This window comes from Pseudomonas sp. MF6755 (assembly GCF_016405635.1).
GTDB classification, from domain to species: Bacteria; Pseudomonadota; Gammaproteobacteria; order Pseudomonadales; family Pseudomonadaceae; genus Aquipseudomonas; species Aquipseudomonas haemolytica.
In genome coordinates this window covers 1-57,671 of the sequence record NZ_JAEKDA010000018.1, presented here as the reverse complement: position 1 = coordinate 57,671, position 57,671 = coordinate 1, and the positions used below count along the sequence as shown (strand labels likewise).

The following is a 57,671-nucleotide window of genomic DNA, read 5'->3' as shown; positions in this document are numbered from 1 at the left end:
GACGCTGGTGATCGAACGGCAACTCCAGCACCGGTTGCTCACCGCCGAGCAGGTCGCGCCAGTAATCGAGTTGACGGGCCTGCTCCCCCGCCTCCATCCAGTTGCGTTGCCATACGGCATAGTCGGCATACTGGATGGGCAGCGCCGGTAAGCGCAGGTCCTGGCCCTGGCTGTAGGCGGCGTAGAGTTGCACCAGTTCGTCGACCATGACTTGCATCGACCAACCGTCAGAGATGATGTGGTGCTGCACCAGCACCAGCACATGTTCGTCTTCAGCCAGCCGTAACAGGCTGACGCGCATCAATGGGCCCTGGCGCAGGTCGAATGGCTGGGTGATCAGCGCTTCGACCATCGCCTTCAACCCTGCCTGGTCGGCGTCCATCGAAGCTAACTGAACGCGTGCCTGCGGGTTGATGACTTGTACGGTGCGTGCGGTTTCCTGGTGCAGATGAGTGCGCAGGCTTTCATGGCGCGCCACCAGCGTGTCGAAAGCGCGCTGCAAGGCGACCTTGTCCAGCTGACCTGTGAGGCGCAGGGTGCTGGGTACGTGATAGGCCGCGCTGGTGGGGTCCAGTTGCCAGAGGAACCATTGGCGTTCCTGGGCATAGGACAACAGCAACGGTTGGTCACGCGCTACCGCCGTCATCTGGGGTGTTGAGTCGTTCACGCGGCCCAGGGCCGCCACGAATTCCCTCAACACTGGCTGTTCGAACAACGTCTTGAGCGCCACCTCGATACCCAGGCCATGGCGCACGCGGGACACAACCTGCGTCGCCAGCAACGAATGCCCACCCATCTCGAAGAAGTGATCACTTAGCCCAACCCGCTCGGCACCCAGCACTTGCGCCCAGATAGCCGCGACTTGTTGTTCCACGGCGCTCACCGGCGCAATCCAATTGGCCAGGGACTGGCTGGCATCGGGCTTGGGCAGTGCGGCGCGGTCCAGCTTGCCGTTGGGGCTCAACGGTAGCCGGTCAAGTAATACCAGGTGCGCGGGCACCATGTAGTCCGGCAGTTCCTCGCGCAGGGTGGCCTTGAGCTGTTCACACAGGGCGCCCTGGGCTGATTCGGACAGCGCCTGGCTGGCCACCACATAGCCCACCAATTGGTTATCCGCGGCGATCACCAAGGCTTCGCGCACACTGGCCTGGGCCAGCAGCCGCGCTTCGATTTCGCCCAATTCAATCCGGAAACCACGCACTTTCACCTGGTGGTCGATACGCCCCACGTACTCGATCATGCCGTCGGCGCGGTAGCGTGCCAGGTCGCCGGTGCGGTACAGGCGGCCCGCCCCACCGGCGCAGAATGGGTCGGGAATAAAACGATCCGCCGTCAGATCAGGGCGGTTGAAGTAGCCTCGTGCCAGCAGCGGCCCCCCGATCACCAGCTCGCCTGCGACACCTACCGGCACCGGGTTGAGGTTGGCATCCAGCAGATAGATGGCGCGCCCATCCAGCACGCGCCCGATAGGCATCATTGACGGCAAGGCTTCGCGACCGTCCACGTAGGCTGCGCAATCCAGCGCGGTGGCGGTCACAGTCGCCTCGGTCGGGCCATAGGTGTTGAGCAGGCGCACATGCTGCAAACCCGCCTCACGCCACGCGTTCAGCCCTTCCGGCGGCATGGCTTCGCCACCGATGTGCAGTTGGCGAAGGCGTCCGTAATCGCGTGGCCCCCGCTCGGCAAAATCGCGCACCAGTTGCAGCCAGTAGGCGGTGGTCAGGTCGACCACGGAAATGTCGTGGTCGAGCAGTTGCTGGTAGAAGGTGTCGCTGTCCCACAGGTCGCCGCCGCGCACCACTACGGCTGCGCCGCTGCACAAGGCCGGGTACAGCTGCTCGACGAAACCGTCGAAATTGAAGGTGCCAAATTGCAGCACGCGGTCATGGAATTGCAACGCAAACAACTCACAGAACACTTCCACATGCCGTGCCAGTGAAGCCTGGTCGATGCCCACACCTTTGGGTCGGCCGGTGGAACCGGAGGTGAACATCACGTAGGCCAGGTGGGTGGGCTGAGCCCGTGGCAATGGGTTTTGCGCGCTGTAGTCGGCGAGCCAGCCGGACGCCTGCTCCAGGCACACCAGGGTCAGGTTGTCAGTGATCGGTAACCGTTCAAGCAGCGGCTGCTGGGTCAGCAGCAGTTGCAAGCCGCTGTCTTCGATCATGCACTGCAGGCGCTCGGCCGGATATTTGGGATCCAGCGGCACATAGGCGCCGCCGGCCTTGAGCACTGCCAGCAGGCCGACAATCATCTCCAGGGAGCGGTCCACCGCCACACCCACCAGGCTATCGGCGGCGACGCCCAGCTCGATCAGACGATGGGCCAAACGGTTGCTGCGCACGTTGAGTTCGGCATAGCTCATGCGCTGTTGATCGAGGATCAGCGCGATGTTATTCGGGTGCAGCGCTGCCTGTTGCTCGAAGCGCTGCAGCACGCTGGCCTGGGCCGGTTGAGCAGCGTGAGGCGGGTTCCAGTCGTGGAGCACGCGCAGGTGTTCATGGGCAAGCAGCAACGGGATCGCGCCGAGAGCTTGCTGCGGGGCGGCAACATACTGCTGCAACAGACCTTGCAGGTACGCCGCGATGTGTTGCACGGCGTCAGTGGCAAACTCCGCGCACAGGTATTCCAGGTGCAGGCTCAGGCGCTGGCCGCCATGTGCGGTAAGGGTCAGCGGGTAGTTGGTACGCTCCTGATGACTGACGTTACTGAAGCGTAGGCCGATGTCGTCCGACTGTTCCAGGCTCTTGGCCACCGGGAAATTTTCGAACACCACCAGGGTATCGAACAGCGCCTCACCGGCCGAGCCGGCCCAGCGCTGGATATCAAACAGCGGCGTGTGCTCATGCTCGCGCATTTCCAGGTTGAGCGCCTGTACCGTGCGCACCCAGTCGCTGACGCTCTGCGCCGGATTGGCCGCGGCAATCAGGGGCAAGGTATTGATAAACAGACCGACTTGCTGCTCGACACTCGCCAACTGCGCCGGCCGCCCCGACACCGTCACCCCACAGGTCACGCTGGCCTGGCCGGTATAGCGCTGCAGCAACAATAGCCACGCCGATTGCACCAGCGTGTTGAGGGTCACCTGATGAGTACGGGCGAAGGCGACCAGGCGCCGAGTCTGGTCCTCGTCCAGCTCGCAGCGAACTTCACCGTATGCACCGGCATTCAGCTCTGCGGTCTTGGCCACGCTGTGCGCAAGGTGCGTCGGCTCGTCCAACTGCGCCAGGCGTTGGCGCCAGAACGCCTCGCCCAGCGCCGGATCCTGTTGCTGCAGCCAGGCAATGTGTTGGGAAAACGCCGCGCCAGTTGGCGGCAGGGCCTGCCCCTTGCAGACTTGCAGCACTTCGTTGAGGACCAGCGCGTTACTCCAGCCGTCCATCAAGATGTGATGGCTGGTGTAGATCAGGTGCCAGCGATCTTCGGCGCTGCGTACCAGCGCCACCCGCAGCAACGGCGGGCGGGCCAGCTCGAAGCCTTGGCGATGGTGCTCGGCCGCCAGGCTATCCAACGCAGCACTGAGGTCTTCACGCCCGCGCCAGTCGTATTCGGTAAACGGCAGACTGACCTGGCGATATACCACTTGCAGGGCCTGGCCCTGCTCGTCCTGCCAGACAAATGCGGTGCGCAACATGTCGTGCCGCGCCAGCACCTGCGCCCAGGCGTCCTGGAAGCGCGCCACATCCACACCCTGAACATCGGCGCGCAACTGGCTGACGTAGACGTCGTCCTCGCCCTGCCGATACAGGCTGTGGAACAGCATGCCCTGCTGCATCGGCGACAGCGGGTACAGGTCTTGCACCTCGCGCGACGGCAGCGCCAGGTCGTCCAATTGCTGCTGGGTCAGTCGAGCCAGGGCGACATCGGCCGGAGTGAAAGCACCTTGCTGCGGATCGATGCAATGCGCAATCAGCGCCAGCAGCTCTTGCCGATAATCGTCCGCCAGACGCTGGACAGTCGACGCCTCGAACATCTCACGACTGAACCCCCATTGCAGCGCCAGCTCGCCGCCATACACCTGCCCTTCCACCGTCAGCCAGTTGGCCAGCGGTGCCTCGGGGTCCTGGGCCTGGCCGCTGCTTGCGCTGGCCGGCACAAACAACGCCGACTCATTGAACTGGCGATCAAACTGGCCCAGGTAGTTGAAGGTGATGCGTGGCGCAGCCAGGTTCGACAGGCTTTCGCGGGCCTGCGACGTGCCCAGGTAACGCAGCAGGCCGTAGCCCAGGCCCTTGTCGGGCACCGCGCGCAGTTGCTCCTTGACCGACTTGATCGCATCGGGCAGCTCGCCTTCGGCGTGCAGACGCACCGGGAACAGGCTGGTGAACCAGCCGACGGTGCGGCTCAGGTCGATGTCGTCGAACAGGTCTTCACGGCCGTGGCCTTCCAGCTGGATCAACGCGGCGGGCTGCGCGCTCCAGCGGCTGATCACCCGCGCCAGGGCGGTCAGCAGCAGGTCATTGACCTGGGTGCGATAGGCCGCTGGTGCGTCTTGCAAGAGGCGACGGGTTTGCTCGGCGTCCAGGCGCGTTTCCAGCTTGGCACCCAGACGGTTTTGCAGGCCGCCCTCGGGATGATCGCAGGGCAATTCGGCGTCGATGGATTGCGCTTGCCAGTACGGCAGTTGCGCATCGAGAGTTTGCGCGTGGTTGTGCAGCTGTTGCGCCCAATGCTGGAAGGCACTGGTTTTCGCTGGCAGCGCCTGGTCGCGGTAAGCCTGTTGCAGGTCTTCAAGCAGGATGCGCCAGGACACGCCATCGACGACCAAGTGGTGGATTACCAGCAGCAAACGTTGGCTGCCATCGGCCATGTTTACCAACGCAGCACGTAGCAGCGGGCCTTGCTCCAGGTCGAGGCTGCGCTGGGCTTCATCACACAGCGCCGCCAAGTCGGCGTCGGTGCTGGCGTGGGACTGCCACAACAGCGGTTCGCTGAGCGGTGCAGCATGGCTCTGCTGCCAGCCATCGGCCTGCTGCACAAAACGCAGGCGCAAGGCGTCGTGGTGGTGGATCAGTTGCGTCAAGGCCGCGTCAAGCCGTACAGGCTCCAACGCTTCACGCGGGGTCAGCAGCAAGGACTGGTTCCAGTGATGACGCGCCGGGATCGCCTCGGCGAAAAAGCTCTGCTGTATGGGCGTCAGGATCACCTCGCCGCTGACCGGGCCTTGGTCGATCACGCTGACCTGGTCGAAGCTGGCCACGAGCGCCAGGCTGCGGACGCTCTGGTACTGGAACAGGTCGCGTGGGCTCAGGCGAATACCGGCCTGGCGGGCGCGGCTGACCACCTGGATGGAGATGATCGAGTCGCCGCCCAGTTCGAAGAAGTTGTCATCCTGGCCGACTTGCTCAACGCCGAGTACATCACTCCAGATCGCTGCCAAGGCTTTTTGCAAGGCGTTTTGTGGCGCGACAAATGCCTGTTGCAGCGCCGCGTCCGGTACTGGCAATGCCTTGCGGTCGAGCTTGCCGTTGGCGGTCACCGGCAATTTGGCCAGCATAATGAAGTGGGTTGGCACCATGTATTCCGGCAAGCTTCTGAGCAGCCAGGCCTTGAGGTCGGTCGGCTCCTCGCCTTCGAGCACCAGATACGCGACCAACTGCTTACCGCCGTGCACCAGCACTACCGCTTCGCGCACTTGCGCGTGCTGCATCAGGCGCGTTTCGATTTCGCCCAGCTCGATACGCAAGCCGCGCAGCTTGACCTGATGATCGAGGCGGCCAAGGTATTCGATCACCCCATCGGCACGTTGGCGCACGCGGTCACCGGTACGATACAGGCGCTCGCCGGTCACGAACGGGCTGGGTACAAAGCGCTCGGCGGTCAACGCCGGGCGCCGGTGGTAACTGCGCGCCAGGCCGATGCCGCCCAGGTACAGCTCGCCGCAAACGCCGGCCGGCACCGGATTGAGTTGCGCGTCCAGCACATAGGTGCCGAGGTTGGCGATCGGGCGGCCAATGGGCACGCTGTCGGCGCCTTCGTCGACGCAGGTCCAGTGGGTGACGTCGATGGCCGCTTCGGTCGGGCCATAGAGGTTGTACAGCGCCGTATGCGGCAACTTGGCGAACACGTGCAGTTGCGCATCCAGGGGCAAGGCTTCGCCGCTGCACACGATACGCTTGAGGCTCGTGCACGCCTGCACGCCCGGCTCGTGGATGAACGCCTGCAGCATCGACGGCACGAAGTGCAAGGTGGTGATAGCGTGCTGGCCGACGGTTTCGATCAGGCGCGCCGGTTCACGGTGTTCGCCAGGCGCGGCAACCACCAGGCGCGCGCCGGTCATCAGCGGCCAGAAGAACTCCCACACTGACACGTCGAAGCTGAACGGGGTTTTCTGCAACACCGCATCACTGGTATCCAAGCCATAGGCCTGCTGCATCCAGCTCAAGCGGTTGACCAGCGCGCGATGGCTGTTGCCGGCGCCCTTGGGCTTGCCGGTGGAACCAGAGGTGTAGATCACATAGGCCAGGTTCAGGCCATGGACAGCCACAGCGGGCGCTTCGCTGCTGTAACCGTCAAGCCACAGCGCGGGCTGGTCCAGGGCAATCACCTGGATACCGGCGGCGGGCAGCGAGGCCAGCAGGCTCTGCTGGCTGAGCAGCAGTTGAACGCCGCTGTCTTCGATCATGTAGGCCAGGCGTTCCTGGGGGTACTCAGGGTCGAGGGGCACATAGGCGCCACCGGCCTTGAGAATCGCCAGCAGGCCGATGACCATCTCGATGGAGCGCTCGACACAGATCCCCACCAGCACGTCGGGGCCTACACCCTGCTCGCCCAAGGCATGGGCCAGTTGGTTGGCACGCGCATCGAGCTGGGCGTAGGTCAAGGTGCTCGTACCGAACACCAGTGCCGGTGCATTCGGGGTGCGCTGTGCCTGGTCTTCGATCAGGTGATGAATGGCGCGTTCGGTCGGGTACGACTCGGCGGTCTGGTTCCACGTGTGAACCAGCCGTTGCTGCTCGCTGGCATCCAGCATCGGCAGCTCGCCGATACGCTGTTCGCCATCCACCACCATTGCCTGCAACAGGCTGATCCAGTGTTGGGCCATGCGCGCAATGGTGGGCGCGTCGAACAGGTCATTGGCGTAGGTCAACGCGGCATGCAGGGTGCCGGATTTTTCATAGGTATCCAGGGTCAGGTCGAACTGGGTGGTGCGGCCTTGCCATTCCACCAGAGCCAATTCCAGGCCGGATGCAGTGCTCACCGACGCGATGTCGGCGACCACCGGCTGGTGGTTGTACATCACTTGGAACAGCGGCGTGTGGCTCAGGCTGCGCTCGATTTTCAACGCTTCCACCAGGCGCTCGAAGGGCAACTCCTGGTGAGCCTGGGCGCCCAGGGCGTGCTCCTTGATGCCTTGCAGCAACTCGGCAATGCGGGTTTGCCCGCTCAGTTCGGTGCGCAGTACCTGGGTGTTGACGAAAAAACCGATCAGCCCTTCGACTTCGGTACGGTTGCGATTGGCAATTGGCACCCCGACGCGGATATCGCCCTGCCCGCTGTAGCGGTGCAGCAGCACATTGAAGGCGCCGAGCAGCAGCATGAACAGGGTGACGTTGTGTTTTTGCGCGCAACTGCGCAGTTGCGCAGCCAGCGCCGGATCAATCGCGAAGTTATGCCGCGTGCCCTGGTAGCTGGGCATCGCCGGGCGCGGGTGGTCGGTTGGCAGTTCCAGAACCGGATGCTCGTCGCCCAGGCGGGCCTGCCAGTATTCCAATTGGCGCGCCTGCTCGCCTGCTTCCAGCCAGCGCCGCTGCCACAGGGCGTAGTCGCTGTACTGGATCGGCAGCGCCGGCAGCTGCGGCGCTTCGTTGCGTTCATGGGCGTCGTAGCAACGGATGAACTCGTCGATCAGCACGTTCATCGACCAACCGTCGGAGACGATGTGGTGCAGGGTCAGCAGCAACACGTGCTCCTGATCGGCGAGCTTGAGCAGTTGCACACGCAGCAGCGGGCCGTGCTCCAGGTCGAAGGGCAACAGGGATTGGCGGGTGGCGGCGTCGTTGACAGCCTGTTCGCGCTCGGCGGCGGGCAAGGCACTGAAGTCCAGGTGCTCGACCGTCAGCGACGGCTCTATCGGCACCTGCGCCAGACGTTCATCGGCCTGTCGCTGGAACACGGTGCGCAGGGTTTCGTGACGCGCCACCAGGCTGGCAAACGCTTGCTGCATCGCTGGCAGGCTCAGCACGCCGGTCAAGCGCACCGCACCGGGCAAATTGTAGGCGCCGCTGGCCGGGTCCAGTTGCCAGAGAAACCACATGCGCTGCTGTGCATAGGACAGCGCTTGGCGATCCTCCGCCTCCACCCCTGCCGGAATCGGAAACCGGGAAAAATCCACGCCTTCTTTCTGCAACGCTTGCAGGAACAGTTGGCGTTTTTCCAGGGGCAGCCCGATAAACCGGCGAGCAAGTTTCAAGGAGTCTTCAGCGTTCATTTCTTCGAATCCGGGGCAATAGGCGGGAAGCACAAAGGCACGTCGTCCCTATAAAACGAACCGGAAGAGGAAAAATTAGCGGGGATGGGGGGCTGTTGTCCGCGAGAAATGCGGGCTGCCGGGAAGCGTCCTACGAAAAACCAGTACGCTGCCGATATTTTCAGCGATGCGTGCGATCTAGGCTGCCGACGTCAGATTACCCAGCCGGTGACGTGAGGAAAATCCGAGAGTGAATCGCCAACTGCAATACCAAGGCTATACCGGCTCAATTGAATACAGCGCTGAGGACAATTGCCTGTTTGGCAGGCTTTTGTACATCAGCGCACTGGTGAGTTATGAAGGGCAAACCGAACAAGCGTTGGAGGCGGCCTTTCGAGAAGCCGTGAATGACTTTTTTAACCGGGAACGCAACGAAGCCCGTCAGCCCAACCGCCGGTAACCCAACACCGCCGAGCCCAACACCACCGCCCCCGCCGCCAACGCCACCCAGAACCCGCTGGCGGCGCCGAAGTGGTCGATCATCCAACCGGAGCTGGCGGCACCCATGGCCACGCCGATGCTCAGGCCGGTGATCAGCCAGGTCATGCCTTCGGTTAAGCGGCTGGGTGGGACGATCTGCTCGACCATGGCCATGGACACGATCAACGTGGGCGCGAAAAACAGGCCGGAGATGAAAATCGCAGCGGCCAGGCCCGGAATATTGCTCACCAGCAGCAACGGCAAGGTGGTCAACGCCGTGGCTACGCCGCAGCACAGGAACTGGCGCGGCAACGGCGCCTTCAGCTTGAGGGCACCGAAGGCCAACCCGGCCAGGCACGAACCGATGGCATACACCGACAGCACGATACTCGCGGCCGCTGGCTGGCCCTGCTGCTGGGCGAACGCCACACTGACCACATCCACCACGCCGACGATCACACCCATGGCCAGCAGCAGGATCATCAGGATCAGTACCGACGGTGAAGCGATCAGCCAACGGCCATGGGCGCCTTGGTGGGCGTGAACGGGTGGCTCGGTTTGCCGTTGCATTACAAAGGTGGTGACACCCACGGCCAACAACACTGCCGCGACCAGGGGCCCGGCCTCAGGAAACAGCACCACGCTCAAGCCCACGGAAATCGGCGGGCCGACGATGAAGCACACCTCATCCAGCACCGACTCCAGGGCAAACGCGGTTTGCAGCTTGGGCTGGCCGCGATACAGCTCGGTCCAGCGCGCCCGCACCATGGCCGACATATTGGGCATGCAACCGGCCAGCGCGGCGAACAGGAACAGCGTCCAGTTCGGGGCCTGCAAGCGCGTGCACAGCAGCAACATCAAGAGCGCCCCGCCGCCGATCAGCGCGGCAATCGGCAATACCTTGCCCTGGCTATATCGGTCTACCCAACGCGACACCTGCGGCGCACAGAATGCCGTGGCCAAGGCAAACACCGCCGCCACCGAGCCGGCCAGCCCATAGCCACCATGGACCTGGGAGAGCATGGTGATCAAACCGATGCCGGTCATCGATATCGGCATGCGCGCCAGCATGCCGGCCAGTACAAAAGCCCGAGCGCCAGGAACCTGGAACAACTCGGCGTAGGGGTTTGCCATGACTTGAACGCCTTCTGGTCCTTAAATTGCGCAATCTTTTATCACACCAACCGCTTGATCTGCTTATGCCGCCACACCAATCGGTAATAAGCGGTCTGCAACACCAGCATCGCCAGGTACGTCACCGGGAACGCCATCCACACCCCTTCCAACCCGAAGTGGGCGTTGAACAGATACGCCATCGGCAGCTCCACGCAGAGCACGCAGAAGATCGAGATCGCCACTGGCATCAACACCACGCCACTGGCGCGCATGATGCCGCCGATCACCGCCTGGAACCCGAACACCAGGATGCTCCAGAGCATGATGTGCAACAGGTGTCCGGCCCTGACCCGTGCGCCGTCGTCGGTGATGAACAGGCCCAGCAGCCAGTGCGACAGCCCATAACCGAGCACGATCAGGCCACCGGTCAGGCACAGGTTGATCACCAAACCGGTACGCAAGATCGGTCCGATGCGCTCCAGGCGCCCGGCGCCAATCGCCTGGGCACCGAGAATCGACGCGGTGATGGCAATCGACAGCGCCGGAAACTGCACATAGTTGACGATCTGCGTCACCGCGCCATAGGCCGCCGTGGCTTGGGAGCCATGGCCGTTGACCAGCGCCAGGATGACCAATTCCGACAGCGACAACACCACCATCTGCAAACCTGTCGGCAAGCCGATGCGCAGGACTTTGCCGAGGATGACGCGATCCAGGCGCAAGGCCGCGAGCAGCTCGCGGTCCGGCGCCATCACATGGTTTTTATGCCGCAGGCGCAAGATCAGGAACAGCATCGCCAAGGCGTTACCCACTAACCCCGCGTACACCGCACTCTGGATGCCCATATGCGGCAGGCCGATCCAGCCGCGAATCAGCGCCGGGGTCAGCAACAAGCCCACCAGGGTCGAGACCATCAACGCCAACAACGGCGAAATCGTGTCGCTGACCCCGCGCAGCAGTTGGGTATAGAGGATGAACACCAGCAACAGCGGCATGATCAACATCATCATCTGCGCGTAACCCACCGCATCGTCGAGCACATCCACCGGCGTGCCCAGTGCCTGCAACGCCGGGCGTGCGAACAGGCTGCCGAGCACGGCGGCAATCAGGCCCACCAGCGCTCCCAGGGTCAGAGTGGCACCGGTGATCACCTTGACCAATCCAGTCTCCTGGGCGCCCCACGCCTGACCGATCAACACCGAGGCGCCCGCCCCCAGGCCGATCACCAGGGCGATAAAGAAAAACACGATGGGGAACATCCCCGACACCGCCGCCAGCGCCTGGGTGCCGAGCATTTGCCCGACATAGATGCCGTTGAGGGTGCCGGAAAAGCTTTGCAGAAAATTGGACAGCACCATGGGTGCCAGAAAGATCAGGTAGATCTGCCAAAGCGGCCGTTGCTGGGTAACTTCCATGAAGGTGCGGGTCCCTGGGTTATTGAGCTGGGAAGGCATTGCGCGACAACCAGGCCAGGTACGCCTGCAGGTCCGGCGGCCAGTGCGCGATTTTGTTGGAAAAGTCGGCCCGATCCTGGGCAAACAGCGCGCGCGAAGCGTCTTCGAACCCCGGCAGGTCGCCGCCGATGGCGCTCATGAAACGATAGCTGGCTTCCTTGGCCTGGCGCACTTGATCAGCGCTGGCGTGGGCTGTGCGCGCCTCATCCACCAGGCGACGCAAAGCAGCCGAAGCACCGCCGCGCTGCTGGGCGAGCCATTCCCAATGGCGCGGCAACAAGGTGACTTCACGGGCGACCACGCCCAACTTCGGGCGACCCACCGAGGGCGTAGCGGGCGGCTCGTCGTCGATGTCGGCCTGGGCGGGTGACTGCGGCGAATAGCCCGCCGGCCAAGGGTAGTCGACCTGCATGCCGGTGGCATCATCGAAAACCAGCAAGCTACCGGCGGGCAACGCTTGATCGGCAAGGGCCGTGGCGACTTCGGGATAAGTACCGGCAGCAATGCGCTGATGACCTGCGAAAGCGCTGCACAAGGGAAGATTTTGCGTAGGCATGATTTATTACCCGGGTTTTATTTGTTTTACCCGGGTTATATTAGTCAGTATTTTGCGGATTGCAAGGCCCTGGATTAACGTGCGACCAACACGGCCAGTTCTTCACGAGTGCTGCTGATGACAGCACCCGCCTTGAGCAACTCATTCACCGCCTGTACACCGCCCTCCTCGCTGATGCTGCGGCACGCCGGCAGATGCAGGACCACTTGCAGGCCGGCCTTGAGCAGTTGCAGTGCGGTGGTCTTGACGCAGTAATCCAGGGCCAGCCCACCGACGATCACGCGGGCCACGCCCTGGGCCTTGAGGTACTCGATGACGCCGGTGGACAGTTTGTCGTGCAGGTCGTGGTAGCAGGCGCCGTAGGGGTGCAGGTCGGGCTCGACGCCTTTCCAGATGAAGTAGTCGTAGTCATAGGGCGTGGGCAAGTCGTCGAGCAAGGTGAAACCCTCGGTACCCGGCACGCAGTGGCTGACCCACGTCACATCAGCGTGGGCCAGGCCAGTGGGTTGCAGCATCTCGCTGTGCTGCGCGACCACCCAGGGTGCATGCGGGGTGTGGGCGTCCTTGCTGCCGATGCGATGGCCGGCAAGGCTGGCCATGAAGTTGAGCTCGGCGCCAATACGGTCGCCACCGGCCACCGGCAACTCGTTGGGGCATAGCGGTGTGAAGCTCTTCTGGGCGTCGACATCGAATGAAGCGATGGCGGTTTTCTCAAGGGTCATGATGACTCTCCGGTGGCCTGGGGCGGTCTACTTTTTTAATCGAAGCTTTGCTGATCAGCCACGAAGTCATGAACAATAAAGATCAAATGTGGGAGGGGGCTTGCTCCCGATAGCGGTGTTTCAGCCACATATTCAGTGACTGACACTCCGCTATCGGGAGCAAGCCCCCTCCCACATTTTTGAACGGCAGATGACTTTAGTTCATCCAGTTGCCGCCATCCACGTTATAAGTCTGGGCGACTACGTAATCGGCTTCCTTCGACGCCAGGAAGATCGCCATGCCGGTCAGGTCTTCAGCAGTCCCCATCCGCCCGAACGGCACCTCATCCCCTACCCGCTTTTTCTTCTCCCCAGGCGCCAAACCTTCATGCTTGGCAAACAGCGCGTCCACCCCATCCCAGTGCTCGCCGTCCACCACCCCCGGGGCGATTGCGTTGACGTTGATGCCCTGCTTGATCAGGTTCAGCCCCGCGGATTGCGTCAGGCTGATCACCGCCGCCTTGGTCGCGCAGTAGACCGCCACCAACGGCTCGCCCCGCCGTCCGGCCTGGCTGGCCATATTGATGATCTTGCCGCCATGGCCCTGGCTGATCATCTGCCGGGCTGCGGCCTGGAGAGTGAACAGAGTGCCGGCGACGTTGATCGAGAACAGCCGCTCAAAGCTGTCGCGGGTGATGTCGACGATGGGCGCCAGGTCAAACAGCGCGGCGTTGTTGATCAGGATATCCAGCTTGCCTGCATGGGCCACCACTGCGGCGATTGCGGCGTCGATGGAGGCTTGGTCGGTGACGTCCATCGCCACGGCGTAGGCCTGGGGCCCCAGGTCGGTGGCGGTGGCCTGTGCCCGTTGCAGGTTGATGTCGGCAATGGCAACGGTGGCTCCTTCAGCGATGTAGGCCTGGGCAAACGCACGGCCAATACCCCGCGCCGATCCAGTGATCAGCGCGCTTTTACCTTCGAGTCGTTTCATGTGGGCGTCCTGTAAACGTTATTTCGGGTAGCCGGCGCGCTTCATCTCGCGCTCGGTGCTGGACTGCGCCTGCTGCAATGCCTGGTCAACCGACATACCGCCGGTGAGCGCCGCTGAGAACAGCTTGCCGACAGAGGTGCCGATGGCCTGGAACTCGGGGATGGTCACGTACTGGATACCCACGTACGGCACCGGTTTGGCCGAAGGGTGCGCGGGGTCGGCGTGTTTCATCATCTCCAGAGTCACCTGGGCAAACGGCGCGGCCTGCAAGTACGCCGCGTTATAGGTGGACTGGCGCGTGCCCGGCGGTACGTTGGTGACGCCTTCTTTCTCGGCGACCAGTTTGATGTAGTCCTTGGACGTCGCCCAACTGATGAAAGCCTTGGCGGCATCCTTGTGCCTGGAGGTGGCCGGGATCGCCAGGGACCAGGCGTAGAGCCAGGAAGAACCCTTGTCGGTGACTTCGGTGGGCGCTGCGGCGAAACCTACGCTGTCGGCGACTTTGCTCTGGCTTTTATCGGTGGTGAAGGAGCCGGCAACACTGGCATCCACCCAGATCGCACACTTGCCGCTGTTGAACAGCGCCAGGGTCTCGTTGAAGCCATTGCTGGAAGCGCCCGGCGGGCCATATTGCTTGAGGGTGTTGACGTAGAAATTGGCGGCCGAGGTCCATTCGGGGCTGGTCAGTTCGGGCTGCCATTGCTCGTCGAACCAGCGGGCGCCGAACGCGTTGGCCATGGTGCTCAGCAGGGCGATGTTCTCGCCCCAACCGGCCTTGCCACGCAGGCACAGACCGTACTGGTCTTTGTCCTTGGCGGTAAGCTTGGCAGCGAACTCACCCAGTTCAGTCCAGGTGGGGTGTGACGGCATGCTCAGGCCGGCTTGCTTGAACAGGTCGGTGCGGTAGTAGGTGACGGTACTTTCGCCGTAGAACGGCAAGGCATACAACGTGTTGTTGACCGACAGGCCCTGGCGCACCGAGGGGAAGATGTCCTCGATGTCGTAGTCGACCGGCAGTTGGGTCAATGGTTCCAGCCAGTGCTTGGCACCCCACAACGGAGTTTCGTAGGTGCCGATGGTGAGCACGTCGAACTGCCCGCCCTGGGTGGCGATGTCAGTAGTAAGGCGCTGGCGCAACACGTTTTCTTCCAGTACGACCCATTTGAGCTTGATATCCGGATGCTGCGCTTCGAACACCTTGGACAGGCGTTGCATGCGGATCATGTCACTGTTGTTGACCGTGGCGATGGTGACAGTGTCAGCGGCGTAGCTGGGTATGGCCAGGGCCAGGCCGGTCAGCAGGAACAGTGCTTGCGGGAGCTTGAACATGGCGGTTTCCACCTGTTGTTTTTGTTGTTGAGCAGCGATTACAGCAGCTTGGCCAGGCCCTCACAAACGCCTGGCGAATGCGCGGCTGATACTTTTTTAACCTCACGCCCAGGATCAAAAAAGTACCAGTGCCAGGTGAAACCGGGAGTAGCGCACTGATTGCCAGTGCGCGTATTTTGAGGCCATCGCACACCTACAAGAGGCAGCACCATGCCCGTCAGCCGCGCTACCCTGTTCGAGCACCGCCCTGCGGAACTTGAAGTGATCCTGCCCGAACCGGACCACTGCTTCCGATGGTTTGAACATGACTACCCCTATGAACTGGCGCGCTGGAACCATCACCCCGAATTCGAAATCCACCTGATCCGCCAAGGCAGCGGCAAGCTGGTGGCAGGCGACTATATCGGTGCCTTCAGCGCCGGCCATGTCGCCCTGATCGGACCTGACCTGCCCCACGACTGGATCGGCGACCTGGCGCCCGGCGAATACCTGAGTGGCCGCGATGTGGTACTGCAATTCGACGGCGCCGCCCTCCTCGCCCTGCGCAACACCCTGCCGGAACTCGGCGATTTACAGCCGCTGTTTGAACAGGCGCGACGTGGCGTTGAATTTACCGGGCAGACCGCTGCAAACGCAGCAAGGCTGATGGAAGCCATCGGCAGCGCCCATGGCCTGCAACGCCTGATCCTGTTCCTGCAATTGCTCGATACCCTGAAGAACGCCGCGCCGCCACAGGCCAAGGCCCTGGCCAGCCCGTGCTACGCACCGACCCTGGACGCGCGCAGTGCCGAACGCATCAACAGGGCTTTCGATTACCTGATGCGGGAGCTGACCGGCGATGTGCGCCTGTCGGAGATTGCCCGGCAATTGGAGATGAGCGAACCGGGCTTCTCGCGTTTCTTCAAGCGCAACACCGGCCACGGTTTTATCGACCTGATGCGCAAGTTCCGCGTGCAACGTGCCTGCCGGTTGTTGCTGCAAAGTGAGATGTCAGTGGCGGATATCTGCTTTGAGGTGGGCTACGCCAACCTGTCCAATTTCAACCGCCACTTTCGCATCGAAATGCACCAGACGCCGAGCGAATACCGGCGGCAGACCGCGATGCATTTATTCAGCCCCATCGCCAAGCTCGCCTAATGAGCCAGTGCCTGTTGCGCAAGGCGCGCAACCCGCAACTCAATCTCGGCGCGCTCGCGCTCCTGGTCTTCCAGAAACCAGGCTGCGGACAACCCGGCGTGGGCCACCACCCATTGCAGCACGCGCGTGCGCGACAGGCCCGCCGCCTGGGTGATGACCTCGACCTGGCGGCTGAAACGCTGCGGGTTGCTACAGGTGGGTAAATCCGGATTGCAGATCAGGTTGACGTAGTCGTAGCCGCGCTCACCCATCACCCGCTTTGGATCAATCGCCAGCCAGCCTCGGGGGCCAAAGTCGAGGATATTGTCGTGATGGACATCACCGTGCAGCACCACCACATCCTGCGGTGCCGCCAACAATGTGCGGGCCACTGTCGCGCAGTCGCGTAGCACCTCACCCTCGCGCTCGGCGGCGCGCCACAAGGACTTGAACCATTCGTCCAGCCCAAGCAAGCCCTCGGGCGGTGACGCACGGGGCGCATGCAGCCGGGCCACGGTGGCGCAGGCGATCCGGCTGGCTTCGTCGTCCTGGCCATTGAGGGCCATATGCATCAACGAGCCCTGGCCGGTGGCCCGCTCCATCAATACGGCGGTGTGGTCATGGGCAAACACCTGCGCCGCGCCGTCACCTGCCCACCAGCTCAGCAGGCGGCCGCCGAGCTTTTCTTCAGGGGTATGAGCAATTTTCAACATCGCCGGCACGCCTTGCCAGCGCACCGGCAGGAGGTGACTGCCAGGCGTGACGATGGGCTCGCCATCGGCACTCAGTTTCCAGGCGTGCAGGTAGTGATCGAACATAGAGGTCCTCCAATCGGTGGTGCAGAAGGATGACAGGTAACACGCTGGTTTTCTGACCAAAACGTCGACTAATCCGCCTTTTTTCTAAACAGTTCAAGCCATTGACACAAGTTGGTACAACCTGTGCAAACGTTTGCGGAACGAACTTGACCACCAAGTTCACCTCTACCCGTTAAAACGGGCTTCAACCGCGTACGAATAAGGATTTTCAATGCACCCTACCTCAAGGCCCCGCGCTTGCTTTGGTGTTTCCTTGCTACTGGCCGCCGTTACGGGAGTACTCAGTGCACCCATTTTGGCGCAGGAAAAGCCCGTGGATGACTCAGCACAGGGCGAAACCCTCAGCCCTGAGGCCAATCCCCCGGCGAAAAAAGGCGTCTATCTGTCGGAATGGTTCAATCAGGACCTGACGCTGATCGGCAGCAAAGACATCAGCTTCGGCCCCAAGCCCCAGGATGACGTCTACCTGGAGTACGAGTACTTCGGGCGCAAAGGGCCCTTTGAGTTGTACGGCTATATCGACGTACCGAAGATCCTCACCATCGGTAACAGCAATGACAAGGGCGTGTGGGACCATGGCTCGCCGGTGTTCATGGAGCATGAACCGCGGATCTCCATCGACTACCTGGCAGGCCGCAGCCTGGCGATTGGCCCATTCAAGGAATGGTATGTGGCCTTTGACTGGATCTACGACCACGGCAGCCGCAAGGAAAACCGCGCCAACACTCTGTACAGCGGCCTGGGCACCGATATCGATACCCACTCGCGGATCAACCTGTCGGCCAACTTCTACGGGCGCTACCAGTGGGAAAACTACGGCGCCAGCAATGAATATTCCTGGGATGGCTACCGTGCGCAGATGAAGTACATCGTACCCATCGGCAAGTTCGACAACGGTGCCTCGCTGACCTACATCGGTTTCACCAACTACGATTTCGGTTCAGACCTGCACAAGGACAACCCGGCGCGCACCGCCAATTCCCTGGTGGCCACCAATGTGTTGCTGTACTCGTTCACCCACCTGCGCTTTACCCTGGTCGGTCGTTATTTTCATAACGGCGGCAACTGGGAGGACGGCAGCGAGTTGAATTTCGGCGAAGGCAACTTCCGCGCCCGCTCCGACGGCTGGGGCTACTACGCCGGCGTGGGCTACCAATTCTGATCAAGGAGCTGTAGATGAAAGCACTGACCCGTATGTCGCTGGCCGTCGGCCTGGCCCTGCTGCCCCATTTGGTGCTGGCGGATAACCCGGCGCCGATCAAACCCAAGGTGATGCTGATCACCATGTTCGCCCCCGAGGCGCAAACCTGGATCGACCGCCTGGAGCTCAAGCAAGAAGTGCGTGTGCCAGGCTTGTCTGCCGAGTACCCGGTGATTCGCTGCAACACCCAGGACGTGTGCCTGCTGGTGACCGGCATGGGCCAGACCAACGCTGCCGCGTCAACACTGGCGTTAGCCCTGTCACCCAAGTTCGACCTGCGCCAGAGCTACTTCCTGATCGCCGGGATTGCGGGCATCAGCCCCAAGCACGGCACCATCGGTACCGCGGCCTGGGCCCATTACCTGGTGGAGTTCGGCACCCAGTGGGAGCTGGATTCACGGGATGCACCCAAGGATTGGCCGACCGGCTATACCGGTATCAACACCAAGGGCCCCAACGAAAAACCACCGCTGGACTACAAGACCGAAGTGTTTGAGCTCAACCCCAAGCTGCAAGCCAAGGCATTTGCCTTGTCGCACACGGTGGAGCTGACGGAAAGCAAGGAGTCTACCGCCTGGCGCAAACACTACCCCGCCGCCCCGGCCAATCAGCCGCCGCAAGTCACGCGTTGCGATACCCTGGCGGGCAACACCTGGTTTTCCGGCACTCGCCTGAGCGAACGCGCCGAAGTCTGGACCAAATTGCTCACCGACAATAAAGGCGAATACTGCACCACTCAGCAAGAAGACAATTCCACCTATGAGGCGCTGCTGCGTGCCAGCCGCGAAGGCTTGGTGGATATCCAGCGCCTGGCCGTGGTGCGCGCGGGGTCAGACTTTGACCGGCCTTATCCTGGCTACAGTGAAGTAGACAATCTGCTCAAGTATGCGGACCAGGGCGGGTTCGTGCCGGCGTTGGAAAACCTGTATCGCACGGGCAATCCGTTGGTCCAGGCGATTGTGAAGAACTGGTCGGCGTGGGAAAAAGGCGTACCCGAGGTCGAGTGAAGGCTGGCCGCCGCCAAGCGAACTGTTTTTACTTATCCTGCAGGCACCGGATTACCCGGGCCTGCAGGTCGATCATGTCAACCGTGAGCGGACTTGGTGCATTCACAGCCCGTCGCCGAAGCGCAAGGTTCACCGTGGGCGTGGTGCTCGGCACAGCCCTGACAGCAATAACCTTTACCGTCCTTCATTATCGCGTCGGTGCCCAGTACACATTTGCAGTGTGGGCAAGCACAGGTTTTATCTGGCATGGTCAGACTCCTTTTTCATGGTCGTCCCGGTGCGGCGAACGCCACACCTTAAGCAGTGACTCCGTGCACGACACCAAGGTTCAGCGCCATCAGTCGGCCGCGCGTGTATTGCTGCGATACATGAACACCAGCGCCAAGGCCAGGCAGAGCATTGCCACGATGCGGCTACCTGACAATTCGATCGCCGGATTGCCCAGCCAGCCGAAGTTGTCGATCAGCATACCCATGCCCAACTGCCCGACAATCACTGCCACCGTGGCGACTGCCGTGCCAACCACAGGCACCGCGCCGACCATCACCAGCATGTACACCACGCCGAACAGGGCACCGGTCAGTTGCCACTTCGGCACATCCAGCAGGCTGACGGCCTGGGCCGGTTCGAAGAAAAATATCAGCAGCGCGGTGGTGAGCGCGCCGACCGCAAAGGTCAGCAGACTGCTACGCAACACGCCTACTGTCTGGCCCAGACGCCCGTTGATCGCGGCCTGCACACTCAACACCGCGCCTGCTGCAATCACCACCACCAATAACATAATCAGATTCATCGCCTTACCCTCGTGCAATCAGAACCAGTGCCGCCACAATCAACGCCAGCGCAATCCAGCGCTCGCCATTGACGCGCTTGCGCGCCGTGCCGAACCAGCCGAAATGGTCGATCAACACGCTCTTGCCCACTTGGCCCGACAGGATCGCGATCATGGTCATGGCAATGCCGATGTGCGGTGTGGCCAGGGTCAGCACCACCACGTACATCGGCCCCAGGAACCCGCCGATCAACTGCCAGCGCGGCAGTTGAGTGAATGCCGGGCCCTTCTGCGGGCCGCTGAACAACAGCAGCAAAAGCAGGATTGCCGTGCCGACGCCGAAGATGCTCAAGGTCGCCCACAAATGCCCGACCTGCACACCCAATGGCCCGAGCAGGCCGGCCTCCACCGACAGGCCCATGCCCGCCAGGATCACCAACGGCAACAACAGCAGCCGCAGAAGGTTTTTGTTCGGCCTGGCCTGTGCCACACCCTCGATAGTCCGTGCCTGCATACATCACCTGCGCATCAAGAAAGGAAACATGGCGCGCATTATCCGGTGGCCGTTCTATGCGATAAATGGGAGTATGCAGACAACACCTTTGCGCAATACGCACAGCCTGGAGACAAGATGCAGGGCTTGAATGAATTGAGTTTCAAAGCGCTGCGCCTGTTTGTGGCAGTGCTAGACCATGGCAGCTTCTCCGAGGTGGCCCGCCGCGAAAGCCTGGCGCCCTCCTCCATTTCGCGGCAGATCCAACTGATGGAACAGGCCCTCGGCCAGCAATTGCTGTACCGCCATACCCGCGCCGTGAGCCCCACCGAAGCCGGGCGCCTGCTAGGGCATCACGCGCGCCTGGTACTGGAGCAGTTGGAAACGGCGAACCAGGCCCTTCAGGAACAGGACAGCGAGCCCAGCGGGCTGGTGCGCATCAACGCGCCGATGGTATTCGGCCAGCGCCACCTTTCACCGTGTCTGGGGGAGTTGTGCCGGCGCTACCCGAAGTTGCAACTGGATATCCAGCAGACCGACACCTTCGTCGACCCGCTGCAAGATGGCACCGACCTGCTGTTCCGCATCGGCGTGCTCAATGATTCCGGCATGCAGGCACGCATCTTCGCGCCCCAGCGTTTTCGCATCGCCGCCAGCCCCGCCTACCTGGCGCACCATGGCACACCACGCCACCCTGACGAACTGGCCAACCACCAATGCCTGGCCTACAAAGGCATCACCGGCCAGCAGCGCTGGTTCTTCAGGCACGGCCAGGGCGACTGGACACCCTACAGCGTCAAGGGCCCGATTACCGGCAACCACGCCGATACCCTGACCCACGCCGCCGAACAGGGCCTGGGGTTGGTGGTGTTTCCTTCCTGGTTGATTGGCGAAAGCTTGCGCGCCGGCACCTTGCAGGCTGTGCTGACTGAATACGAAGTCGCCACCACCCTGGAGCCCCAGCAGATTGCGGCGTTATGGCCCGGCAGCCGGAGGCTGTCGCTGAAGGTGCGCACGGTGATCGATTATTTCGTCGAGTGTTTTGGGGCGGTGCCGTATTGGGATCGATGAGCCCTATCGCCGCTTCTGAACGAAACCGGCAGGGAAATTTCCTCGTAGGAAAAGTAGGCCCGTTCTGATTTTACGGGCCAGTATTTCTGGGCACGATGTGTTGGGGCAGACTTTGGCGAATTCTTTTTTTGGAGAGATGCCATGGATGTCGTGTATTACAAACCATCACGCGCCGAACGAGCGGCCTTGACCAGTGGTCGAGCCGTCTTTGATAGCGTTCGTAGTTTTGGCTATATTTGGCCAAAATACGGGGAAGACCACATGATTACCGTCGCGCTGGGTGAAGCAAAAAACAACCTGTCCAAACTGGTCGATGAAGCCGCCGCCGGCAAAGTCATCACCATTGCCAAACATGGCCGTGCTATGGCACAGCTTGTCCCCATCGGTAAATCCAAGGGCCGGCGAATTGGCGCAATGAAGGGCAAGCTGGTCATCCCCGAAGACTTCGACGCACCGCTACCCAGCGATATGTTGGATGCGTTTGAGGGCAGTCCTTCATGAGACTGCTGCTGGATACCCATATCCTGCTGTGGGCACTCAACGATGACCCCAAGCTGTCCGGCAAAGCCCGCAAACTGATTGAAAACGCCGCAGAAGTCTACGTCAGCGCGGCAACATTCTGGGAAATGGCAATCAAGGTTGGCGTGGGAAAGCTCGCCGTAGACCTGGACGAAATCCGCGAGTATTGCCTGGAAAGCGGTTTCGTCGAACTCCCCATCACCTTGGAGCACGCCATTGCAGTCAAGGATCTCGAGCATCATCACAAGGACCCTTTCGATCGGCTGATTATTGCAACCGCGCTGAGTGAACCAATGAAGCTATTAACAGCCGATCCGCAGGTTGCCCAATACACATCCCTGGCGATGTTAGTTTAGGTGATGCGCCAGTAGCGCGATGTCCAATCAAAACAACCACTGCCCAATCAACCACGCATTCGCCCCACTGATCACCGCAAACAGAAACCATGCCAACAGCCGCGTGGGCAGTCGGTTAACGAACGGCCCCATCAACTGCTTGTCGCCGGTCATGCGGATCAGCGGATACAGCGCAAAGGGCAACTGCAGGCTCAGTACCACCTGGCTGAGAATCAGCAGCTTGCCGATGGCATCGTCGCCCATCAGCCATACGCCGAGGAACGCCGGAATCAACGCCAGCCCACGGGTGATCAGCCGTCGTTGCCAGCAAGGTATGCGCAGGTTCAGGTAGCCCTCCATGATCACTTGCCCGGCAATGGTGCCGGTAAAGGTCGAACTCTGCCCGGACGCCAACAAGGCGATACCGAACAGGATGCTGGCGAAGGCGCCGCCCACGAGCGGGTCGAGCAGATGGTAGGCGTCCTGGATTTCCACCACATCGGTATGGCCAGTCTTGTAGAACGCCGCCGCAGCCAGCACCAGGATCGCCGCGTTGACCAGCAGGGCCAGGGCCAGGGAGCCGATGGTGTCGATACGCGCCAACTTGACCGCATCCTGCTTGCTCGCCAGGTCCTTGCCGAACAGGCGCGTCTGCACGATGGAGGTGTGCAGGTAGAGGTTATGGGGCATGACCGTGGCGCCAAGGATACCGATGGCCAGGTACAACGGCGCAGCATCGCTGATGGCCGACAATGACGGGGTGAAACCGCTGAGCACGTCAGGCCAGTAGGGTTTGATCAGCACCAGTTCGATAAAAAAACACACGCCGATGGTCGCCACCAGCGCCAGCATGATCGCTTCCAGGCGGCGAAAGCCGCGGTTTTGCAGGGCCAGGATCAATAGCGTATCGAACGCGGTAATGACAATACCGGTGGTCAGCGACACGCCAAGCAGCAGGTGAAACGCCAGGGCGCAGCCGAGCACTTCGGCAAGGTCGGTGGCGATGATGGAGATTTCCGCCAATACCCACTGGGTACGTGAGGAGCGCTTGCTGTAACGCTCGCGGCACAGTTGCGCCAGGTCTTTACCGGTGGCGATGCCCAGCCGCGAGCACAGGCATTGCACCGCCATCCCCGCCAGGCTGGCGAGCAGCACCACAAACAACAGGCTATAGCCGTAGCGTGACCCGGCTTCGATGGCGGTTGCCCAGTTGCCAGGGTCCATGTAGCCGATGGAGATCAGCAGGCCAGGCCCGGCAAACATCAGCATTCGTTTGAAAAACGATGCCTTGGGGTCAACGGCGACAGAGCCGGCCACTTCCGGTGGGCAGAACGGGGCGGTAGCGATTTTCGGCAGGCTGAATTTCACGCAGTATTCCAGGCAAATACACAAGACTTGGGCAGCAGCTTATCAGTCAGACGCGACCGTGCGCATCACCGTGTCCCGCGGCAGGTCAAACGCTTCCACCACTTGCACCACCAGGTCCAGCTCCTGGTTCAGCGCCTCGCGTTCCATGCGCTGGCGAATCACGCCGATCACCAAGACCGCCAGGGTGGTGATCGAATACGCCGGGCCGGAAAACGCCCGTACACCGCTGACCAGCAACATCGCCGCGGCCAGCGCCTGGCCCACCAGCGGAATCGCCGTGGCCGCACCGCGCCGCAGGATAAACCCGGTCAGCCCGGCCAGCGCGGTACCGCTCAAGGCTGTCGTGGCCGACCGGCCCACATCGAAGCGGGTGAACAAGCCCTGCTCTTTTTGCGCAGCGGCCTTGAGCTCGGCATCGAACGCCTGGCGGTCGGCGCGGCTGAGCTTGTCCTTGTACTGCTCGATCAGTTTTTCTGCGACCTGGCCTTCGATATCCGCCAGCACCACGTTTCCAAGCGGTTCGTCGAACGTGATGCCCAAACGCTGCGCCACATCCTCGGCAATCTGGCGATAGCCCACGCCGTGACCACGAGCCAGGTTCATAAAGCTGTCACCGCCCATTCGCTGCAACTCGATGGCCAGCTTCAACGGTTCGCGCACACTGGCATCAATCGAGGCACTGCGCTTTTGCGCCATCAGCTCGGCGAGGAACTTCAACTCATCCGGTCGCGCCTGCACCAGTGCCGGGAACAAATCTCCATCCTCCTCGGCAAAGCGCACTTCACTGCTGCGCTGGTCCGCACGGATCATGCCGCGCCGCTCCTGCAGCAAGTCGGTGTACTGCACCACGGTCTTCAACTGCGGCCAGTAGGCGGCATGATCGAAGCTGGCCAAGTGCACATTGGTGACCTTGGTCTTGAGCGCGGGCGTCACGTCAATCGCATAACGGCCGATGCACCGCTCGGTATCCGGTTTCATGGCCAGCGCCCAGTCCTTGCTCGAATGACAGTTGATCAGCCGCCCCTTGAGCGGCGCCGACACGTCATCCCAGGGGCTCGATGTACAGATCGCCCCGCCCATCAGCAACAGGTTATTCAACGGCAGTTCGCGGGCGACCTCGGGGCTGGCCAGCAGGCTCTTGACCAGGATTCTTGCGCCCAGGGAGTGGCCGATCAGGTTGATGCGCCGCACCGGCAGTGACTCGGCGTGCAGGTAGCCGGCCAGCTCGGGCAGCAAGGTCTTGGCCACTTCATCGACCCGCGCCTCGACACTCTTGTAATGGTCAAGAAAATAGCCAATCGCCTTGCCCACGCCCACCGTCGCGGCGCCCAGGCCGCCGCCGCCGAGCATCGAAGTGATCACATCCTTGAACGGCGCAAACAGGTTTTCCAGAAAGTGCCCCGCCGGCCAGAACAGCATCAGGTTGGTCGAGCCTTCGATACCCGCCAGCTGTTCCTTGAAACTGCCCAGTTGCTGACGGTTGAAGAAAGCCGAGTAGCCGTGAACATAGAGATTGAGCACATCCCCCTGTGGCTCGCCACACAGGACGAACGTGGGCTTGCGGGTGCGGTGCATTTCATCCCACTGGTGTTGCATGGGCCGGTGACTCCTGGTGGCAAGGGACGGCGATAGTAACAAACAGAGCCGATAGGAAAGGTGAATCCTGACCGACGTGTGCCCGGCTCAGAACAAGGGTGTCGCCTTGGACCTGCCCAGGTAGCGCGTTGGGGAATCCCCCAGATTGCGGCGGAACACCGAGGTGAATGCACTGGAACTGCTGAAACCCAACGCCAGCGCTACCTCGGTAATAGACGCACCCTGACCGAGCTGCGCCGTGGCCTCCAACAGGCAAACCTGCTGGCGCCAGGCCACAAACGTCATGCCAGTGCTGTCATGGAAATGTCGGGTGAAGGTGCGCCGGCTCATGCTCGCCCACGCGGCCATCTCGTCGAGGGAAACAGCCTGCGTCGGCGCCTCCAGAAAGCGTTGGCACGCCCGCGCCAAGCGCGGCTCAGCGGGTAGCGGCGCGCTGAGGGGCAACTCGGCCATCGCGCCGATTTCATCCACCAACAGCGCCAGCACACTGAGCTGGCGGACACCGCCCACCGCCGAAGGCCCGATCGCCAGCGCCGCTTGCAGCAAATGCCTGAGCAGCGGCGACACCTCAAACACCTGGCAATGCGCCTGCAAGCCGGCACGGCGGGCAGCTTCGTCATCCAGGTAAGTGTTCAACATGACCACCTCACCGCGCATGTGCATGGCATGGGGCACACCCGCTGGCACCCAGATAGCCCGCTGCGGCGGCACTACCCAATTGCCGAGGTCGGTGAACATTCTCATCGCGCCGGTGGAAGCGTAGGCAAACTGACCCCGCACGTGGGTATGCCGCTCGAACACGCTGCCACAGGGATACTGGCGCAGGGTGACCACCGCGTCGGGGTCGTTGGGATCAAAGGTCGGGATCATGGCCCGATATTGTCAAACTATGACCTGGCATAGCAAGCGGGCCACAGCGTCGCCCCCTAACATTCTCACCTTTGATGCCCCTGCCCGCGCCCAAGGAACCACCATGCACAAGAAACACCTGGCCCTCGCCCTCCTGGTCACCCTGGTCTGGGGCCTGAACTTTCCCATCACCAAACTGGGCCTGCACTCAATCGATCCGTTTGTGCTGACCGGCATTCGCTTTGCGCTTGCCGCCTTGCCACTGGTGTTCATCATCCGCCGCCCGACGGTCAAGTTCGGCTATGTGGCGGCCTATGGCGTTATCTTCGGCCTGGGCATGTGGGGCGTAATCAACTATGGCATCCAACGGGGTGTTAGCCCGGGCATTGCCTCGTTGCTCATCCAGCTCAGCGTATTTTTCAGCCTGGGTTGGGGTTGTGTGCTGTTCAAGGAAAAAATCCGTGGTGCGCAGTGGCTCGGCGCTTTTCTCGCCTTGATCGGCCTGACGGGGATCATCGCTACCCAGCACGGTGACCACGCCGTGCAGGGAGTATTGTTGATCGTGCTCAGTGCGTTGGCCTGGAGCATCGGCAATGTGATCATCAAGATCTCGGGGGTGAAGGAAATTTTCTCGTTCATGGTATGGGCCAGCCTGTTCCCGCCGATTCCGCTGTTCCTCATGGCCTGGTGGCTGCACGGCAGCGCCGCGTTCGACAGCGTACCGGCGGCGCTCGACTTGACCGCCATGGCATCGATCCTGTTCCAGGTCTACCTGGCCACGCATTTTGCCTATTGGGGCTGGAATACCCTGCTCAAGGCATACCCGGTGTCCACCGTGGCGCCGCTGTCGCTGTTGATTCCAGTGTTCGGCATTGCCAGCTCGATGCTGATCCTGGGCGAACGCATTAGCACGCTCCATTTACTTTTCATCGCCGTGATCATTATCGGGCTGGCAGTTGGGCTTTATCGCAAAAGCGCTCGTGCCTAGCGATAGATAACCCTGTCAGAAATCGGGGACTTTGATCGTCCCACTACAACTCAGATAGCCAAAAGCCCGGCTTTGACCGGGCTTACGGGTGGTTCATCAGTGTCAGCAAGCGAAGTTGTCAATCTTGACCTGGCCATCTGGGAAGGTAGCGATGATTTCCAACTCGCCGCCCATCGCACGGATGTAGTCACGCAATGTACTGATGTACATATCAGTACGACGCTCCATCTTCGAAACCGCCGCCTGATTGATGTTCAATGCCTTCGCCAGGCTTGCCTGGCTCAATTGCTGGGCCTTGCGCAGCTCATGCAGCGGCATTTCTTTCAAATGTTGCTGAAGTATCTGCTCAGCATCGGCGCGCGACTCGGGCGTCATGCGAGCTTTCAGTTCCGCGAATTTCTTAGCCATGGTCACGGCCCTCTTAACGCAATGTTTCTAAATGTACGTCGTATAGCTTCTCTGCCAAGGGTACGTACTCGTGGTACCAGCGGTGCTGTGCGGTTTTATCGCCACCTATCAGCAGCACTGCACAGCGCCGAAAATCGAAGGCATATAACACTCTATAAGGTCGCCCTGCATGCTGTACCCGCAGCTCTCGCAGGTTGCCGTGTCGAGCGCCCTTGATATCGCTGCTATGAGGAAAGCGCAGTCCCGGCCCGAACAGCTCCAGTAAATCAACACTGGCCGCCACCGAAGATTGCGCCTTCGCATCCAAGCCACCCCACCACTCTCCGAATTCATCCGTGTATTCAATGTCCCAGACCATGCAAATATGCCACCCAAGGAATATAAACTCAAGGGCATAACTTTAGGCCGACGCTGGTTGTCCAGCCAATCGCGCTCCAGAGGAAATTGTGTGTACATTCTTCAGCCAGGCGGGTGAGCAATAAACCCCATGCATTTATGCGCCAGCGTATTACTTCAAGAATTTTTTCCAAAAAAAACCGCCCTCACGGGCGGTTCAAAAAACTCGGCCTTGATCAAAAACCGAGGGAGAAACTGACCGTCACTGCATGGTCCTTGTCGTTGCGCGAAAGTTGACCCGAGTAGCCCAGACCCAGCTTGCCGTTCTGGCTGATCTGGTAGTCCAGGCCCGCTTCCACTACCGCGCTGTCCTTGGCAATCGGCACGCCCTGGGTGCTGAACGAGCCACCGCCGTTGATAAAGCTCAGGTCGGCGTCAGGCTTGGTATCGCCAAAGGCATGGCGCCAGCCGATGCTGCCTCGTGGGGTGAGTTTCGAGCCGTTGCCCAAGGTGATGGTCTGGCCGATGCGTACGCCCAAGGTCGAGTAGGTGATGTCCTGGTCGGCATCGCCGCGCAGGGCAGCCGAACCGCCTTTTTCCTTGATCGTATCGCTGTCGTAGTTGACGTAGGCCAGGCCGGCGAAAGGTTCCAGGGCAACGCTACCGGTTTGAATGGTGTAGCCGACTTCACCGAAGACCTGCGCACTGCGTGCCTTGTAGTCGGCTTTCAGGCGCTGGCCCTCACCGCCCACGGCCACGTTGCGTTTGCTTTCGATGTCATGCCAGCTGTACGCCACGCCCATGCGAGCGGCGAAGGCTTCCTGCTGGTACGCGGTGTAGGCCATCAGGTGGTAGCTGTCGACGTCGGCGCTGGAGTTGCGGCGCTTGGCATCCAGGTCGCTGCGGGTGTAGCCAGCGGCTACGCCGACGCGCCAGGCGTCATCCACTTGTTTGTCGGTGCCGAGCAGGAAGCCGCTGAGGTTGCGGTCCAGCTTGGCGGTGTTGCTGTCACCGCCCATATGCCCCCAGGTGCCGAGCACACGCATCCAACCGACCATCTCGCCATGGCAACCGGCGCTGGTCAGGCGATTTTCGCTTGGCGCCAGGGCATTGCGTGGGTCGTCCTCGCGGTAGCAGCCGGGTTGGCGCAAGCGCTCGTTGACCGCGTCACGCACGTAACGCGAATCTTCGAGCATCGCGCTGGCGGTGCTGGCGTGGATCTCGCCAGACAAGCTGTCGAAGGCTGCACGCGCCCCTGCCACGTCAGTGTTGAGCAGCGCGTTCTGCACCGCCGCGCCACCGACTGCCGCACCGCTGCCCAACGCTGCCGCAACGCCGCGCTGGTTACCGGTGGCCGCCACGCTGGCGTAGCTGACGTTGTTACGGCTGACCGCCAGGGCCACTTGGGTTGGGCTGTAGTTCAGCGCGGTATTGAGGAACGCCAGGTTCTCCAGGTTGGTGGTGGTGAACGTGCCGTTGACCGCCCCTGCGGTCAGCAGCGTGTAGGTGGTCGCGCCGGCATACGGTGCCAGGTTGATCACATTCAAGGTGCCGCCCAGGTTGGCGGTGCCGCCGACCGCCAGGGAGCCAGTGGTGGATGGGGTGATCACCAGGTTCAGCGCGCCTGTGCTGGCGTTGGTAAAGTTGCCGGCCACGGTCAACTTGCCGCCATCAGGGCTCACAGAGCCATTGTTGACCAGCGAACCGACACTGCCGTTGCCGGTCAGGCCCGCACCGTTGGCCACGGTGACTTGGCCGCCGAGCACTGCGCCAGGGTTGGCCGCGTTACCCACTTGCAGCACGCCTTGATCAACAGCAACGGTGCCGCTGAAGGGCTGGTTGCCGGTCAGCAACAACGCGCCCGCGCCTTGTTTGACCAGGGCACCGGTGCCGCTCAAGGTGCCGCTGAACTGACCATTGGTGGGCTGGACGAACAGCAAATTGGCGTTGTTGAGGATATTGCCGCGCAGGCTGGTGGTGTTACCCGCCAGCGTACCGCCACTGACCGTAGTGCCGCCGGTGTAAGTATTGGCGCCGGTCAGCAGTAAGGTGCCGGAGTCCAGCTTGTTGATCCCGCCGGTGCCCACCAGAGGTGCATCGATCTGAGTGGTTACGCCGGAGTTCACCCGCACCGCCGCCAGGCTGCCATCCGCCGCGTTGGTCGGGCTCAAGCTACCCCCTGCGCCAGCCGTCAGCGTGTAACCGGCGTCGAGGAATTGCAGGCCGGTGAAGCCTTGGTTGCCGACCACTGTCACGGTGCCGCCCTGCCCGCCAAATACGGCGAACTGGTTGGTGGACGTCTGGCCTTGGGTGCCGGTCGGATCGGTCCAATTGGTGCCTGGCCCCCAGGTGCCGCTGCCGCCGGTGATGCTGCCATTCGGGTTGGTGGTGCCACCGTTCCAGAACTGGATCTGCCCTGGAGCAGTTTGCACCACCAGGTTGAGCTGGTTGGCCAGAGCGGTTTGCAGGCTCACATTGCCGAGTGCGACGGGCAAGGTGCCGAAGGTGAGGCCGTTATCGGTCAAGCTGCCGCCGTAGCGGAACAGTTGATACACGCCAAGACCGAAGCCGCCCGCATCGCTGACGTTAAGCGTGCCGTCCAGGGTCAGGTTGCCGGCGACATTCACTGCCGTGCTCGAGGCACCCGGCGCGCCGAGGGCGAAGTCCAGAGTGGTGCCCGACGACAAGGCCAGCGAGCCCACCGACAGTGGCGCCGCAGCTCCCGCCTTGAGCACTGAGCCGTCCGCCATGCTCACCGCCCCGCCCAGGGTGCCGCTGCCGCCGAGGGTCGCGCCGCTGGCGACTTGCACGGAGGCACTGTTCAAGCTGCCGTTGACCAGCAGGCTGCCCGTGTTGACGTTGGTGTTGCCAGTGAAGGTGTTGTTGCCGCTGAGCAGCAACGCGCCAGTCCCGGTTTTGTTCAACACACCAGTGCCGGTGAGGTTGCCGGTGTAGGTGCCATCGGTGGCTTGCTCGAAGGTCAATGTCGCATTGTTGGCGATGGCGCCTTGCAGGCTGTTGGTGTTGCCCGTGGTGCTGCCGCCGTTGAGCGTGGTGCCGCCGCTGTAGGTGTTGGCACCGGTCAGCAACAAGGCGCCGTTACCGTTTTTCACCAGGCTGCCGGTGCCGCTGACGACGCCGTTGAGGGCCAGGTCATGGCTGCCTGTCAGGCTCAGAGGACCGCCAAGGTTAATGGCATTGGCCAGTTGCAGGTCAGTGCCACCGTCCAGTTGCGCGGCGCCGCCAACCGTCAGTGCGCCACTGCCCAGGGCCGCGTTATTGCCGAGGACCAATTGACCGGCGTTCAGGCCGGTGCCGCCGCTGTAGCTGTTGGTGCCGTTGAGGGTCAACGTCGCAGCGCCGTTTTTTACCAGGCTGCCGCTGCCACTGATGCCGCCATTGAGGGTCAGCGCATTGCGGCCGCCCACCGCCAGGGCGCCATTCAGGACCGCGGTGTTGGCCAGGGTCACCGCCGCGTTACTGTCCAGGGTGGTGCCACCGGCCGCCGTCAGCACGCCGGTGCCAAGGGCACTGTTGTTACCGACCACCAGCGTACCGCCATTCAGCGCGGTGCCGCCGGTGTAGCCATTGGCGCCGTTGAGCACCAGGGTACCGCTGTCGAGCTTGGCCAGGGTGCCGGCGCCGTTGAGGGTTACGCCGAGAGTCGCGGTGACGTTCGGGTCGACGCGCACCGCGGTGTTGCCGGTGCCGCCATTGACCAGGTTAAGCACACCCGCCGTACCGGAGGCCAGGTTGTAGCCATCGGTGACGAACTGCATGCCGGTGATGTTTTGCGTGCCGTTCACCGTCACGGTGCCCGCCGCCCCTTGGAACACCGCAAAGCTGTTACCCCAGCCCTGATTAAGGGTGCCGTCGACATTGGTCCAGTTGGTATTGCCGGCGCTCCAGGTACCGTTACCGCCGTCGATGGCACCGTTGCCGATCAGGTTATTGCCGTCCCAGAACTGCACGGTGGTGTTGGGCGCGGTGACCAGCAGGTTGACCTTGTTATTGATCGCAGTCTGCACTTGCAGGTCACCCGGGATCACGCTGCCCGGCAGTGTGCCGAGGGCCAGGCCGTTATCGGTCAAGGCCCCGGTGTAGTTGATGAGGTTGTAGAGGCCGCTGCCAAAGCCGCCGATATCGGTGACGTTGAGGTTGCCGTCCAGGGTCAGGTCGCCGCCGACATTCAGCAGCCCGCTGCCGCCGCCCACCGCTGGGATGCCGAGGCCGACGTCCAGGTTGGCATTGCTGCCCAGCACCAGCGAGCCTACCGACAGTGTGCTGCCAGCGTTCAGGCCGATATGGCCACCGTCGGCCACAGTAACGGCGCCGGCAAGGGCACCGCTGCCGGTCAGGGTCGCACCGTTGTTCACCGCTACCGTACCGCTGGCCAGGGAACCTGTGACATTCAAGGTGCCGCCATTGACGTTGGCCGCGCCGCTGATGCCGTTGGTGCCAGTCAGGTTGAGCACACCACTGCCGTTTTTATCCAGGTTGCCGGCACCGCCCAGCGAACCGCCAAAGGTGTTGTCCAGATTGCTGCCACCCACCGCCAACGTGTTGCCGACAGCCACTTGCACCGCACCGTTGCCGGCCAGGCTGTTGAGGCTGGCATTGCCGCCCAGGTTGAGGCTGGCGCCCGTGCCGACGATGACGCCGGAGGTATTGCCCAGCGCGCCATTACCCTGCGTGGTCACGCTGCCCCCCGCTACAGTGAGGGGGCCGCTGAAGCTGTTGTTGCCAGTCAGCAGCAGGTCTGCCGCGCCATTCTTGATCAGCGCCGCATTGCCGGCGAGTACACCCGCCAGGGTCAGGTTATTGTTGCCAGCGACGGTCAGGTCGCCGTTGAGGTTGACCGCATTGGCCAGCACCAGCGGCGCGCTATTGGCCAGGTTCGCCGCACCGCCGACGGTCAGAGCGCCCGAGCCGAGGGCCGTGGCGTTGCCAAGGGTCAGCGTACCGGCATTCAGTGCCGTGCCGCCGCTGTAGGTATTGGCACCGTTGAGGGTCAGGTTGGCGCCACCGGCCTTAGTCAGCGAACCAGCGCCATCCACTACGCCATCAAGGCTAAGGTCGTTGCTGCCGCCGACGGTCAGCGCGGCATTCAGGCTGGTGTTGTTGGCCAGGACCAGCGCGGTGCTGGTGTCCAGCGTCGCCGCACCATTGACCGCCAACGCACCGCTGCCGAGTGCCGCCCCATTGCCCAGGATCAACGAACCGGCATTCAACTGGGTGCCGCCAAGGTAGGCATTGGCACCATTGAGGGTCAGGTTGCCGGTACCGGTTTTGGTCAGGCCGCCCGCGCCGCTGACCAAGCCGTTCAGGCTCAGGTCGGCGCTACCCAGAATGCCCAGGTTACCGGCCAGGTTCACCGTGTTGGCCAGGGCCACCGCGGTGCTGCTATCGAGGGTGGTGCCGGCTGCCGCGTTCAAGGCACCGTTGCCGAGTGCGGTATTGGATGCGAGGATCAGCCCGCCCGCGTTCAGTGCGGTGGGGCCGGCGTAGGTGTTGTTGCCGCTGAGGGTCAGGTTGGCGATGCCGTTCTTGATCAGGCTACCGGTGCCCGCCACGCTGCCGGCCAGGGTCAGTGCATTGCTGCCACCGACCGTTAACGTGCCGTTGACGTTCACATTGTTGGCCAGGTTGACCGCGGCATTGCTGTCCAGGGTGGTGCCATTGGCGGTGGTCAGTAAGCCGCTGCCCAAGGCACTGTCATTGCCAATTACCAGGGTGCCGCCATTGAGCGCGGTGCCTCCGGTGTAGCTGTTGGCACCGTTGAGCACCAGGGTGCCCGCATCCAGCTTGGCCAGGGTGCCGCCGCCGTTGAGCGTGACGCCCAGGGTAGCGGTGACGCCAGGGTCGACCCGCACGGCGGTATTGCCACCGGTGCCATTGAACAGGGTCAAGGCGCCCGCCGCGCCGCCGGCCAGGGTGTAGCCATCTGTGACGAACTGCAAACCGGTGATGGCTTGCGCACCGTCAACGGTGACAGTGCCCGCAGTGCCTTGGAACACCGCGAAACTGTTCGGCGCCCAGGCGGTATTGAATGCGCCATTGACGCCGGTCCAGTTGCTGCCGCCTGCGCTCCACGTACCGCTGCCGCCTACGATGGCACCGTTGCCGCTGGTTTGGCTGCCGTCCCAGAACTGCACAGTGGTATTGCCGTTGACCAGCAGGTTGATCTGATTGCCGATGGCAGTTTGCAGGTCCAGGTCGGTGGCCGGGATATTCACCGGCAGGCTGCCCAGTTGCAGGCCGTTGTTGGTCAGGCCGCCGGTGTAGTCGATCAGGCGGTAGATACCGGCGCCGAAGCCGCCGATATCGCTGACATTCAGCGTACCGTCCAGGGTCAGGTTACCGTTGACCTGTACCAGCGCGGTGCCGCCGGTGGACGGAGCGCCGAGGCCCGCGTCCAGGTTGGAATTGGCGTTGAGCAACAGCGCACCGGTGGTCAGGGTATTGCCCGAGTTGACGGCCAGGTGGCCGCCATCGGCGATGGTCACATTGCCCAGCAAAGTGCCGGTACCGCCCAGGGTCGCGCCGTTGCCCACCGCCACATTCGCGCTGGCCAGCGAGCCGTTGACAAGCAGACTGCCGGCGTTGACCTGGGTATCCCCGGTCAACGCACTGACGCCGCCGAGGGTCAAGGCGCCCGTGCCGTCCTTGGCGAGATTACCGGCACCGGTGAGGATGCCGTTGAAGCTGCTGTTGAGGTTAGTGCCGCCCACACTCAAGGTGTTGCCGGCGCCCACCAGTGCCAGGCCGTTGCCAGTCAATGCGCCCAGGCTGGCCGAGCCACCCAGGTTCAGCGAGGTGCCGCTGGCCAGGTTCACGCCCGCCCCCACACCCAACGCCCCGTTGCCCAGGGTGCTGAGGCTGCCGGATTGCACGTCGAACAGGCCCGAGAAGCTGTTGTTGCCAGTCACAGTCAGGTCAGCACTGCCGGACTTGATCAGGCTGCCGCTACCCGCCAGCACGCCGGCCAGGGTCAGGTTGTTATTGGCGCCGCCCACGTTCAGGTTAGCGTTGAGGTTGACCGCATTGGCCAGTACCAGCGGTGTACTGTTGGCCAAGGTGGCCGCACCGCCGACCGTCAAGGCGCCGGTCCCCAGGGCCGCTGCCGTGCCCAGGGTCAAGGTGCCGGCATTGAGGGTGGTGCCGCCTTGATAGGTGTTGACGCCATTGAGCGTCAGGTTGGCCGCGCCGTTTTTTACCAGCGCGCCGGTGCCGGTGAGCAGGCCACCCAACGCCAGGTCATTGCCGCCGGCCACCGTCAGCGCCGCGTTCAATACGGCATTGTTGCCGACGCTCAACGCAGTGTTGTTATCCAGCGTCGCTGCACCGCCAACAGTGAGGTTGCCCAGGCCCAGAGCTGCCGCATTGCCCAGGGTCAGTGTGCCGGCATTCAGCGTGGTACCACCGAGGAAGCCATTGGCAGCGTTGAGGGTCAGGTTGGCTGCGCCATTCTTGGTCAGGCTGCCGACACCGTTGACGTTACCGCCCAGGGTCAGGTCGGCTGTGCCGCCGATGCCCAGGTTACCGGCCAGGTTGATTGCATTGTTGACGGTCAGCGCAGTGCTCGCATCCAGCGTGGTACCGCCTGCCGCGTTCAACGCGCCACTGCCCAGTGCCGTATTGGCAGCCAGGATCAGGCCACCGGCATTCAGGGCGGTGGAACCCAGGTAAGTGTTGTTGCCCCCCAGGGTCAGGCTGGCGCCGCCGTTCTTGACCAGGCCACCGATGCCGCTGATCGCGCCATTGAGCGCCAAGGCGTTGCTGCCGCCAACCGTCAGGGCGCCGTTGAGTACCGCGTCATTGCCCAGGGTCACGGGCGCATTGCTGTCCAGTGTGGTACCCGCCGCAGCGGTCAGGGTGCCCGTGCCCAGCGCGGTATTGCTACCGACCACCAGCGTACCGCCATTGAGCAAGCTGCCGCCGGTGTAGGTGTTGGCGCCATTGAGCACCAGGGTGCCGGTATCGAGTTTATTCAGGACGCCTGCCCCGGTTACATCGACGCCGATGGTCGCAGTCGCCAGCGGGTCGACGCGCACCGCGAAGTTGCCACTGCCGGTGTTCAATTGCCCACCGGTGCCATTGACCAGGGAGTAGCCATCAGTGACGAACTGCAGACCGGTGATGGTTTGCGCGCCATCGACGCTGACGGTACCCGCCGCACCTTGGAACACCGCAAAACCGCCGCCCCACGTCTGGTTGAGAATGCCGTCGGCCGAGGTCCAGTTAGTACCGCCCGCTGTCCATGTGCCGCTGCCACCGTCAACGCTGCCGTTGGCCACGTTGTTGCTGCCGTCCCAGAAGCGAATGTTCGGCGCTGACACCACCAGGTTGACCTGGTTGCCCACCGAAGTTTGTACCAACAGGTCACCCAGGCCATAGCCCACCGGCACACTGCTCACATTCAACGAGCCGCCCAGGCTACCGGTGTAGTTGATCAAGCGATACACACCAGCGCCGAAGCCACCGGCATCGCTGACATTGAGGTTGCCGGCCAGGTTCACATTGCCGCCGACGTTCAGCAACGAGGTCAGCGAAGGTGCACCGAGCGCCACATCCATATTCGCGCCGGCATTCATGGTCAAGCTGCCGGCGGACAAGGTCGCGCCACTGCCCAGCGCCAGGTGCCCGCCGTTGTTGATATTCACATCGCCCAACAGCGAGCCGCTGCCAGTCAGGGTGCCGCCGTTATTGACATCGACCACAGCGCTGCCCAGGGAACCGGTGAGGTTCAGAGTGCCCGCATTGATCGCGGTGTTACCGGTGATGCCATTGATCCCGGTGAGATTCAACGTGCCGGTGCCGACCTTGATCAGGCCACCTGGGCCACTGAGGCTACCGTCAAAGGTACTGCTGGTACTGAGGCCACCCACGCTGAGATTGAAACCACCCCCCACCGCCACGCCGCCCGTGCCACTGAGGCCGGCCAGGCTGGAGTCGACACCCAGGTTCAGCGCGGCACCGGCTGCGACGTTGGTGCCGGAACTGCCAGCCAGGGCATTGGCATTCAACAGCGTGACGCTGCCGGACAAAATGTCCACGGCGCCGGTGAAGGTGTTGCTGGCCGACAGCGCCAGATCGGCCAGGCCATTTTTGATCAGGCTACCGGCGCCGCTGATCACACCGTTGATGGTCAGGTTATTGTTGCCGGCGACGGTCAGGTCAGCGTTGAGGGCAATATCGTTGACAAATTGCAGGGCCGGGTTGTTGTCCAGGGTTGCCGCGCCGCCGACGGTCAGGGCACCGCTGCCCAGTGCCAATGGGCTACCTAGGGTCAAGGTCCCTGCATTGAGGGTGGTGCCGCCGCTGTAGGTGTTATTGCCATTGAGGGTCAGGTTGGCAAGGCCATTCTTGGTCAAGCCACCGGCACCGTCGATCGCACCGCCCAAGGTCAGGTTATTGCTACCGCTGATGCTCAAGCCTGCGTTCAGGGTAACGTTATTGCCCAGGCTGACGCCCGCATTGCTGTCCAGGGTCGCCGCGCCGCCGACGGTCAGGTTGCCAAGGCCGAGGGCCGAGTTGCTGCCGACGGTCAAGGTGCCGGCATTCAGGGCAGTGCCACCGAGGAACCCATTGGCACCGTTGAGGACCAGGTTGGCCGTGCCGTTCTTGGTCAAGCTGCCGGCGCCATTCACTACACCGCCCAAGGTCAGATTGGCCGTGCCGCCGATGCCCAGGTTGCCGGCCAGGTTGATTGCGTTGGTCAGGCTGGCCGCCGTGCTGGCGTCCAGGGTGGTCCCCGCCGCCGCATTCAATGCACCGGAACCCAAGGCGCCACTCGCGCCCACCACCAGCTTGCCGGTGTTCAGCGCCGTATTGCCCAGGTAGGTGTTCACCCCGTTGAGGACCAGGTCGGCGGGGCCGTTCTTGATCAAGCCGCCGATACCCGCGATGGTGCCGCCCAGGGTCAGTGCATTGCTGCCGCCTAGGGTCAGGTTGCCGCCCAGGTTGAGGTTATTGCCCAGGCTCACCGCTGCGCTGGCATCCAGGGTGGTGCCCGCCGCTGCGTTCAACGCGCCGCTGCCCAACGCCGTACTGGAACCGACGCTCAAGGTGCCGGCGTTCAGCGCGGTGACGCCGGTATAGGTATTGGCGCCAGTGAGGCCCAGTGTGCCGGCGCCGTTTTTGATCAGGCCACCTGCGCCACTGATGATGCCACCCAGGTTCAGGGGGTTGGCGCCGCCGGCGGTCAGGTTGGCGTTCAGAGTAATTGCATTGTTGGCGGTCAGTGCCGCAGTGCTGTCCAGGTTCGCCGCGCCTGCCACGGTCAAGGCGCCCGTACCCAGCGCCGCTGCGTTGCCCAGGGTGAGTGTGCCGGCGCTCAGGGTGGTGCCGCCCTGGAAGGTGTTAGCACCGCTGAGAATCAGTTGGCCGGTGCCGATTTTGGTCAAGCCGCCAGTGCCCGAGACCACGCCCCCCAGGGTCAGCCCGGTGAAGGTGCCCTGCACCGTCAAGCCATCGGTGCCCAGGGTCAGCAAGTTAGCCAGGGTCAGGCCGTTGCCGCTGGCCTCGATGGTCCCGCCGTTGGCGGTCAACACGCCGCTGCCGAATGTGGCGTTGTTATTGAACTGCGAGATGCCGCCATTGAGCGTGGTGCTGCCGCTGACCAAAGGACCTTGCAGGGTCCAGGTACCGCTGTTGATGGTCAGGTTGTTGAAGTTGACGTAATTGGCGCTCGACGCCGTGCCGGTGCCCGTATTACCACCGCCGACGCCGACGTTGTTCTGCAGGATCAAGGTGTTGCTGCCCAGGGCACCACCATCCACCTGGCCGGTGGGCGCGAACGTCAGGTTTACGCCGATCAGTCCGCCCAGGCTCAGGCCGATGCCACCGCCAGCGGTCACACTGGACCCGGTGACAGCGGTGAAGGTATTGCTACTGCTGGCCCCCATCGACACACCGCCCGAAATCGTCCCGGTGTTGAAGAAGGTATTACCAGGGGCGGAACTTTCGAACGCTACGCGCCCGGTCAGGGTGCCGTTGTTGGTCATGTTGACCTGCCCGCCGCCTTGAACCGCCACCACCGGCGTATCGGAGGTGAACAGTGTCAGGCCGAGCAAGGACGAAGAGCCGATGGTGCCGTTGTTGACGATCGTGGTGATGCCGCCAGCACCGTTGGTGGCGTTCAGGGCCATGCCGTCCAAAGAGGCCAGGTTCAGCCCCAACAGCGCGCCGGTGCCACGCATGATACCGGTGACCGTGTTGGTGATGTTCAACGCGTTGGCCGCAGGGTTACCGATGACCACGCCACCGCTCAGGAGGGTAACCAAGCCAAGTACCGACGGGTCAATCGTGCCGGAGTTGTTCAAGGTCGCGTTATTGCCGGTCAGGGTCAACGCTTTGCCGCCCACCAGCGTATTGAGCTCTGAGCCAGCGCCGACATTGACCGTCAGGTCGTTGACTGCGCTGGAGAAGGTGTTGGGGAGCAGCGGCAATGGCGGCGTGCCCGTACAGGTCACTGTCGCACCGGCCGCAGGGTTTGCTGGGGTGCAGGCGGCGAGCACATCCGGGCTCGCCAGGCCCATCACCAGCCCGGCCACCCCTAAGCGGATCGCAAGAGAGAGCGCAGAAATACGAGGTGTAACGGCAGTCGCAAGTCTTCTATCCACGTTCAACTCCTTATGGTCCAAGCGTTTCGTCCATGAATGCGTAGAAGCTCAATCCCAATGATCCACACGCATCGAATTCGAAAAACCTGACCGTGGTGACTACTGATCCAGTTGTCGAAAACATTAGTAGAGCCGCGGAAAAGTCATTGAATTAAATGGTATTAATACTTTCGTAAAGCCGGCGTAAGAATTGGACGACAGCCAACATCCATTGACTCTCGCGACAGAAATACAAGTTTCAAAATGTGAAAAAGCGCTTTAATAGCGCCCTATTTCCGTCCCCCGTAGGAGCGGTCAGCCGTTGATCCAAGTAAACAATGGAGTTCGCAATGCCCCATGAAGGCAACCTGTTACAAGCGGCCGTGGTGTTCCTGTTCGCCGCCGTGCTCACCGTGCCTCTGGCCAAGCGCCTGCAACTGGGCGCTGTGTTGGGCTATCTGCTCGCCGGTGTGATCATCGGCCCGTCGGTGCTGGGCCTGATCGGCAACCCGCAAAGCGTGGCGCAGTTCTCGGAACTGGGCGTGGTGTTGTTGCTGTTCATCATCGGCCTGGAGCTGTCACCCAAGCGCCTATGGGTGATGCGCAAGGCGGTGTTCGGTGTCGGCCTGGCCCAGGTGCTGCTCACCGGCATGGTCATCGGCGCGGTGGCGTTGTGGCTGTTTGGCCAATCATGGAACAGCGCAATCGTGCTGGGCCTGGGCCTGGCGCTGTCCTCCACGGCGTTTGGCCTGCAAAGCCTGGCCGAACGCAAGGAACTCAACCAGCCCCACGGGCGCCTGGCGTTTGCCATCCTGCTGTTCCAGGACATCGCCGCGATCCCGCTGATTGCCATGGTGCCGCTGCTGGCCGGTAGCGATCACCCCACCAACGAGGCGCAGGGCCTGCAACACGTGTTGCAGATCCTCGGCAGCATCGCGGTGGTGATCATCGGCGGGCGCTACCTGTTGCGCCCGGTGTTTCGCATCGTCGCCAAGACCGGCCTGCGCGAAGTGTCCACGGCCACCGCGCTGCTGGTGGTGATCGGTACCGCCTGGCTGATGGAGCTGGTCGGCGTGTCCATGGCCCTGGGGGCCTTCCTCGCCGGCCTGCTGTTGGCAGACTCGGAATACCGCCACGAGCTGGAATCCCAGATCGAGCCGTTCAAGGGCCTGCTGCTGGGGCTGTTTTTTATCAGCGTGGGCATGGGCGCGAACCTCAGTTTGCTGCTCAGCACACCACTGCTGGTGATCGGCCTGACCTTGCTGCTGATCGGTTTGAAACTGCCGCTGCTGTACGCCGTCGGCCGCATGGTCGGCGATCTCAATCGCGAAAGCGCCTTGCGCCTGGGTGTAGTGCTGGCGGCGGGTGGTGAATTCGCCTTCGTGGTGTTCAAGATCGGCCGCGACCAAGGCTTGTTCGAACCGCACCTCTACGACGTGCTGGTACTGACCATCACCCTGTCCATGGCGGTGACGCCGCTGTTGCTGCTGGTGTGCCCGAAGCTGTTCAAGCCCAAGGTCAAGCCGGTGGAAGTACCCGAGGAATACCGCGCCATCGAAAGCGATGCACCCCGTGTAGTCATCGCTGGCATGGGCCGGATGGGTCAGATCGTGGCGCGGATCCTGCGCGCCCAGAACATCTCGTTTATCGCCCTCGATACTTCGGTCGAAACCATCGAACTGACCCGCAGTTTTGGCGGCATGCCGGTGTTCTACGGCGACCCCCAGCGCCCGGAAATCCTCCACGCGGCCAAGGTCGACCAGGCGGAGTATTTCGTCATCGCCATGGACGACCCGGAGATCAACATCAAGACCGCCGCCCTGGTGCGCAGCCTTTACCCGCATATGAAGATCATCGCCCGTGCCCGTAACCGCCAACACGTGCACCGCCTGGTAGACCTGGACGCCTCACCGATACGCGAGACCTTCTACTCCAGCCTGGAAATGAGCCGCCGTACCCTGGTCGGCCTCGGCTTGAGCCAGGCCCAGGCCGATGCACGCATCAACCGCTTCAAGAACCACGACCTGCAACTGCTCGCCGCCCAACACGCGGTGTACGACGACGCAGCCAAAGTCATGCAAAGCGCCCAGGAAGCCCGTACGGAACTGGCGCGGCTGTTTGAGATGGACAGGCTTGAGGAAGAGTCCGACAAGGTGTGAGGCTGGAGATGAACGATATTGCGAATTTTCTGACAGAATACGCCGCAATTTCGTTCATCCCTGGAGTGTTTCATGGCCACGATCACCAAGACCGCAGTGCTGCTGGCCCTCGCGCTGACTGCTGGCAACGTGCTGGCTGCCGCCAAACCGGCGACGCAGACGATCACCACCTTGGGTGGCAAGTTCACCTTCACCCTGCCCAAGGCCTACAGCGCCGACACCCTGCCCTCCGGTAAGGCTGACGACGGCACGGCCGACACCCAAGGTACTCTGTACGCCAACTCGACGACGAAAAGTGTGGTGATCGTCGCCGAAACCGTGCGTAACGATGGGGCAACCATCCAGGATAATGACCCGCAGTTCCTCGATGGCGCCGTGGCAGATTTCGTCAAGGACCAGAGCGCCGCCCTGCCCGACTTCAAGAAGCTGGGCGAGAAGAAACTCACCTACAAGGGCCTCGGCCTACGCCAAGTGGACAGCAGCGCCACCCAGGGCGGTGGCAAGACCTTGAACTCGACCTTCCTCGGCGGTTCCGGCAACCATCTGCTGGTGATCCAGGCGATCTCCCGGGCTGATGATGTGAAGGGGCATGCGCAGTTGGTAAAGCAGATTACCGGCGGTAAGTAACCCAATTTTCACAGACAACACAAATCAAATGTGGGAGGGGGCTTGCTCCCGATGAGGGAGTGTCAGTTGATACATCTGTAACTGATCCACCGCCATCGGGAGCAAGCCCCCTCCCACATTTTTAATCGCATTTACTTCAAGCTTTTCTCTAGCCAGGCTTTCAAATCCTGCACTTCCACTTCGCTGATCGTGTGATTCATCCCCGGATACCCATGAAACTCTGGCTTCAACCCCAACCCCACCAGCACCTCATTCGCCCGCGTGCCCGACGCATACGGCAGCGCCTGATCCAACGTGCCATGGCCAATAAAAATCGCCAGCTTGCCTAATGATTCCTTGGGCTTGAGCTGCGCCTTGAGCACCGGCAACACACTGCCGCTCAACGCTGCGATGCCGCGCACCCGTTCGGGCTGACGCAGGCCCACTTCGTAAGACATGATCGCGCCCTGGCTGAACCCCACCAGGAACACCCGGTCGCTTTGCGTGTGGTACTTGGCAGTGGCTTTGCCGACAAAGTCTTCGATCAGCTTGGCGCTGCTTTGCAAGTCCGCAGTCTCGCCGTTGTAGTCGGGCTCATCGGTCTTGGTAAACCAGCGATAACCGTGCGGGTCCACCGGCATCGGTGCACGCACCGACAGGTAGGTCCAGGTCGACGGCAACGCGTCCTTGATGCCAAACAAATCGTCCTCGTTGCTGCCAAACCCATGCAGGAAAATCACCAGTGGCTGGTTGCGCGCATCGCTCTGGGTTTGCTCCAGGTACGCCAGCGGCAAATCGGTGTGCAGGGTGGAGTCGGCGTGGGCGGCACTTGCGAGCAGGGTCAGCGCCAGGGCAAACAGTTTGAGCATGGGGAAGCGTCCTCAGGGTTTGCGCAATAAATAAGTGTCCATGATCCAGCCATTGGCCAGGCGCGCCGCCTTGCGCACCCGTTCGATTTCTTGCGCCACTTCAGCCACTTTGCCGCTGATGAGGATCTCGTCCGGCGTGCCCAGGTAGGCGCCCCAGTAGATATCCAGGTCCTTGTCGGCGACGCTGCGGTAAGAGTCTTCGGCATCGAGCATCACCACCAGGGTATCGGCATCACTCGCCTGCCCCGCCGCCAGGCGACGCCCGGTGGTGATCTCGATGGACTTGCCGATACGGTTCAACGGCACCTTATGCTGGGCCGCCAGGGCCTGCACGCTGGTGATACCGGGGATTACTTCGAACTCGAACACGCAACGGCCACTGGCAAGGATCGCCTGCAAAATGCGAATGGTGCTGTCGTACAGCGCCGGGTCACCCCAGGCCAGGAACGCCCCTACTTCGCCGTCAGCCATTTCTTCGTTGATCATGCGCTCGAAGGTCTGCTGCTTATCGCGGTTGAGGTCCTGCACGGCGGTGGTGTAGTCGATCTCACCGCGCACGCGCTCAGGGCAATCGGCCTCGACAAAACGGTAGCCGGGCTCGGTGATGTAGGTTTCGCAAATCTCACGGCGCAGGTCGATCAGCTTGTCCTTGCTCTGGCCCTTGTCCATCAGGAAGAACACGTCGGTACGGTTCAGCGCCTTCACGGCCTGCATCGTGATGTAGTCAGGGTTGCCGGCGCCAATGCCGATGATCAGGATGCGTTTCATGGGGTGCTCTCAGTGCGGGGCGTGGATTTTGCCATGTTATGGCGGTGGCCGGCTGAGTCAAATCACCTTGTATTGCCGGGCGATGTCGAGTTTGAGTTTACCCATCAGCACGTTTTTATAGCTGTCGTCCGTTTCATTGAAACCCAGAGGGTGTTTACCAGAGAAATTGAGTTTGGCCAGTATCTTGGGCAAGATCCTGTATCTACCACCTAACCGGGAGAGTTTCGCCACCGCCAACGCATCGGGTATACAGACCTGATAGCGCGGGATCAAGTTAAAGGTAGCAATTGAGTTATCCACTTTCAGGCATTTGCCATTGGTTGCCACCAGCTCAATCTCGTAGGACGAACTGTCGGCCTGAAGCCTCAACTTATTTAAGTCTAGGCCACTTCCCTTATGCATAAGTTTAAACGTTATGTTTTCCGGATCCACCAATGGGTGCAGGTGAGGTTTCAAATCAAACCGGGTCGTTCCTTTCATTTGCGGCCCATTACACTTTTCGCAGCAGGGGATAAAGTTACCAATGGTCAATGCCAAAAATGGAAATTCGGCCTGAGGGTAATAATGATCAATATTTGGCCGATACGCTTTCAACCCATCAGGGCTTACATAAGTATCAATCGGTGAAATATGGCAATAAGGGCAAATTTTCAATGCTGTGGACGCACACAGTGCATAGGCGTCCCATGTTTTTAACAGAACGATCCTTTCTTTGGCACTAAACTCCGCATAGCACAGGTATTTTTTAAGCAGACCTTTCACGTACTCGACATCAGCAGCAAGCGTAAAAGACTGACCAAAGGCAACAATCACCGCCGGCAGTTTTAGCGGATCACGCCCACATATAGCACCCTTGTGTTTATCCAAGAACTCGACGAGGAGATGCTGCGTCATGTCGGGCCCCGTGAAGGCTCTCAAGATATTAGTGAGTTTTTGTAACTTCCACTGCAAGAACAACCTGTGCCTGGCCGAGACATTTCCCCACACCTGCGCAATATTAATAATCATTGCCCCGGTCTCTCTGGGGCGGGGTACAACGCCTCCTTGATACCAATATCGCCGATACTCTCAAGCACCAGCATATCCAATGCCGATACATCCCCACGCTCAAGACGTTCATTGAGTTCATTTATCTTGTTCGCCGCAAACTCACCAATCGCGGTGGTCCCAAAAGAGTTAAGGATAATATCCTCCAACGGGGCAGCAAAAGTATTCTGAGGTGTGATCTTCTCGTCCAGATTGGTGACCATACAGGCTGGAAAATCTCCAGCTATGACGGGTGAGTGCGTAGCAATCACCACCTGCACAATGTCCATGCCAAATTCAGACTTAACGGTTGCCAGGAATTTATTCAAAAGAGAAATGTACTTACGCTGCCACTCAAGATGGAGATAGGCATCACCCTCATCAATCAGAACCAACACATGGTTGAATTTTTTTCGGGCCATGGTTGCAAAAGCCCTGCGCAGCAAGAAAAACTGGTCAACCAAGGCCCTTACTCCGGAGCTTTGGTCGGTCCATCGGACTTCAACTGCTGCCTTCGTTTTTTTTATGTCCTTAGCTTCCTTTGCTGAACGTATGGCAAAAGAATAGGAGCGAGGGTGGGTACGAACGCCTCCCTCTTGCCTCGCGCTTATATAGTTTCGAGTGGTGCGATAGGTAACGTTCAGCAACTCGAACAACTCCTCATCTTTTTTATAAGATGGATCATGGACGAGACCATAAAAATTAAAGAAAAATCGTCCAACCCGGTGCGGGTCAATTACTTTCTTTGTTACTTCTGTTAAGGCAGCGAGCACCACTCGCTCTTGGTCTGTCGGCAGCTTAGAGCAAACGTGGTGTTCCAACCTAAGGACGCATGTATCCAGTAACCCTTCAATGCGACTACTTAAGCGCTCACTTTCATAATAATTCGAGCTAACCGACTTACGCCTTTTCTCAATCTTGTCGTAATCAGACAAGAACTTCATCACGGACGCATCGGTTGCAAAGCCGTTAACGCGACTCATTGAAATAAGTGACGGCACCAAGATCGTCTTGAACAACTCAAACTCGTACCCCACTTCAGCTCTCAAGCGCGAGTTGAGCGCCAAATCACTGGCCACCTGGTAAAACTGCTCAACTCGACCAAAGTTCTCCACCTTGCCAAACTGAGGAGAAGCGTCGAAAAATCTGTGTCGTAAGGGCAGCCTGCGTCGGTAGGGAACAGGAGAAAAATAAATCACGCCAATGCCTTCGAGCTCTTGATCGGAAAGCTTTTCCGAAGATGGCTTTCGAGCATCATAAACTTCTCGTCGGTCTAGGGAGCGCGGTGATGAAATGCAAGATGCTATATCGCACAATAAGGCGGTTTTACCAGACCCGTTATTACCAAGAATTAAGCGAATTGTATCGACGTCAAAGAAGCCATTCCATTTGAGACTCTCTGGGTTCTCAAATTCAAACTTATTCGCACCCGTTTTTACCGCAATCAATTTGTTAATTTGCATAGAATCCCTTACGCAACCCGTCAGTCATCCGGCCAGTTCAAAATATGAACAGTCGCAATCCGTGGGCCAAACGCTCGTATCGAGCAGTAATGCCATTTTGCCACACACCGTTGCTCTGCGTTAAGCCACGCTTGATTCAGCCGCCAAACGCAACCGCCATTGCCCGTTGAACCTCAACTCAACCGACGACAAAGGCTCAACATCAATCAGGTAGAACATTGAGATCGGGAACTGCATGACGTACAGCATCGCGGCGCGGATGACGAATGGGTGGGTTACTGCGACTACATGACCAGGTTGGGTTTCGAGGGATTTGAGCCATTGGCCTACCCGGGCACACATCTGATCCACCGACTCGCCGCCATGGGGTGCGCTCGCACTGTCGGTGGTCCAGGCCGTCAACTCGTCGCTATCAAGCTGGCCGATGTCCTGGCCTTTCCAGGTGCCAAAATCAGCGTCGCGCAATGCTGTTTCGACTTCGGCGTTATAGCCGAACAAACCTGCGGTCTGGCGGGCTCTGGCCTCGGGGCCGCACAGCAGGCGTGGCGGTTTTTTGTAGCGTCCGGCCAGGGATAAGGCTGCGCCCTGCCAGTCCATGGCGACGGACTCGTCGTCGGGAAAGCGCCCTTGTTTTTGCAAGGGGGTGACGGCGTGGCAGATCAGGGTCAAGCGGGTGGCCAGCATCGCAATTCACTCTGTTTTCGGTATGTTACAGCACCCCGAATAACCTGATGCATTTGCTCCGCGCCACGGGTTTAATCAAACCACTCCCGCCGCCCCTCGAACGTACTCACGATCAACTGCACAATCATCTGCACCGCCTCAACCTCCCCCGCTTGCGTATTCACCGCCAGCCACACCTGGCGTTGCATGCTTTGCGCCAGTAGCCCCGGCAATGCCACCAACCCACGGTCGAAACTGCCCATGTAATGGGGCAACAAGCCGATGCAGGCACCACAGCGGATCATCTCCAGCATCAGTGAATAAGCCTGCACCTGCACCACCGCCGCCAGGCGCTGCTGCACCAGGTTGTTCCAGGGCTGCAAGGCATCGACCTGCACGTCCGGTTGCCACTGCACCAGCATGTAGTCATTGAGGTCTTCGACACTGTCGGGGCGCGTGGTCAGGCGCGAATAACGCTTGGCGATGTGCGGCAGGTACTGCAAGCGTGCCAGGCACCGTGGAGGTTCGGTGGCAAAGCTTGGTCCGGATGCCCGGCCGTCGGTTTCCGATAGCCATAACACCACGTCCGCATCCACGGCTTGCAGCGCCAGTTGGCTGTCAATGGAGATGATCTCCAGACGCACACTGGCGTTACGCCGCAGCAACGCGATCAAGTCGCGACCGAGGATGTCATGCAGGATCGGCTCGGCCACGGCCAGGCGGATCAGCGGCTGCTCTAGCACCGGCAGGCGCCGCTCAAGGGCCAGGCTCGCCAGTTGCGCTTGCAGTTGCAGGCCGTCGCGGCTGAGCACCAAGCCGTTGCCCTGGTAGGTGAACAACGAATGACGCAGGTGTTCTTCCAATTGCGCCAGGCGCTTGCGCAGCAGCGTTGCCTTGATATTCAAGCTGCGCGCGGCCTGCATGAAGCACCCGCATCGCGCACTCACCAGAAAGTAATGCGCAACCTGCGGTTCGATCTCCTCGGCCAATGCCAGCCAGGCACTGCGCGAGTCACTGGGTGCGCGAAAAGGTCCTGGCCCCTGGGGAGCGGACGGTTCCAGATATGCCATGGGTGACTCCCTGTCTGATGGGTCTTTGCATCCAATCCGTTACTCCAGCGCCTTGTTCAACTCGGCACCGTCGATGCTCAAGGTGGCGGTGTTGAGCATGCCTTCCAGATAAGCCTTGGCGATCTGTTCCTGGCGTTGGGCGCGCAGGGCTTCGGTCAAGCGCCCGCGCAGTTCATCGAGGGTGGCGGTGCGGGCCGGTTGCTGGGCGGTGAGCTTGAGCACATGGAAACCCGCCGCACTTTGCACCACGTCCGACACGGCACCGACCTTCAGCCGTGCCACCGCCTCGCGCACCGGTGGCAGCAATTGCTGCAGCGGTTGCAAGCCCGAATCACCACCTTGTTGTGCGGTGCCGGGGTCTTGGGAATATTGCGTGGCCAGCGCGGCAAATTCCCCTGGCGCGACCTGGGCCTTGCGGCTCAATTCCTGGGCCTGGCGGCGCACAGCCTCGGTGCTCAGTGGGTCATTGACGGCGAGGAAGATCTGGCTGACCCGGTACAACGGTGGCGTCATCCACTGTGCCTTGCCGTTGTCATAAGCCTGCTGCAACTCTGCCGCGCTGGGATAGTCGGCCGGCACCTGGCTGACCGACAGCATGTAGTCACGAAACACAATCTGCTCGGTGGCGGCGCGGGTCTGTTGTTCCACCTCCGGGCGTTGGCGCCAGCCCTGGGCGTCGGCCTGTTCGAGCACGGCCTTTTGCGCCAGGCGTGAGCGCAGCCACGTCTCCAGGGCGCCACGGTTACCCCGCAGTTGTTCACGGGTTTCGGTCGGCAGGCTCGCCAGCACGTTTTGCAATTCAGGCACGTCGATCTGTTGGTTGCCCAAGCGGGCCACGGCGGGCCCGCTGGGTTGCGGGTTCAGAGCGTGCGGGTTCAAGGGTTGCTGAGCGGCGACCGGGCCAGTGCCCGGTCGCAGACTCAACCCTACCGCCACGACCAGCAAGGCCAGCGCACCTGCGCCGACGAGCAGGGTTGGTTTTTTCACAGGGCAGGCGCCTCTTCACTCACCGGCGCGGCTGTGGCCTGGGCCTGCAACTGGGCGGCTTGCTGGCTGTACTCGCGCAGGTAGACGATAAATTCCTGCAGCAGGCGGTCCCACAGCTCAAGCTGGCTGCGCAGGTGCGTGGCGCCGACGCCGGCCACCACCACGTCCATCTCCATCAGCAGGAACTCGCCCTGCACCGACAACCGCGCAAAACGTCGCGAGGCATTCCACACCTGGGCCAGGCCCTCGGGCAACTCACCCTGCACCCGCAGCGCGCAGCTGTAGGTGAAGTCCACATAGCTGCCCGGCTCGGCTGCCGGGTTGCCGAAGCGTACGGCAAAGCCGATGCCCTGGCTGGCGCTGAGCAGTTGCACAATGCCGTTCTGTTCGGTCTGGTTGACCCGATAGCCGGCTTCCTGCAACAGCTCGGTAAGGCTTTGGGTAGTAACGCTGGTGATCAGTTGAACATCGCTCATGAAGTTTCTTCCTTGTTGATCATTGATTAACGACGGTGTGCGGAGCATCAAACCGATTAAGGTATAGCTCATCGCCAAAACCTTGGGCCAGTTCCTCGAACTTGACCCGCGCGCCGCTGGCAAAGGGTTGGCGAATACTCATCACCTCGGCCACATCGATTTTTTCGTAGGCCGCGAGCAATTGCTGGGCCACGCCGTACATCTGTTGATTCTTGGCAGCACATTGCTGCACTTGTGTGTCACGTTCAGTCAATTGCGTTTGCAGGCGCGCACGCTCGCTCTCTTTGCCCTTGGCCAATGCCAGCAGGTCGTCATAGGCTTTCTTGAACTTGCCGACCTGTTCATTGCTCGCCACCACTTGGGCCTGCGCCTGGCTGTGCAGGCTCTGTTGCTGGCTGGCGAGTTGCTCGGCCATGCCACGGGCTTTTTCCAGCTCCAGGGTCAATTGCTTGATCTGCGCCTGGGCTTGCTTGGCCTGGGCTTCAGCGGCCAGGCGTGCGGCACTGGCCTGGGCCTGTTCACTTTGCAAGGCCTGCAACTGCTGGGTGGTGCTGCGCAGTTGCGTGCGCAGGCGCTCTTCCATGCCTTCGGCCGAGGCCCCGGTGGCGAGCAACAGCAACAGCAGCCCACAGATTCGCGTGTTCATGTGGCATCTCCCTGCGCATCAGAAGCGCGTGTTGAGTTCCAGTTGCATCACATCGACTTCAAATGGCGCGCCGTACACTTCGGATGCGCTTAACCAACGGGCGCTGGCGTAGATGTTCTTGTCGATACCGTAGTTGCCGCCAATGAAGTAGCCCTTGGCGTTGGTGCCACCGAGGTGAAACGAAGAGTCGTTGAAGCCGTCGGGCAAGGCGTCAGGCTGGATGTACTTGTAGCCGGCCAACAGGTTCCAGTCGCCGCGCTTGCGCATCTCCAGGGCACTGCCGAGGGTGAACTGCACCAGCATGGCGTTGCCGCCACTTTCAAACTGGCCGCCGCGGTTGATGTTGTTGACGATCTGGCCGGCGCTGCGCTTGAGCATCTCGCCTTTGTCGTAGGCCAGGTTGTGAATGTAGTTGGCCTGGGTGCGCAGCTTGAAGTCGCTGGGCAGCTCGGCATCCCAGGCCAGGTTGAGGTCCAGTACATCAAACTTGGACGCCAGGCCCACGAACTGCGGTTGCGGGGTCAGGCCCGGCGTGGCCGGGTTGGGGGTGATGTCGCGCAACAGGAACACGCTGTTGCCCTTCTGCATAAAGGCCAGGCGCGTGCCGTCGCTGTCGCAGGCCGGCTGGCCAGCCCAGGGCGAACAGGGGCTGGAACGCTGGCCTTCGATATCGTCGAAGTGATAGTAGGCCAACGCGCCCTTGAGGCTGTTGCTGCGGTTGATCTTCCAGTTGGCGCCGACCTGCCCGCCGAACAGCCATTTAGTGTCGCTGTCTTCCTTGTCGAAACCGTTACTGCTGGCGGCATCGGAGGTGTACTCCACCGGAAACGCGCCAAGGGTACCGAACAGGCCCCAGTCGCTGTTCAGCGCATGGTTGAAGTTGGCCGCGATACCGTCGAAGTTGAGGTCACCGGAATACATCATATCGGTTGCGTAGAACGGGTTGGCGAAGCGCCCTGCCGTCAGGGTCAGGTCCGGCGCAGCCTTCCAGCTCAAGTAGCCCTGGTCGAGCCAGATGTCTTTTTTGCCAAAGCCACCGCCCAGGGTCTGGGTGGTGGACACCGGGTTGTTGTCCGAGCCGGTGCCGATACGAATGCCGGCGGTCCATTCCGGCGAGATCACCGCCTTCATGCCCAGGCGCGCGCGCAGGCGGAACAGGTTTTCGCGGTCCTTGGTGGTGTTGAGCAACGGCGGCAACTTGGTGTTGGTGTCTTTGTTGACATCGTAGGGGCCGCTGTCATTGAGCTTGGCGTAGTCGACGATTTCATTGCTGTTGTTGCCCGAGAAGTAGCGTGACTCATCGCGCAGGCGGATATCGCCGTCAAAGGTAATACGCGAGACCCAATCCGGGAACGTATTGGGCTGGGCCCAGTTTTCCTGCTTGGCGGTGGACATCACCTCAGCCTTGACCTGATCGCGAATCTGGTCGCGCACCGCTTGCGGCACGTACTGCACACGCACATCCCCAGGCGCGGCCGTCGGGCCACTGGCGACCAGCGGCGCGGCATTGGCCTGGCGCGCCTGCCGGGCTTCTTTTTCGGCCTGGGCGATCAAGCCGTTAGCGGTGTCCTGGGTGAGCACACCTTGCTGCACCAGCAGGCGGATCAGGTTGATCGTGACGTTTTCCGAAGGCGCAACCGGCGCTGCCGACGCCTGGCCGACCAGGGTGGCGATGACCATGCCGACCGCCAGGGTCAGTCGATTCACGGGGGAAATCATGTGTACGCAACTCCTGTAGAAAACTGCAAAAAAAAGGGTTTGATCAATCCGGTCGACGGCCCTTGAGCGACAGGCGCACGGGCATCGTCACCGCTGCCGGCACGCGTTGAGTGGCGTGGGGGGCGCGTAATGCCGCAAGCACTTGCGCGTCGGTCTCGGCGTCGCCGCTGGACTTCACCAACTCAGCCCGCGTCACCTGGCCCTCGGCGCTCAACCACAAATCGGCCTGCACGGCGTAAGCCTTCTTGCGTAACTCCGGGTCATCCCTGAGCAGGCGCTGGAACAGCCCCGCCAGGTACTGCTTGTACGTGCCCGTACCCAGGCCACCACCGCCGGAACCGGCCATGCCACCGCCCTTGCCCGCGCCGATGTTGAAGCCGTCATTGCCGGCCTGGGCGTCGCCGTCGATCTGCATCGGGTTGGCCAAGTCATCAGCCGGTGACGGCGGTGCCTCCTCGGCTGGCTTGACCTCTTCGGGTTCAGGGGTGGGCACCGGCTCCGGGACTTTTTCTTCAACCTGAGGCTCGGGTTCCTTGGGCTTTTCCGGTGGTGGCGGTGGGGGTGGCGGCAACGGGATGATGGTCGGCACCTTCGGCGCTTCGCGGCGTACGCCACTCATGTCATTGGCCCACTGCCAGAGGAACCAGGCGGCCACGGCGCCCAACAGCAGGCCGGCGCCCCACTTCAGCGGGCGTAGCAACCTGTTCTTCACAGGCACGGGTGGGATCGGTATCTGTGCGGTCATGGCTCACCCCTGGCTCGGTTTGCCGGTGACCAGCCCGACCTGGGACAGCTCCAGCCGACGCAGCAAATCGAGCACCTCGATCACCTTCTGGTACTGCACCAGCGCGTCACCGCGCACGATCACCGGGAAGTCCGGGTTCTGGGCCTTCTCGATCCGCAGGCGCTCTTCCAACTCGCCGAGGGTCACCGGGTACGCATCAAGGAACACCTGGCCGCCGTCATTGATCGAGATGGCCTTGGTCTTGGCCTCGGACAACGACACCGAGGCACTGGCCTTGGGCAGGTGAATCTGGATCCCGGAGACCTGGGCGGTAGCGGTGAGGATAAACATCACCAGCACCACCATCAGCACGTCCACCAGCGGCGTGATATTGATGCTGTCGACAGCGGCATCCTCATCATCGTCGTGGGCGGCATTCACGTTAGCCATGGCGATTCTCCTCAGGCCGAAACCGGCGTTTGCTGGGGAAGGCGATGCGCCGCTTCACGGGACTGGCTCTCGCCGTGCATCTCCGCCAGGCGGGTAATGAACTCGTCGACAAACACCCGCATGTCGGCGCTGACTTCCTTGTTGCGTGTGATCAGGCGGTTATAGCCAAACAGCGCCGGGATCGCGACGAACAGGCCCATGGCCGTGGCCAGCAACGCCGCGGCCATGCCTGGGGCAATGGCGTTGATGTTCACGTCACCGGCCATGGCCGTGCCGAGGAACACCACCATGATCCCCAGCACGGTGCCGAGCAGGCCGATGTAGGGGCCGCCGGCAATAGCATTGGAGAGAGTCGAGAGCTTGGCGCTCAGGGCCTGGTTTTCGCGGGTGCGCACACCGTCCATGGAGCAGCGGATGGCTTCGATGGTGGCCGCCGAGACCGACGAGGTGTCGGCGCCCTGGGCGCGGCGCGTGCGGATCTCCTTGACCGCCACGCGGTACAGGCGCCACAGCGAGGAATGGGTCAAGCGCTCGGCCAGCACCGCGTCGTCGTAGTACATCTCCAGGCGCGTGCCGATCTGGGCGAACTCGCCGCGAAAGATCTCGTTGGCCGCACTCACGCGGCTGACCATGCGGTTCTTGCGCAGCATGATGAACCACGACTGGAACATCATCGCCACCAGCACCAGGATGATCACCCAGGCATCCACCGGCACCGCCTTGAGCAAGAAGCCCAGGCTGCCGAAGCCGAAACCCGACTGCTCTTCATCGACGCCATAGGCCACCAGTTTCGACTCGGCGCCCTGGGCACTGGCATCGGCCAGCAACAGCGTGGCCGGGCGCGCCACCTTGGACAGGCGCAGCTCGTCGATGGCCCCGGCGAACGGCAAGCGCGCGGTGGCCGCATCAGGCAAATCGGCGCCGATGGCCACGGGCGAATTGAACCCGGGCAACGCCACCGCCAGGCTCGCGGTTTCGCGACCATTGACATACAGCGCGACTTTTTCGCCCTCGGCGGTGAATGCCAGGTGCTGCCACTGACCGGGGTTCAACGGTTGGGTCGAGACTGCGCGCTGGCCGTCAATCTCCACAAACGGCATACCCTGGTTAAGCCCCAGCAATAGGCTATGGCCGCCGTCGCGACGGGCCAGTAGCACTTGCTCGCCGCTGGCCTGGTCCAGGCGCAGCCAGGCGCTGAAGGTGAATGCGCCACCCGCCGCGTGTTGCAGCGACGGGCTGGCTGGCAACATCAGCGCCTGGCCGCCGAACTGCAAGGCACGGCCGATCACCCCGTCGATACTGGCGCCGGTGGCGTTCAACGCAGTATTGCCGTAGGCGGTAGTGTCCCGAGGCGGCGTACCGTTGGCGCCATCGAAGTGGTACAGCGCGGTGTAGCTGGGGTCAAAGGTCAACTGACCGTTGGCGGTGGCCGGGGCTTTCTGGTTGCCGTAGTACATCCAGATATCCTGGCGCTGGGCACCTTCGACCTTGGGCACATCGACCCAGATCAGCGCCATGCCCATCAGCGGGTCGAAGCTTTCGATCTGGTGGTTGAACACGGTCTTGTCATCGGCACTGACAAAGCGCAGGTCGGCGCCGTCATCCTTGACGCCGTCAAAGCTGAAGTTGCCGGTGTGCAAGCGCACCAGCAGCGCGGTACGGCCCAGGGCCTGGTTGATCGCGCCACCTTGGGCGGTGGTGTCCACGGTGATCTGCTTGCGGTAGTGCCAGTCGTCCTGCCACCAGGCATGGGCGGTGGCAGGCAGCGTGAAGCCCAGGCAGATCAACAGGCTCAGAAATAGGCGTTGCATGGGTGAAGTCTCCGGAAGAAAAAGTCAGAAAGTCGCCTGCACACTGAAGTGCAGTCGCGAATCCTGTTTCTGGGTGTTCGGTCCATCGAGCAGCGGGTAGCCCCAATCCAGGCTGCCGGATAACCATTTGCTCAAACTGGCGCGGGTGCCCAGGCCGACACTGGCCAGGCTGTATTCGTCTTCCTGCTCGGGCAGCGGCTCATGCAGGCGCATGCGCGCGCCTTCGGCGAACGCATAGAAACGCCATTCCTGTACGTAGCTGCCGAGGAACTTGGCCAGGGACGGGGTGCGCAACTCCTGGGAGAGCAACAGCCCTTCATCACTGGTGCGCTCAGCCGCGAGGTAACCGCGCACCGAGGTTGCGCCGCCGGCGGAATACTGCTCGTTGGACACCAGCGGCCCCGAGGCCAACTGGAAGCCGGCCTTGCTCGCCGACTGCCAGTCGTTGCCGAAGGTGTAGAGGTAGTTCGCGTCGCCCTTGAGCACGGCGAAACTGGGGCTGGCCTTGTAACGCTTGTACTCGAACTCGGTGGCGTCGCTGCCGTAACCAAAAAATGCGCGGGTGCCGACCACCAGGTTCAAGCCGAGCCCCAACTGGGATTGCTCTGTGTAGCGATAACCGTTGTAGCCGAAGGTCAGCGGCGCGTATTTGAGCGGCACCTGGTCGTTGCTGGCACCGAGCTTGAGTTGCTCGTCGAAGTCCTTGAAGTCGACGCCTGCGGACAACGAGTTGGCCCAACTGCCAGCGGCCGGCAGGTTGTAGATCGCCGACACACCATAGGAATGGCCCTTGCCCAACACGTTGCTGCCGCCGATGGTGGCGATGTTGCTGTCGGACTGGTAACCGGAAAACTGCACGGTCCAGCGCTCATCCAGCGGAGCGCTGTAGGTGCCGGACCACACCTTGGCATTGCTGCTGTCCTGGGGCGCCGTGAAGTAGGTCAGGGAAACGCTGTGGCCCAGCTGCCAGAGGTTGTCATAGCCCAGGGTTGCGACTGAGCGCAGCTTCTCGGTGTCGGCGCTGTAGTCGTTGTTCAGGCCCAGGCTGGCGTGCCAGGGGTTCTGGTCTTCCACCTGCAGGTCGACATCCATGGTGCCCGGGCGCTGGCCTTCTCGCACCAGCGGCGTGACCTGCCGCCCTGCCCCGCGGTTGAGCCCCGCGAGCTGGGTTTGCACACTGGCAAAATCCGGCACCGCGCCTTCCTTCAGCGCGGGTACTTCTTCACGGATCTCTACCGGCGAGTAGTGCTTGGCGCCTACCACCCGCACGCGGCCGACCTTGGTTTCGCTGACTTGCAGGTAGACGATACCGTCATCGACCTTCTGCTCCGGCAACTCGACAAACACCGACTGGTACCCGCGCGCCTGGTAGATTTTCTGCAGCGCATCACGGGCGCCTTCGATATCGTCGAGGGTTTTTTGCGGCCCGAGAAACGGGTACACCGCCTCCTCGATAGTGGGCGCGTCGAGTACGGTATTGCCGCGCACGAAGTACTCATTGACGTCCACCCGGCGCGCCGGCGCTTGCTCCTCGGCCAGCACGGGTTGGCACGTGGCCCCAAGCGCCAGGCAACACAGCGCCAACGTTGACTTGAACAGATGCTCCACACCGCCCCCTGGTTGTCTAAAGTGTTGCGCCTTCACCGATTGCACGGCGTTCGGCCTGCTCAATTGCTGGTGGTCGAAAGATGGCTGTGCCGGGCCAGCCAGGTGTGCAGCAAGGCGAAGTTCAACGAGAACTCCGGCATGTGCAGCAAGGCGCCACAAAACACTTCACCGATGATTTTCTGAATCAGTTGCACCGCATGCGGGTTGTCCAACAGCGTGGCAATGTCCCGTTGCAGCGCGTGGATACCCCAGACTTTCTGGTGCAGGTCGAGGCCGACGAACCAGCGGAACAGCAGGTTATAATTGAGCTGTTCGTGCAGTTGCTGCTCGCTGGGCACCGAATACAGCAGTTGCAGGAGCAGGATGTGCACCACCGTATGCGGCGCGATCGACATGCCCGGTTCGGCCTGGAGTTGGTCGCGGTGGCTGTCGAGCACCTCATCGATCTGCGGGCGCAGCAACACCAGTGAATGGCCGGTGGGGATGTAGCTGGACACTTCCTTCAACGCGCCCTGCCAGTCGTCCTGGGAGACGATCCACACCCACGGCGCACCGTAGCGGTACACCGAAACCGGCTTCTTGCGTGCGGCTTCCACGATCTTCGACAGGCGCTGGTCGAGCTCCTGCATACCGACTTTCGAGTAGCGTTCCATAGTTCCCATTTGCCCCCTCCTGGCGTGCTGCTGACGGCTTTGGAGGGGACCTTTGATCGCCTCCAGCGCGTTACATAGGCAAGACAGGAGTGGGTGCGGGCTACCGAACTTTTGTCATGAAAGCTTCATTTTGGATTGGGTGGGGGGCAATTTTTCAGTGGGGTCATGTGCGCAAATGTAGGAGGGGCGGTGTGACGATTGCGGCCTAACAGCGACCAGGATGTTAGGGGTTTTGACCGAGTACATATCCGTTGCTGCGGTACCGGCGGGTATTGGTTCCGCTCTTACAGCGGGTCACTTTTGAAAAGAGCCCAAAAGTGACCCGCTGTTGAACTGCCCCCCAAAAGTTGGACAGGAGACGCTATTGATTTAGTGCCTGGGTCCGAAATTGTATCGGACTCAAGCCATTCAGTCTGAGGCTTATGCGGTCTTGGTTGTAGTAGGCGATGTAATCCT

At 61.6% G+C, this 57,671-nt stretch carries 43 protein-coding genes (1 of these 43 running past the window's edge); 10 read left to right on the top strand and 33 right to left on the bottom strand.

Going from position 1 to position 57,671, the window contains the following annotated elements; translation table 11 throughout:
- Positions 1 to 8,431 carry the 5' portion of a non-ribosomal peptide synthetase gene (locus JFT66_RS23035; RefSeq protein ID WP_198860233.1) on the bottom strand. It extends 2,567 nt beyond the left edge of the window, so only the first 8,431 of its 10,998 coding nucleotides appear in the window; the start codon lies at positions 8,429 to 8,431; its stop codon lies beyond the left edge, outside the window.
- A 229-nt stretch (positions 8,432 to 8,660) separates the two neighbouring features.
- Here JFT66_RS23035 and JFT66_RS23030 point away from each other — a divergent pair, with 229 nt between their 5' ends.
- Positions 8,661 to 8,870 (top strand): hypothetical protein, encoded by a 210-nt coding sequence (locus JFT66_RS23030; protein ID WP_198860232.1) that lies wholly within the window; start codon positions 8,661 to 8,663, stop codon positions 8,868 to 8,870.
- Here the strand turns inward: JFT66_RS23030 and JFT66_RS23025 are convergent.
- From JFT66_RS23025 to JFT66_RS23000, 6 genes are all read right to left on the bottom strand, one after another.
- Positions 8,852 to 10,024, bottom strand: coding sequence for an MFS transporter (locus JFT66_RS23025; protein ID WP_034120096.1), 1,173 nt, complete (start codon positions 10,022 to 10,024; stop codon positions 8,852 to 8,854). The genes JFT66_RS23030 and JFT66_RS23025 overlap by 19 nt on opposite strands.
- A gap of 41 nt (positions 10,025 to 10,065) precedes the next feature.
- The gene (locus JFT66_RS23020) at positions 10,066 to 11,421 is read right to left on the bottom strand and encodes an MATE family efflux transporter (RefSeq protein WP_198860277.1); all 1,356 of its coding nucleotides are present in this window, start codon (positions 11,419 to 11,421) and stop codon (positions 10,066 to 10,068) included.
- Positions 11,422 to 11,440: 19 nt separating this feature from the next.
- A complete protein-coding gene (locus JFT66_RS23015) occupies positions 11,441 to 12,016 on the bottom strand; it encodes a DUF2239 family protein (RefSeq protein ID WP_034120098.1) in 576 nt (191 codons plus the stop codon).
- Positions 12,017 to 12,090: 74 nt separating this feature from the next.
- Positions 12,091 to 12,738: a nicotinamidase gene (locus JFT66_RS23010; RefSeq protein WP_198860231.1), complete on the bottom strand. Its 648-nt coding sequence runs from the start codon at positions 12,736 to 12,738 to the stop codon at positions 12,091 to 12,093.
- A 196-nt stretch (positions 12,739 to 12,934) separates the two neighbouring features.
- Positions 12,935 to 13,708 carry an L-iditol 2-dehydrogenase gene (locus tag JFT66_RS23005; protein ID WP_153838368.1) on the bottom strand — a complete coding sequence of 258 codons (774 nt, stop codon included), beginning with the start codon at positions 13,706 to 13,708 and terminating at the stop codon, positions 12,935 to 12,937.
- Between the two features lie 18 nt (positions 13,709 to 13,726).
- Positions 13,727 to 15,037, bottom strand: a complete 1,311-nt coding sequence (locus tag JFT66_RS23000; RefSeq protein ID WP_198860230.1) for an ABC transporter substrate-binding protein — start codon at positions 15,035 to 15,037, stop codon at positions 13,727 to 13,729.
- Positions 15,038 to 15,247: 210 nt separating this feature from the next.
- Here JFT66_RS23000 and JFT66_RS22995 point away from each other — a divergent pair, with 210 nt between their 5' ends.
- Positions 15,248 to 16,174 carry an AraC family transcriptional regulator gene (locus JFT66_RS22995; RefSeq protein ID WP_198860229.1) on the top strand — a complete coding sequence of 309 codons (927 nt, stop codon included), beginning with the start codon at positions 15,248 to 15,250 and terminating at the stop codon, positions 16,172 to 16,174.
- Here the strand turns inward: JFT66_RS22995 and JFT66_RS22990 are convergent.
- Complete coding sequence (locus tag JFT66_RS22990; protein WP_198860228.1) at positions 16,171 to 16,971, bottom strand: aminoglycoside phosphotransferase family protein; 801 nt, start codon at positions 16,969 to 16,971, stop codon at positions 16,171 to 16,173. The genes JFT66_RS22995 and JFT66_RS22990 overlap by 4 nt on opposite strands.
- 211 nt (positions 16,972 to 17,182) lie before the next feature.
- Between JFT66_RS22990 and JFT66_RS22985 the strand changes: the two genes are divergently transcribed.
- Positions 17,183 to 18,133, top strand: coding sequence for a nucleoside-specific channel-forming protein Tsx (locus tag JFT66_RS22985; protein ID WP_198860227.1), 951 nt, complete (start codon positions 17,183 to 17,185; stop codon positions 18,131 to 18,133).
- Between the two features lie 14 nt (positions 18,134 to 18,147).
- Entirely contained in the window at positions 18,148 to 19,179 is a 1,032-nt protein-coding gene (locus tag JFT66_RS22980; protein WP_153872229.1) for a purine-nucleoside phosphorylase, read from the top strand.
- A gap of 77 nt (positions 19,180 to 19,256) precedes the next feature.
- Here JFT66_RS22980 and JFT66_RS22975 read toward each other — a convergent pair whose 3' ends face one another.
- The 3 genes from JFT66_RS22975 to JFT66_RS22965 form a co-directional block, all read right to left on the bottom strand.
- Complete coding sequence (locus JFT66_RS22975; RefSeq protein ID WP_080752995.1) at positions 19,257 to 19,427, bottom strand: metallothionein; 171 nt, start codon at positions 19,425 to 19,427, stop codon at positions 19,257 to 19,259.
- A gap of 89 nt (positions 19,428 to 19,516) precedes the next feature.
- Entirely contained in the window at positions 19,517 to 19,972 is a 456-nt protein-coding gene (locus JFT66_RS22970) for a DMT family transporter (RefSeq protein WP_034120109.1), read from the bottom strand.
- A gap of 4 nt (positions 19,973 to 19,976) precedes the next feature.
- A complete protein-coding gene (locus JFT66_RS22965; RefSeq protein WP_198860226.1) occupies positions 19,977 to 20,465 on the bottom strand; it encodes a DMT family transporter in 489 nt (162 codons plus the stop codon).
- 117 nt (positions 20,466 to 20,582) lie between these two features.
- Between JFT66_RS22965 and JFT66_RS22960 the strand changes: the two genes are divergently transcribed.
- From JFT66_RS22960 to JFT66_RS22950, 3 genes are all read left to right on the top strand, one after another.
- Positions 20,583 to 21,515, top strand: a complete 933-nt coding sequence (locus JFT66_RS22960) for a LysR family transcriptional regulator (protein WP_034120112.1) — start codon at positions 20,583 to 20,585, stop codon at positions 21,513 to 21,515.
- Positions 21,516 to 21,656: 141 nt separating this feature from the next.
- Positions 21,657 to 22,016: a type II toxin-antitoxin system Phd/YefM family antitoxin gene (locus JFT66_RS22955; protein ID WP_233094217.1), complete on the top strand. Its 360-nt coding sequence runs from the start codon at positions 21,657 to 21,659 to the stop codon at positions 22,014 to 22,016.
- Positions 22,013 to 22,390 carry a type II toxin-antitoxin system VapC family toxin gene (locus JFT66_RS22950; RefSeq protein WP_034120114.1) on the top strand — a complete coding sequence of 126 codons (378 nt, stop codon included), beginning with the start codon at positions 22,013 to 22,015 and terminating at the stop codon, positions 22,388 to 22,390. The genes JFT66_RS22955 and JFT66_RS22950 overlap by 4 nt, the downstream gene beginning before the upstream one ends.
- A 27-nt stretch (positions 22,391 to 22,417) precedes the next feature.
- Here JFT66_RS22950 and JFT66_RS22945 read toward each other — a convergent pair whose 3' ends face one another.
- The 3 genes from JFT66_RS22945 to JFT66_RS22935 all read right to left on the bottom strand — a co-directional run bounded on the left by JFT66_RS22945 (position 22,418) and on the right by JFT66_RS22935 (position 26,203).
- Positions 22,418 to 23,737 carry an Nramp family divalent metal transporter gene (locus JFT66_RS22945; RefSeq protein WP_034120115.1) on the bottom strand — a complete coding sequence of 440 codons (1,320 nt, stop codon included), beginning with the start codon at positions 23,735 to 23,737 and terminating at the stop codon, positions 22,418 to 22,420.
- 42 nt (positions 23,738 to 23,779) lie between these two features.
- Positions 23,780 to 25,333, bottom strand: a complete 1,554-nt coding sequence (locus JFT66_RS22940; RefSeq protein WP_198860225.1) for a DUF726 domain-containing protein — start codon at positions 25,331 to 25,333, stop codon at positions 23,780 to 23,782.
- An 87-nt stretch (positions 25,334 to 25,420) separates the two neighbouring features.
- Complete coding sequence (locus JFT66_RS22935; RefSeq protein WP_034120117.1) at positions 25,421 to 26,203, bottom strand: AraC family transcriptional regulator; 783 nt, start codon at positions 26,201 to 26,203, stop codon at positions 25,421 to 25,423.
- A gap of 103 nt (positions 26,204 to 26,306) precedes the next feature.
- Here JFT66_RS22935 and JFT66_RS22930 point away from each other — a divergent pair, with 103 nt between their 5' ends.
- The gene (locus JFT66_RS22930) at positions 26,307 to 27,170 is read left to right on the top strand and encodes an EamA family transporter (protein ID WP_198860224.1); all 864 of its coding nucleotides are present in this window, start codon (positions 26,307 to 26,309) and stop codon (positions 27,168 to 27,170) included.
- Between the two features lie 102 nt (positions 27,171 to 27,272).
- Here the strand turns inward: JFT66_RS22930 and JFT66_RS22925 are convergent, their stop codons facing one another.
- From JFT66_RS22925 to JFT66_RS22915, 3 genes are all read right to left on the bottom strand, one after another.
- Positions 27,273 to 27,578: an XRE family transcriptional regulator gene (locus tag JFT66_RS22925; RefSeq protein ID WP_034120120.1), complete on the bottom strand. Its 306-nt coding sequence runs from the start codon at positions 27,576 to 27,578 to the stop codon at positions 27,273 to 27,275.
- A 13-nt stretch (positions 27,579 to 27,591) separates the two neighbouring features.
- Positions 27,592 to 27,936: a type II toxin-antitoxin system RelE/ParE family toxin gene (locus tag JFT66_RS22920; protein WP_198860223.1), complete on the bottom strand. Its 345-nt coding sequence runs from the start codon at positions 27,934 to 27,936 to the stop codon at positions 27,592 to 27,594.
- Positions 27,937 to 28,150: 214 nt separating this feature from the next.
- Positions 28,151 to 39,538 (bottom strand): autotransporter-associated beta strand repeat-containing protein, encoded by an 11,388-nt coding sequence (locus tag JFT66_RS22915; protein WP_198860222.1) that lies wholly within the window; start codon positions 39,536 to 39,538, stop codon positions 28,151 to 28,153.
- Positions 39,539 to 39,867: 329 nt separating this feature from the next.
- Between JFT66_RS22915 and JFT66_RS22910 the strand changes: the two genes are divergently transcribed.
- Both JFT66_RS22910 and JFT66_RS22905 read left to right on the top strand, forming a co-directional pair.
- On the top strand, positions 39,868 to 41,676 hold the full coding sequence (locus tag JFT66_RS22910) for a monovalent cation:proton antiporter-2 (CPA2) family protein (RefSeq protein WP_153838377.1): 1,809 nt from the start codon (positions 39,868 to 39,870) through the stop codon (positions 41,674 to 41,676).
- A 72-nt stretch (positions 41,677 to 41,748) separates the two neighbouring features.
- Positions 41,749 to 42,303 (top strand): hypothetical protein, encoded by a 555-nt coding sequence (locus JFT66_RS22905; protein ID WP_153838378.1) that lies wholly within the window; start codon positions 41,749 to 41,751, stop codon positions 42,301 to 42,303.
- Between the two features lie 131 nt (positions 42,304 to 42,434).
- Here the strand turns inward: JFT66_RS22905 and JFT66_RS22900 are convergent, their stop codons facing one another.
- The 16 genes from JFT66_RS22900 to JFT66_RS22825 form a co-directional block, all read right to left on the bottom strand.
- Positions 42,435 to 43,151, bottom strand: coding sequence for an alpha/beta hydrolase (locus JFT66_RS22900; protein WP_034120124.1), 717 nt, complete (start codon positions 43,149 to 43,151; stop codon positions 42,435 to 42,437).
- 12 nt (positions 43,152 to 43,163) lie between these two features.
- On the bottom strand, positions 43,164 to 43,919 hold the full coding sequence (cobF, locus tag JFT66_RS22895) for a precorrin-6A synthase (deacetylating) (protein ID WP_153838379.1): 756 nt from the start codon (positions 43,917 to 43,919) through the stop codon (positions 43,164 to 43,166).
- Between the two features lie 57 nt (positions 43,920 to 43,976).
- Complete coding sequence (locus JFT66_RS22890) at positions 43,977 to 44,927, bottom strand: hypothetical protein (RefSeq protein ID WP_034120126.1); 951 nt, start codon at positions 44,925 to 44,927, stop codon at positions 43,977 to 43,979.
- The gene (locus tag JFT66_RS22885) at positions 44,924 to 46,408 is read right to left on the bottom strand and encodes an AAA family ATPase (protein WP_153838380.1); all 1,485 of its coding nucleotides are present in this window, start codon (positions 46,406 to 46,408) and stop codon (positions 44,924 to 44,926) included. Before JFT66_RS22885 ends, JFT66_RS22890 begins: the two co-directional genes overlap by 4 nt.
- A 120-nt stretch (positions 46,409 to 46,528) precedes the next feature.
- Positions 46,529 to 47,092 carry a histidine phosphatase family protein gene (locus JFT66_RS22880; protein WP_153838381.1) on the bottom strand — a complete coding sequence of 188 codons (564 nt, stop codon included), beginning with the start codon at positions 47,090 to 47,092 and terminating at the stop codon, positions 46,529 to 46,531.
- A 71-nt stretch (positions 47,093 to 47,163) separates the two neighbouring features.
- Positions 47,164 to 48,141 (bottom strand): LysR family transcriptional regulator, encoded by a 978-nt coding sequence (locus JFT66_RS22875; RefSeq protein WP_198860221.1) that lies wholly within the window; start codon positions 48,139 to 48,141, stop codon positions 47,164 to 47,166.
- Between the two features lie 39 nt (positions 48,142 to 48,180).
- A complete protein-coding gene (locus JFT66_RS22870; RefSeq protein ID WP_198860220.1) occupies positions 48,181 to 49,128 on the bottom strand; it encodes a peptidylprolyl isomerase in 948 nt (315 codons plus the stop codon).
- A complete protein-coding gene (locus JFT66_RS22865; RefSeq protein WP_034120132.1) occupies positions 49,125 to 49,604 on the bottom strand; it encodes a YbjN domain-containing protein in 480 nt (159 codons plus the stop codon). The genes JFT66_RS22870 and JFT66_RS22865 overlap by 4 nt, the downstream gene beginning before the upstream one ends.
- Positions 49,605 to 49,623: 19 nt before the next feature.
- The gene (locus JFT66_RS22860) at positions 49,624 to 50,250 is read right to left on the bottom strand and encodes a hypothetical protein (protein WP_034120133.1); all 627 of its coding nucleotides are present in this window, start codon (positions 50,248 to 50,250) and stop codon (positions 49,624 to 49,626) included.
- A gap of 18 nt (positions 50,251 to 50,268) precedes the next feature.
- Entirely contained in the window at positions 50,269 to 51,969 is a 1,701-nt protein-coding gene (locus JFT66_RS22855; protein ID WP_198860219.1) for a putative porin, read from the bottom strand.
- A 43-nt stretch (positions 51,970 to 52,012) separates the two neighbouring features.
- The gene (locus JFT66_RS22850) at positions 52,013 to 52,714 is read right to left on the bottom strand and encodes an energy transducer TonB family protein (RefSeq protein WP_153838384.1); all 702 of its coding nucleotides are present in this window, start codon (positions 52,712 to 52,714) and stop codon (positions 52,013 to 52,015) included.
- Positions 52,715 to 52,717: 3 nt separating this feature from the next.
- A complete protein-coding gene (locus JFT66_RS22845; RefSeq protein ID WP_034120138.1) occupies positions 52,718 to 53,143 on the bottom strand; it encodes an ExbD/TolR family protein in 426 nt (141 codons plus the stop codon).
- 11 nt (positions 53,144 to 53,154) lie between these two features.
- The gene (locus JFT66_RS22840) at positions 53,155 to 54,954 is read right to left on the bottom strand and encodes a DUF2341 domain-containing protein (RefSeq protein ID WP_034120140.1); all 1,800 of its coding nucleotides are present in this window, start codon (positions 54,952 to 54,954) and stop codon (positions 53,155 to 53,157) included.
- A 24-nt stretch (positions 54,955 to 54,978) separates the two neighbouring features.
- Positions 54,979 to 56,562, bottom strand: a complete 1,584-nt coding sequence (locus JFT66_RS22835; RefSeq protein ID WP_034120142.1) for a ShlB/FhaC/HecB family hemolysin secretion/activation protein — start codon at positions 56,560 to 56,562, stop codon at positions 54,979 to 54,981.
- A gap of 59 nt (positions 56,563 to 56,621) precedes the next feature.
- The gene (locus JFT66_RS22830; protein WP_034120143.1) at positions 56,622 to 57,215 is read right to left on the bottom strand and encodes a transposase; all 594 of its coding nucleotides are present in this window, start codon (positions 57,213 to 57,215) and stop codon (positions 56,622 to 56,624) included.
- A 361-nt stretch (positions 57,216 to 57,576) separates the two neighbouring features.
- Positions 57,577 to 57,671 (bottom strand): IS3 family transposase (locus JFT66_RS22825; protein WP_198859121.1); only part of this gene is annotated, 95 nt, incomplete at its 5' end.

What these genes read in the sequence shown, in the direction of transcription:
- JFT66_RS23025 (WP_034120096.1), bottom strand. Translation starts at nt 10,024, where the DNA reads ATGGCAAACCCCTACGCCGAGTTGTTCCAGGTTCCTGGCGCTCGGGCT.
- JFT66_RS23020 (WP_198860277.1), bottom strand. Translation starts at nt 11,421, where the DNA reads ATGGAAGTTACCCAGCAACGGCCGCTTTGGCAGATCTACCTGATCTTT.
- JFT66_RS23015 (WP_034120098.1), bottom strand. Translation starts at nt 12,016, where the DNA reads ATGCCTACGCAAAATCTTCCCTTGTGCAGCGCTTTCGCAGGTCATCAG.
- JFT66_RS23010 (WP_198860231.1), bottom strand. Translation starts at nt 12,738, where the DNA reads ATGACCCTTGAGAAAACCGCCATCGCTTCATTCGATGTCGACGCCCAG.
- JFT66_RS23005 (WP_153838368.1), bottom strand. Translation starts at nt 13,708, where the DNA reads ATGAAACGACTCGAAGGTAAAAGCGCGCTGATCACTGGATCGGCGCGG.
- JFT66_RS23000 (WP_198860230.1), bottom strand. Translation starts at nt 15,037, where the DNA reads ATGTTCAAGCTCCCGCAAGCACTGTTCCTGCTGACCGGCCTGGCCCTG.
- JFT66_RS22995 (WP_198860229.1), top strand. Translation starts at nt 15,248, where the DNA reads ATGCCCGTCAGCCGCGCTACCCTGTTCGAGCACCGCCCTGCGGAACTT.
- JFT66_RS22990 (WP_198860228.1), bottom strand. Translation starts at nt 16,971, where the DNA reads ATGTTCGATCACTACCTGCACGCCTGGAAACTGAGTGCCGATGGCGAG.
- JFT66_RS22985 (WP_198860227.1), top strand. Translation starts at nt 17,183, where the DNA reads ATGCACCCTACCTCAAGGCCCCGCGCTTGCTTTGGTGTTTCCTTGCTA.
- JFT66_RS22980 (WP_153872229.1), top strand. Translation starts at nt 18,148, where the DNA reads ATGAAAGCACTGACCCGTATGTCGCTGGCCGTCGGCCTGGCCCTGCTG.
- JFT66_RS22975 (WP_080752995.1), bottom strand. Translation starts at nt 19,427, where the DNA reads ATGCCAGATAAAACCTGTGCTTGCCCACACTGCAAATGTGTACTGGGC.
- JFT66_RS22970 (WP_034120109.1), bottom strand. Translation starts at nt 19,972, where the DNA reads ATGAATCTGATTATGTTATTGGTGGTGGTGATTGCAGCAGGCGCGGTG.
- JFT66_RS22965 (WP_198860226.1), bottom strand. Translation starts at nt 20,465, where the DNA reads ATGCAGGCACGGACTATCGAGGGTGTGGCACAGGCCAGGCCGAACAAA.
- JFT66_RS22960 (WP_034120112.1), top strand. Translation starts at nt 20,583, where the DNA reads ATGCAGGGCTTGAATGAATTGAGTTTCAAAGCGCTGCGCCTGTTTGTG.
- JFT66_RS22955 (WP_233094217.1), top strand. Translation starts at nt 21,657, where the DNA reads ATGGATGTCGTGTATTACAAACCATCACGCGCCGAACGAGCGGCCTTG.
- JFT66_RS22950 (WP_034120114.1), top strand. Translation starts at nt 22,013, where the DNA reads ATGAGACTGCTGCTGGATACCCATATCCTGCTGTGGGCACTCAACGAT.
- JFT66_RS22940 (WP_198860225.1), bottom strand. Translation starts at nt 25,333, where the DNA reads ATGCAACACCAGTGGGATGAAATGCACCGCACCCGCAAGCCCACGTTC.
- JFT66_RS22935 (WP_034120117.1), bottom strand. Translation starts at nt 26,203, where the DNA reads ATGATCCCGACCTTTGATCCCAACGACCCCGACGCGGTGGTCACCCTG.
- JFT66_RS22930 (WP_198860224.1), top strand. Translation starts at nt 26,307, where the DNA reads ATGCACAAGAAACACCTGGCCCTCGCCCTCCTGGTCACCCTGGTCTGG.
- JFT66_RS22925 (WP_034120120.1), bottom strand. Translation starts at nt 27,578, where the DNA reads ATGGCTAAGAAATTCGCGGAACTGAAAGCTCGCATGACGCCCGAGTCG.
- JFT66_RS22920 (WP_198860223.1), bottom strand. Translation starts at nt 27,936, where the DNA reads ATGGTCTGGGACATTGAATACACGGATGAATTCGGAGAGTGGTGGGGT.
- JFT66_RS22910 (WP_153838377.1), top strand. Translation starts at nt 39,868, where the DNA reads ATGCCCCATGAAGGCAACCTGTTACAAGCGGCCGTGGTGTTCCTGTTC.
- JFT66_RS22905 (WP_153838378.1), top strand. Translation starts at nt 41,749, where the DNA reads ATGGCCACGATCACCAAGACCGCAGTGCTGCTGGCCCTCGCGCTGACT.
- JFT66_RS22900 (WP_034120124.1), bottom strand. Translation starts at nt 43,151, where the DNA reads ATGCTCAAACTGTTTGCCCTGGCGCTGACCCTGCTCGCAAGTGCCGCC.
- cobF (WP_153838379.1), bottom strand. Translation starts at nt 43,919, where the DNA reads ATGAAACGCATCCTGATCATCGGCATTGGCGCCGGCAACCCTGACTAC.
- JFT66_RS22890 (WP_034120126.1), bottom strand. Translation starts at nt 44,927, where the DNA reads ATGATTATTAATATTGCGCAGGTGTGGGGAAATGTCTCGGCCAGGCAC.
- JFT66_RS22885 (WP_153838380.1), bottom strand. Translation starts at nt 46,408, where the DNA reads ATGCAAATTAACAAATTGATTGCGGTAAAAACGGGTGCGAATAAGTTT.
- JFT66_RS22880 (WP_153838381.1), bottom strand. Translation starts at nt 47,092, where the DNA reads ATGCTGGCCACCCGCTTGACCCTGATCTGCCACGCCGTCACCCCCTTG.
- JFT66_RS22875 (WP_198860221.1), bottom strand. Translation starts at nt 48,141, where the DNA reads ATGGCATATCTGGAACCGTCCGCTCCCCAGGGGCCAGGACCTTTTCGC.
- JFT66_RS22865 (WP_034120132.1), bottom strand. Translation starts at nt 49,604, where the DNA reads ATGAGCGATGTTCAACTGATCACCAGCGTTACTACCCAAAGCCTTACC.
- JFT66_RS22860 (WP_034120133.1), bottom strand. Translation starts at nt 50,250, where the DNA reads ATGAACACGCGAATCTGTGGGCTGCTGTTGCTGTTGCTCGCCACCGGG.
- JFT66_RS22855 (WP_198860219.1), bottom strand. Translation starts at nt 51,969, where the DNA reads ATGATTTCCCCCGTGAATCGACTGACCCTGGCGGTCGGCATGGTCATC.
- JFT66_RS22850 (WP_153838384.1), bottom strand. Translation starts at nt 52,714, where the DNA reads ATGACCGCACAGATACCGATCCCACCCGTGCCTGTGAAGAACAGGTTG.
- JFT66_RS22845 (WP_034120138.1), bottom strand. Translation starts at nt 53,143, where the DNA reads ATGGCTAACGTGAATGCCGCCCACGACGATGATGAGGATGCCGCTGTC.
- JFT66_RS22840 (WP_034120140.1), bottom strand. Translation starts at nt 54,954, where the DNA reads ATGCAACGCCTATTTCTGAGCCTGTTGATCTGCCTGGGCTTCACGCTG.
- JFT66_RS22830 (WP_034120143.1), bottom strand. Translation starts at nt 57,215, where the DNA reads ATGGAACGCTACTCGAAAGTCGGTATGCAGGAGCTCGACCAGCGCCTG.